Annotated in this window: 50 protein-coding genes; 27 read left to right on the top strand and 23 right to left on the bottom strand. The window is 33.5% G+C overall.

Annotated features, from left to right (window positions below; genetic code table 11):
- Positions 1–145: 145 nt before the first annotated feature.
- Complete coding sequence (locus KA828_RS02860) at positions 146–1297, bottom strand: glycosyltransferase family 4 protein (RefSeq protein ID WP_210125359.1); 1152 nt, start codon at positions 1295–1297, stop codon at positions 146–148.
- Between the two features lie 308 nt (positions 1298–1605).
- On the opposite strand from KA828_RS02860, the gene mqo reads away from it, so the two are divergent.
- Positions 1606–3084 carry a malate dehydrogenase (quinone) gene (gene mqo, locus KA828_RS02855; protein WP_070854589.1) on the top strand — a complete coding sequence of 493 codons (1479 nt, stop codon included), beginning with the start codon at positions 1606–1608 and terminating at the stop codon, positions 3082–3084.
- 74 nt (positions 3085–3158) lie between these two features.
- Here the strand turns inward: mqo and KA828_RS13100 are convergent, their stop codons facing one another.
- Genes KA828_RS13100 through KA828_RS02840 form a run of 3 tightly spaced genes read right to left on the bottom strand, consistent with a single transcriptional unit; the run spans position 3159 to position 5498 of the window.
- Positions 3159–3398 carry a DUF3021 domain-containing protein gene (locus KA828_RS13100; protein ID WP_348634765.1) on the bottom strand — a complete coding sequence of 80 codons (240 nt, stop codon included), beginning with the start codon at positions 3396–3398 and terminating at the stop codon, positions 3159–3161.
- A gap of 59 nt (positions 3399–3457) precedes the next feature.
- Positions 3458–4831, bottom strand: a complete 1374-nt coding sequence (locus KA828_RS02845) for a sensor histidine kinase (protein WP_210125358.1) — start codon at positions 4829–4831, stop codon at positions 3458–3460.
- Positions 4824–5498 (bottom strand): response regulator transcription factor, encoded by a 675-nt coding sequence (locus KA828_RS02840; protein WP_210125357.1) that lies wholly within the window; start codon positions 5496–5498, stop codon positions 4824–4826. Before KA828_RS02840 ends, KA828_RS02845 begins: the two co-directional genes overlap by 8 nt.
- 135 nt (positions 5499–5633) lie before the next feature.
- On the opposite strand from KA828_RS02840, the gene KA828_RS02835 reads away from it, so the two are divergent.
- On the top strand, positions 5634–6689 hold the full coding sequence (locus tag KA828_RS02835) for an ABC transporter permease (RefSeq protein ID WP_210125356.1): 1056 nt from the start codon (positions 5634–5636) through the stop codon (positions 6687–6689).
- Positions 6689–7354, top strand: a complete 666-nt coding sequence (locus tag KA828_RS02830) for an ABC transporter ATP-binding protein (protein ID WP_210125355.1) — start codon at positions 6689–6691, stop codon at positions 7352–7354. Before KA828_RS02835 ends, KA828_RS02830 begins: the two co-directional genes overlap by 1 nt.
- A 172-nt stretch (positions 7355–7526) precedes the next feature.
- On the opposite strand, the gene KA828_RS02825 is transcribed toward KA828_RS02830, so the two are convergent.
- A complete protein-coding gene (locus KA828_RS02825; RefSeq protein ID WP_210125354.1) occupies positions 7527–8483 on the bottom strand; it encodes a YdcF family protein in 957 nt (318 codons plus the stop codon).
- 165 nt (positions 8484–8648) lie between these two features.
- Between KA828_RS02825 and KA828_RS02820 the strand changes: the two genes are divergently transcribed.
- From KA828_RS02820 to KA828_RS02810, 3 genes are all read left to right on the top strand, one after another.
- Positions 8649–9107, top strand: coding sequence for a MarR family transcriptional regulator TcaR (locus KA828_RS02820; protein ID WP_210125353.1), 459 nt, complete (start codon positions 8649–8651; stop codon positions 9105–9107).
- 111 nt (positions 9108–9218) lie between these two features.
- Entirely contained in the window at positions 9219–10595 is a 1377-nt protein-coding gene (locus KA828_RS02815) for a membrane-associated protein TcaA (RefSeq protein ID WP_210125352.1), read from the top strand.
- Positions 10596–10918: 323 nt separating this feature from the next.
- The gene (locus tag KA828_RS02810; protein ID WP_210125351.1) at positions 10919–12127 is read left to right on the top strand and encodes a putative multidrug effflux MFS transporter TcaB; all 1209 of its coding nucleotides are present in this window, start codon (positions 10919–10921) and stop codon (positions 12125–12127) included.
- 78 nt (positions 12128–12205) lie between these two features.
- On the opposite strand, the gene KA828_RS02805 is transcribed toward KA828_RS02810, so the two are convergent.
- Positions 12206–12757: a TetR/AcrR family transcriptional regulator gene (locus KA828_RS02805; RefSeq protein WP_210125350.1), complete on the bottom strand. Its 552-nt coding sequence runs from the start codon at positions 12755–12757 to the stop codon at positions 12206–12208.
- Positions 12758–12885: 128 nt separating this feature from the next.
- On the opposite strand from KA828_RS02805, the gene KA828_RS02800 reads away from it, so the two are divergent.
- Both KA828_RS02800 and KA828_RS02795 read left to right on the top strand, forming a co-directional pair.
- A complete protein-coding gene (locus KA828_RS02800) occupies positions 12886–13533 on the top strand; it encodes an HlyD family secretion protein (protein WP_053028639.1) in 648 nt (215 codons plus the stop codon).
- 12 nt (positions 13534–13545) lie between these two features.
- Complete coding sequence (locus KA828_RS02795; RefSeq protein WP_210125349.1) at positions 13546–15600, top strand: DHA2 family efflux MFS transporter permease subunit; 2055 nt, start codon at positions 13546–13548, stop codon at positions 15598–15600.
- Positions 15601–15727: 127 nt separating this feature from the next.
- Here the strand turns inward: KA828_RS02795 and KA828_RS02790 are convergent, their stop codons facing one another.
- Complete coding sequence (locus tag KA828_RS02790) at positions 15728–16405, bottom strand: hypothetical protein (protein ID WP_210125348.1); 678 nt, start codon at positions 16403–16405, stop codon at positions 15728–15730.
- A 194-nt stretch (positions 16406–16599) separates the two neighbouring features.
- On the opposite strand from KA828_RS02790, the gene KA828_RS02785 reads away from it, so the two are divergent.
- Positions 16600–17499 (top strand): alpha/beta hydrolase fold domain-containing protein, encoded by a 900-nt coding sequence (locus KA828_RS02785; RefSeq protein ID WP_210125347.1) that lies wholly within the window; start codon positions 16600–16602, stop codon positions 17497–17499.
- 277 nt (positions 17500–17776) lie between these two features.
- Here KA828_RS02785 and KA828_RS02780 read toward each other — a convergent pair whose 3' ends face one another.
- Together KA828_RS02780 and KA828_RS02775 are read right to left on the bottom strand one after the other, a co-directional pair.
- Positions 17777–18175, bottom strand: coding sequence for a hypothetical protein (locus tag KA828_RS02780; RefSeq protein ID WP_210125346.1), 399 nt, complete (start codon positions 18173–18175; stop codon positions 17777–17779).
- Positions 18176–18178: 3 nt separating this feature from the next.
- Positions 18179–18655, bottom strand: coding sequence for a thioesterase family protein (locus KA828_RS02775; RefSeq protein ID WP_210125345.1), 477 nt, complete (start codon positions 18653–18655; stop codon positions 18179–18181).
- A 120-nt stretch (positions 18656–18775) separates the two neighbouring features.
- Between KA828_RS02775 and corA the strand changes: the two genes are divergently transcribed.
- Both corA and fni read left to right on the top strand, forming a co-directional pair.
- Positions 18776–19723, top strand: a complete 948-nt coding sequence (gene corA, locus KA828_RS02770; protein ID WP_053028633.1) for a magnesium/cobalt transporter CorA — start codon at positions 18776–18778, stop codon at positions 19721–19723.
- Positions 19724–19767: 44 nt separating this feature from the next.
- Positions 19768–20817, top strand: a complete 1050-nt coding sequence (fni, locus tag KA828_RS02765; protein WP_210125344.1) for a type 2 isopentenyl-diphosphate Delta-isomerase — start codon at positions 19768–19770, stop codon at positions 20815–20817.
- A gap of 83 nt (positions 20818–20900) precedes the next feature.
- Here fni and gltS read toward each other — a convergent pair whose 3' ends face one another.
- Positions 20901–22112: a sodium/glutamate symporter gene (gene gltS, locus KA828_RS02760; protein ID WP_075108062.1), complete on the bottom strand. Its 1212-nt coding sequence runs from the start codon at positions 22110–22112 to the stop codon at positions 20901–20903.
- A 285-nt stretch (positions 22113–22397) separates the two neighbouring features.
- Positions 22398–23006, bottom strand: coding sequence for a DNA-3-methyladenine glycosylase (locus KA828_RS02755; RefSeq protein ID WP_053028630.1), 609 nt, complete (start codon positions 23004–23006; stop codon positions 22398–22400).
- A 213-nt stretch (positions 23007–23219) separates the two neighbouring features.
- On the opposite strand from KA828_RS02755, the gene KA828_RS02750 reads away from it, so the two are divergent.
- From KA828_RS02750 to KA828_RS02735, 4 genes are all read left to right on the top strand, one after another.
- Positions 23220–23417, top strand: coding sequence for a helix-turn-helix transcriptional regulator (locus KA828_RS02750; protein ID WP_075108061.1), 198 nt, complete (start codon positions 23220–23222; stop codon positions 23415–23417).
- Positions 23404–24159: a hypothetical protein gene (locus KA828_RS02745; RefSeq protein ID WP_210125343.1), complete on the top strand. Its 756-nt coding sequence runs from the start codon at positions 23404–23406 to the stop codon at positions 24157–24159. The genes KA828_RS02750 and KA828_RS02745 overlap by 14 nt, the downstream gene beginning before the upstream one ends.
- A 200-nt stretch (positions 24160–24359) precedes the next feature.
- Positions 24360–24686 (top strand): YnfA family protein, encoded by a 327-nt coding sequence (locus tag KA828_RS02740; RefSeq protein ID WP_070854607.1) that lies wholly within the window; start codon positions 24360–24362, stop codon positions 24684–24686.
- Between the two features lie 30 nt (positions 24687–24716).
- Complete coding sequence (locus KA828_RS02735) at positions 24717–25727, top strand: aldose epimerase family protein (protein WP_075108059.1); 1011 nt, start codon at positions 24717–24719, stop codon at positions 25725–25727.
- 77 nt (positions 25728–25804) lie between these two features.
- Here the strand turns inward: KA828_RS02735 and KA828_RS02730 are convergent, their stop codons facing one another.
- Positions 25805–26467, bottom strand: coding sequence for an MOSC domain-containing protein (locus KA828_RS02730; protein WP_193839035.1), 663 nt, complete (start codon positions 26465–26467; stop codon positions 25805–25807).
- A 161-nt stretch (positions 26468–26628) separates the two neighbouring features.
- Here KA828_RS02730 and KA828_RS02725 point away from each other — a divergent pair, with 161 nt between their 5' ends.
- Positions 26629–27330 (top strand): ribose 5-phosphate isomerase A, encoded by a 702-nt coding sequence (locus KA828_RS02725; RefSeq protein ID WP_075108057.1) that lies wholly within the window; start codon positions 26629–26631, stop codon positions 27328–27330.
- A 202-nt stretch (positions 27331–27532) separates the two neighbouring features.
- Here the strand turns inward: KA828_RS02725 and sdpC are convergent, their stop codons facing one another.
- Positions 27533–28624, bottom strand: coding sequence for a peptidoglycan release complex CPBP-like subunit SdpC (gene sdpC, locus KA828_RS02720; RefSeq protein WP_210125342.1), 1092 nt, complete (start codon positions 28622–28624; stop codon positions 27533–27535).
- Between the two features lie 255 nt (positions 28625–28879).
- Here sdpC and hutG point away from each other — a divergent pair, with 255 nt between their 5' ends.
- The 7 genes from hutG to KA828_RS02685 all read left to right on the top strand — a co-directional run bounded on the left by hutG (position 28880) and on the right by KA828_RS02685 (position 36107).
- Positions 28880–29815 carry a formimidoylglutamase gene (gene hutG, locus KA828_RS02715; protein ID WP_070854612.1) on the top strand — a complete coding sequence of 312 codons (936 nt, stop codon included), beginning with the start codon at positions 28880–28882 and terminating at the stop codon, positions 29813–29815.
- Positions 29816–30036: 221 nt separating this feature from the next.
- Positions 30037–31212 carry a SulP family inorganic anion transporter gene (locus tag KA828_RS02710; RefSeq protein WP_210125341.1) on the top strand — a complete coding sequence of 392 codons (1176 nt, stop codon included), beginning with the start codon at positions 30037–30039 and terminating at the stop codon, positions 31210–31212.
- Positions 31209–32333, top strand: coding sequence for an amidohydrolase (locus KA828_RS02705; protein WP_075108054.1), 1125 nt, complete (start codon positions 31209–31211; stop codon positions 32331–32333). Before KA828_RS02710 ends, KA828_RS02705 begins: the two co-directional genes overlap by 4 nt.
- A 128-nt stretch (positions 32334–32461) precedes the next feature.
- A complete protein-coding gene (locus tag KA828_RS02700; RefSeq protein ID WP_075108053.1) occupies positions 32462–33343 on the top strand; it encodes an SDR family oxidoreductase in 882 nt (293 codons plus the stop codon).
- Between the two features lie 80 nt (positions 33344–33423).
- Positions 33424–34035: a flavin reductase family protein gene (locus tag KA828_RS02695; protein ID WP_075108052.1), complete on the top strand. Its 612-nt coding sequence runs from the start codon at positions 33424–33426 to the stop codon at positions 34033–34035.
- A gap of 118 nt (positions 34036–34153) precedes the next feature.
- Entirely contained in the window at positions 34154–35464 is a 1311-nt protein-coding gene (locus KA828_RS02690; protein ID WP_210125340.1) for a Na+/H+ antiporter NhaC family protein, read from the top strand.
- A 127-nt stretch (positions 35465–35591) separates the two neighbouring features.
- Positions 35592–36107, top strand: coding sequence for an SRPBCC family protein (locus tag KA828_RS02685; protein ID WP_075108115.1), 516 nt, complete (start codon positions 35592–35594; stop codon positions 36105–36107).
- A 154-nt stretch (positions 36108–36261) separates the two neighbouring features.
- Here the strand turns inward: KA828_RS02685 and KA828_RS02680 are convergent, their stop codons facing one another.
- A complete protein-coding gene (locus KA828_RS02680; RefSeq protein ID WP_075108051.1) occupies positions 36262–37023 on the bottom strand; it encodes a MurR/RpiR family transcriptional regulator in 762 nt (253 codons plus the stop codon).
- Between the two features lie 190 nt (positions 37024–37213).
- On the opposite strand from KA828_RS02680, the gene KA828_RS02675 reads away from it, so the two are divergent.
- Positions 37214–38815, top strand: a complete 1602-nt coding sequence (locus KA828_RS02675; RefSeq protein ID WP_075108050.1) for an alpha-glucoside-specific PTS transporter subunit IIBC — start codon at positions 37214–37216, stop codon at positions 38813–38815.
- A gap of 254 nt (positions 38816–39069) precedes the next feature.
- On the opposite strand, the gene KA828_RS02670 is transcribed toward KA828_RS02675, so the two are convergent.
- Positions 39070–39600 (bottom strand): hypothetical protein, encoded by a 531-nt coding sequence (locus KA828_RS02670; protein ID WP_075108049.1) that lies wholly within the window; start codon positions 39598–39600, stop codon positions 39070–39072.
- A 309-nt stretch (positions 39601–39909) separates the two neighbouring features.
- On the opposite strand from KA828_RS02670, the gene KA828_RS02665 reads away from it, so the two are divergent.
- Positions 39910–40554 (top strand): HAD family hydrolase, encoded by a 645-nt coding sequence (locus tag KA828_RS02665; RefSeq protein WP_210125339.1) that lies wholly within the window; start codon positions 39910–39912, stop codon positions 40552–40554.
- A 5-nt stretch (positions 40555–40559) separates the two neighbouring features.
- Complete coding sequence (locus KA828_RS02660; protein ID WP_053028613.1) at positions 40560–40751, top strand: hypothetical protein; 192 nt, start codon at positions 40560–40562, stop codon at positions 40749–40751.
- Between the two features lie 122 nt (positions 40752–40873).
- Here the strand turns inward: KA828_RS02660 and KA828_RS02655 are convergent, their stop codons facing one another.
- Together KA828_RS02655 and KA828_RS02650 are read right to left on the bottom strand one after the other, a co-directional pair.
- Positions 40874–41065, bottom strand: a complete 192-nt coding sequence (locus KA828_RS02655) for a hypothetical protein (protein WP_210125338.1) — start codon at positions 41063–41065, stop codon at positions 40874–40876.
- Positions 41065–41415: a hypothetical protein gene (locus tag KA828_RS02650; protein ID WP_210125337.1), complete on the bottom strand. Its 351-nt coding sequence runs from the start codon at positions 41413–41415 to the stop codon at positions 41065–41067. The genes KA828_RS02655 and KA828_RS02650 overlap by 1 nt, the downstream gene beginning before the upstream one ends.
- A gap of 422 nt (positions 41416–41837) precedes the next feature.
- On the opposite strand from KA828_RS02650, the gene KA828_RS02645 reads away from it, so the two are divergent.
- Positions 41838–43226 carry an amino acid permease gene (locus KA828_RS02645; RefSeq protein ID WP_210125336.1) on the top strand — a complete coding sequence of 463 codons (1389 nt, stop codon included), beginning with the start codon at positions 41838–41840 and terminating at the stop codon, positions 43224–43226.
- A gap of 274 nt (positions 43227–43500) precedes the next feature.
- Here the strand turns inward: KA828_RS02645 and KA828_RS02640 are convergent, their stop codons facing one another.
- The 6 genes from KA828_RS02640 to KA828_RS02615 form a co-directional block, all read right to left on the bottom strand.
- Entirely contained in the window at positions 43501–44373 is an 873-nt protein-coding gene (locus KA828_RS02640; RefSeq protein WP_210125335.1) for a MurR/RpiR family transcriptional regulator, read from the bottom strand.
- Positions 44374–45807, bottom strand: a complete 1434-nt coding sequence (locus KA828_RS02635; protein WP_210125334.1) for a PTS transporter subunit EIIC — start codon at positions 45805–45807, stop codon at positions 44374–44376.
- Between the two features lie 12 nt (positions 45808–45819).
- The gene (murQ, locus tag KA828_RS02630; RefSeq protein ID WP_193839042.1) at positions 45820–46707 is read right to left on the bottom strand and encodes an N-acetylmuramic acid 6-phosphate etherase; all 888 of its coding nucleotides are present in this window, start codon (positions 46705–46707) and stop codon (positions 45820–45822) included.
- Entirely contained in the window at positions 46707–47759 is a 1053-nt protein-coding gene (locus tag KA828_RS02625; protein WP_210125333.1) for a MupG family TIM beta-alpha barrel fold protein, read from the bottom strand. The genes murQ and KA828_RS02625 overlap by 1 nt, the downstream gene beginning before the upstream one ends.
- 221 nt (positions 47760–47980) lie before the next feature.
- Entirely contained in the window at positions 47981–48331 is a 351-nt protein-coding gene (locus tag KA828_RS02620) for a hypothetical protein (protein WP_075108042.1), read from the bottom strand.
- A 74-nt stretch (positions 48332–48405) separates the two neighbouring features.
- Positions 48406–49104 (bottom strand): helix-turn-helix transcriptional regulator, encoded by a 699-nt coding sequence (locus KA828_RS02615; RefSeq protein ID WP_210125387.1) that lies wholly within the window; start codon positions 49102–49104, stop codon positions 48406–48408.
- Positions 49105–49435: the final 331 nt, after the last annotated feature.

The raw sequence follows: 49435 nt of genomic DNA, 5'->3' as shown, positions 1-49435 counted from the left end.
CAGCTTGCTTTGCTTGTAGAACCTGATTAACCCGGTTTCTCAGTGCAGGGGCAATTCATAGGGAACAGCTTATAAAGTAGGGCTTATTTGACTTCTCGTTTCACTTAAGTTGAGTTGCTTACCGAGGCGGAGTAGTGCTTTAAGTTTAAATGCTATTTATAGAGGACATAAATGTTTCATAAACAGTGGTAGGTGTATATTGTTTCAAAGTAACATGTCCTTCATGAACCATCTGGTCGGCATCATCAATATGATTCATAGCGATGTCGATGTATTTTGCTAATGAACCAGCATCACCATAATTTGCTAAGTAACCATTAACCTGATGTGTGATGATACTTGCAGGCCCTAGTGTATCTTTAAAACTGATAACAATATTGTCCTGCGCCATTGCTTCTAATACAACCATACCAAACCCTTCATTTCTTGACGGTACGACGGTGATTTTACTTTTAGCTAATTTAGTATCAAGTTGTTGCGTAGCGGCATAAAGTGTAATTAAATCGTTTAAATGATGTTGATCAATCAGTTGTTGCAAAGACTCGCGTTCTTGGCCATCTCCATATATTTCTACTTTAAAGTTGAGTCGCTTAAGATCATCTTGAATTCGACGAATGCTTTCTATTAAAATATCAAAGCCTTTTTCAAATTCTAATCTACCCGCACTCATGATAATATTCTCTTTGTTAGTATCATTTTTAATTGGTCTGATGATATTCGGAACGGTATAAACAGGTGTGTTGATATGTTGCGCATAATTTAACTGATCTTGTTTCGTTAACGTTGTAATAAGATCTAATTTACGACACGCATCAAGTATATCTTGTTGATAGTGTTCTGGATGTGCTTGTAAATTCATATGTTCCATTCCAATCGTCATCACATCGTTAGGATGATACTTTGATATTAAAATATTAAAACTCGCTCTAGTACCTACAAGCACATCTGTATCTACTTTTTTAATCGCTTTAATCATTTTATTTTCTACGTATTTTGAAAATTGATTTAATCCAGGTTCATGATGGTTTATTTCGGTTGGTTTCAATAAGGAAGTATACTTATTAATACGATTCATAATGATTGTTTTAATGTTCTGAGGTTTTAAACGATAGTCGATTAGTGTTTTTATTTTTATATTGTTATTTATTTTAAAATAAGGTTCGTCTTGCGCACGAAAAACAGAAATAATTTCTACGTGATGCCCCTTGTCGGAAAGTGTATTAGCTAATTCAGAAACAGCTTTCACAGTTCCGCCTAAAGCATAGACATTATGCATAAAAAATGTGAATGATTTCATAGTTACACCTCTAATGATTCATAATAGTGAATTATAGCATTTCTTATGTATGTCTAATAGTAATAGCAATATCATTCGAATCGTTTATCGACCCTGCTTTATCTATTAAAAGATGAAAACTTTATGTAAACACTTTTTTCATGGGGGGATTATGTATATAATTAAACTAGTTCATAAAAAGTCGATTTTACGTATAGCGTAAAGTTAATATTAAAAATTTTAATAAATAAAGAAAGCGTTTTAATTTATTAAGCCAAGGTCAATATCCTATCGACTAAAGATGTGAAAAAAAGGGGGACTGTATTGTTATGAGTTCAGTACATAGCAAAACAGATGTCATCTTAATAGGTGGCGGTATAATGAGCGCAACACTCGGAACGTTATTAAAAGAATTATCTCCAGACAAAGAAATTAAAATATTTGAAAAATTAGAACAATCTGGTGAAGAAAGTTCAAATGTTTGGAACAATGCTGGGACAGGACACTCTGCACTGTGTGAATTAAATTACACTAAAGAAGGTAAGGAAGGTTCCGTTGACATTACGAAAGCAATTAAAATCAACGAACAATTCCAAGTCTCTAAGCAGTTTTGGGCACATTTAGTTAGAACAGGTCAATTAGAGAATCCTGCTAACTTTATTCAATCTGTGCCACATATGAGTTTTGTTAAAGGTATCTTTAATGTGAAATTTCTTAAAAACAGAGTCGCAGCATTAAAAGAAAATATTCTATTTGAAAAAATGGATATTACTGAAGATCGTGACAAAATTAAAGAATGGGTTCCATTAATGGTTGAAGGAAGAACATCACATGTGCCTATAGCATTATCTCGTGATGAGAGTGGTACAGATGTAAACTTCGGTGCATTAACAAAGAAACTTATTTCTAATTTAAAGGATAGAAATGTAGAAGTATCTTATAAACAAGAAGTTGAAAATATTGAGAAACTTGATAATGGAAACTGGAAAGTGACAGTTAAAGATTTAAATTCTGGTCAAAGCAAGGCATATGAATCAGAATTTGTATTTATTGGGGCTGGCGGTGCAAGTTTACCACTTCTACAAAAAACAGGTATTAAGCAATCAAAACATATTGGTGGTTTCCCAGTAAGTGGTTTATTCTTGCGTTGCACGAATAAAGACGTGATTGAGAAACATCATGCGAAAGTATATGGTAAAGCAAGTGTCGGTGCACCACCAATGTCAGTGCCTCATTTAGATACGCGATTTGTAAATGGTGAACGTGCTTTATTATTTGGACCGTTTGCAGGATTTTCACCTAAATTCTTAAAAACAGGTTCAAATTTAGACTTAATACGTTCAGTAAAACCAAATAATGTATTAACGATGCTTTCAGCAGGTATCAAAGAAATGGATTTAACGAAGTACCTTATTTCACAACTGATGTTAAAGCATGAGGATCGTATGAATGATTTACGTGTATTTGTGCCTAATGCGAAAGATGAAGATTGGGAAGTTATTGTTGCAGGACAACGTGTACAAGTAATCAAAGATACCGAAGATAGCAAAGGAAACTTACAATTTGGTACAGAAGTCATCACATCGGATGATGGTTCACTTGCTGCCTTATTAGGCGCTTCTCCAGGTGCATCTACTGCAGTAGATATTATGCTTGATTTATTACAACGTTGTTATGGTAATGAGTTTAAAAACTGGATTCCTAAGATTAAAGAAATGGTACCTTCATTCGGTCTTAAATTAACTGAACATGAAGACGTTTATCGTGCAGTAAATAAAGAAATTCAAAAATATTTAAATGTTAAATAATCGCACTAGTTTGTATAGATAACACATTATTGGCTAGCTACTCTAATTCAATTCCATGAGTAACTAGCCAATTTTTATTTCTCCCTTTTATTTAGTTGTCGATTAATTTCTGTAACGTACTTTTTGTTTGTAAAGTAAGATTTAATCCAAATCATCAAATATATAATGATGAAATAAAATGTGAATATCAAAATATTTGAAATTTTAATTGAAAACCATCCAGCTAAAATACCAATGGGCAGTAAACCAATATAGCTAAATATGAAATGTAATAGCGTAGCACATGTGATACTCCAGTCTGTATGCGTAAAAATAAGTATCCGGTCGTTCTCACTGTGTAAGTGGTTTAAATGATGATATAAATGGCATATATTTATAAGTTTGATGTCAGTCTAATCGTAAAGGTAGTACCTCGTTGTACGTCACTAGACATGCTAATTTCGCCCTGGTGTAATTTAATAATTGATTGCGTAATGGCTAGGCCTAAGCCATTACTATTATCTTGCTCGTTCAGTTTATAAAATCGCTCAAAAATATGTGATTGAGTTTCTGATGGAATCGTATTTCCTTCATTATTGACACTAAATAAAATTGAATCATTATGCTCATGAGAAAGACTAACTTCAACTGTACCACCAATAGAAGCGTACTTAATCGCATTTTGAATGAGATTAGAGAATGCTTGATGTAATAAACGACTATTTCCTTGGAAATAAACGTCACTTAAATCAGACAACAACATTAAATCTTTATTATCTAATTCGAATTGCTCATGACGTATAATTTCTTTAATCATCGTAGTAATGTGTATATGATCATCAAAGCGTAAATGATTGGCATTATCTAATTCTGATAGGAGAAGTAATTCCTTTGTGAGATTACTTAATCGAGTTACTTCGTCGTGAATTTCATCAATGTATGTCTGCCTTTTTTCTTGCGTCGCTGTAAATTGTAATTCTGTAAGTAAACGTTGAATATGTGTTAATGGTGTTTTGATTTCATGTGAAACATTTTGAACGAAGTGTTGTCGCATATCATCGACTTGTTTTAATGCTTGACGCATAGCGTCGAATCGATATTGTAGTGTGCCGATTTCGTCATGACGACTTTGATAAATGGGTGTATCGAAATCTCCGTGTATTAAACGCTCTGTTGCTTGCTTTAGCGTTTTTATAGGTTTAATGATTGAATAAGTTGATGCGATAACTAGGGTGATTGAAATACTTAATAAACAAATTAATAATACTGAAAGGAAAGTACGAAACTCACTAAAGGTTTCGCCTATATCTGGACGCATAAACACGGCAAGCGGTTGATGATTTTGGGTAAAGCGGACGCCTACAGTATTATCTGTTTCATTATCAAAAAATCCAGTTACAAATAATTCGAATGGCTTATTTTTGATACCGTGATAGTCCTCGCCCTGTAGAACTTGGTTGATCGCGGCGTTTGAAATCGTGTCTTGGCGAAATGGTTCACCATAAAATGTTTTATGATGTGCACGATCTACAATCATAATTTGATAGTTCATATCGCCTAGGTGTTTGAAATAGGCTTGACTATCAGATTGATTTGAAGAGGCATGAAATTGTCGTGCTTCTTTTAAAGTACGCATTATCTTAGTATCATTATGTGCTTTTAAATTGAAATGGTAATATATATTAGCGAATAGAAAGCTTACTAAAGCACTAAATAGAATAACGGTAATTGTATAGATTGCAATACGTGTATAAAGAGATTTAAACATGGGTAATCACCTTGTATCCTTGTCCACGAACCGTTTGTATTTCAATCGTGGCATTTAATTGATTTAGACGATGACGTAGTCGTTTGATATGTACGTCTATCGTTCTTTCATCTCCCACATAATCGAACCCCCAAATGCGCTCTATTAATGTGTTGCGCGTAAAAATATGTTTTGGCTGACCACATAATAAAAATAATAATTGAAACTCTTTAGTAGGTAAATTTACATTTTTGGATCCAACAATGACTTCCATATATTCTTGAATTAAAGTTACATTGCCTAATTTTATAATATCTTGAGAATTAATTTGATAACGTCTTAGTACAGCTTTAATTCTAAATAGTAATTCTTTCACTTCAAATGGTTTCGTAACGTAATCATCTGTTCCACTCACAAATGCACGTTCTTTATCGCTTAGCGCATCTCGTGCTGTTAGCATAATAACAGGTATGTCGTAGTCATTTTTTAGCACTTGGCACAGTTCAAATCCATCCATACCAGTCATCATAATATCGACTACAGCAATATCAACTTGGTTATTTGTAAGGTATTGTAATGCGTTTTCTCCACTGGCATGTGTAACGGTTTGAATTTGAGCCGCTTCGAGATGCTGAGAAACGTAATGTAATATTTTGTAGTCATCATCCACAATTAAACACTTCACCATCATTATTACTCCTTTAATATATTTAACATGATTATATGAATAACTATATCAAAAAACAAATTCCATTAAAGTTCATATTCAGTTCATATTGTGTCATTAAACTGTGTATTGAAATAGCAGTGGGAGGTAGTAAGTATGAATTTAGCATGGAAAGAAATAAAATTTTATAAATTTCGTTACACATTAATCATGTTAATCATCTTTTTATTAGGAAGTATGGTTCTATTTATTAGCGGATTAGCACAAGGATTAGCACGAGAAAATATATCATATTTAAACAATATGCCGGCAGAACATTATATTGTTGAAGATAATAAAGAGCCTAAGTTAGAAAGTTCACAGATGAATCAGTCTCAGAAAGATAAAATAGAAGATATCATTCATCAAGATGCCACGCAAATAGGCACACAAACACTTAAAATCAATCAAGACGAGCAAGATGTTATTACATTTAGCACACCAAAACATCTTAAGCCAAAACTTATAACTGGTAGCTATCCAACTCAACAAGATGAAATCGCTATAAGTGAAAAATTAACTGGAAATGATTTGAAAGTTGGAGATTACGTTTCATTTAAAGGGCATGACACGCGCTATAAAATAAGCGGGATAATGAATGAAACCATGTATTCCCATAGTTCAATGATATTAATGAATAAAGAAGCGTTTGAATCAATAAATAAGCAAATATCAACATTCTACCCTGTTGAAAATATAAATAAAGATGACAAAGCGTCACTTAATCAAATAGACGGTATAAAAGTAGTGAACGAAAAGACGTTAACAGATAACATTGCTAGTTACCAGGCAGAGCAAATGCCACTTAATTTAATGATTATTAGCTTATTTGTTATTACAGCTATCGTATTAAGTGCATTCTTTTATGTGATGACGATTCAAAAGATCCCTCAAATAGGTATTCTAAAAGCTATTGGTATTAAGACCAAACATTTATTAACTGCACTTTTACTACAAATTGTTTTAACAACAATGGTTGGCGTTATTTTAGCATTTATTGTCATACTTATTTTGAATACGGTTATGCCAGTGACAATGCCATTTTATTTAAATTATAGTCAGGTATTATTAATGATTGCCGTATTTCTAATCGTAGGATTAATAGGTGCATTACTATCCATTATAAAAGTACTAAGAGTAGATCCGATAGAGGCAATTGGAGGTATGGAATAATGACATTACAACTTAATCAAATTACTAAAACATTTGGTAGTGGAGATGCTCGAACAGAAGTGTTAAAAGGGATTAACTTTGAGGTCAATCAAGGCGAGTTTATTATTCTTAGTGGCGCATCTGGTTCAGGTAAATCAACACTTCTAAATATTTTAGGGGGATTATTAAGTCCTTCAAGTGGAGATATTTTATATAATGATAAGCAATTATTCTCTAATGATGTAGATAAAACCAGTCTAAGATTAAATGATATCGGATTTATCTTTCAATCATCGCATCTCGTACCTTATTTAACTGTGGAGGAACAATTAACGATTGTAGCTAAAGAAGCGGGAAGTAAACGTAAAGAGGCTAAAGAGAAAGCGCAGAGACTGCTCAATGAAATAGGCTTGAGTCATCGTCTAGCTGTTTATCCACATTTGTTATCTGGAGGAGAAAAACAACGTGTGGCGATTATGAGGGCCTTTATGAATGAACCTAAAATTATATTAGCGGATGAACCGACAGCAAGTTTAGATGCGGATAGAGCGACATCTGTTGTTCAAATGATTAAATCTCAAGTTCAAACCAAAGATATGATTGGTATTATGATTACGCATGATAAAAGATTATTTGAATATGCAGATAGAGTGATTAAAATAGAAGATGGTAAAATAGAGTTATAAAAAGTACAAATATTGAAGTAGTTAATCATTGTATAAAGTAAATCGTATAATAATAGTTAGACAAGAAGCGAGCACGACAAACATATGTCATTAAACGATGATACAAGCATAATCAATTGGGAGTTGGATGATGAATTCGTATAGAATTCTATCCAACTCCCATCTTTATGTTTTAAAATAAGATATAAATTGATGCAAAAAATAAAATTGCAAAGTAAATGGTTAAGAGTAGTTTATATTGATACATAAGTGCTAAGAAATCTCTAATCAACGCAATATTAAAGAAATGATAGGGTGTATGACTTCCAATACCATCGACTTTCATTTGATTTATTTGTGCAAATCTCATGCCGCGTAAAATATGAAATTGGCTTGTGACACAAAGTATACTAGGACGATGTTTATATAGATTGCCTATGATTCTTTTAGAATAATTAAAGTTTTCAAAGGTATTGGTTGATTGTTCCTCTACGATAATATTAGACTCAGGAACCCCGTGATCAATTAAATAATGTTTCATCGCCAATGCTTCAGATATTGGTTCATCAGGCCCTTGGCCACCGCTCACAAGCACGTTGCATGTCCCTTTTTGTTGATGATAAACGCTTAGTGCACGATTTAATCTATCAGCTAACATCGGTGTAACGTTCTTTGTGAATATACCAGCACCCAATACCATAATTAACGCGTATTGATTTTGCGTGGTTATACGACCTAAAGCTGAAGACCAAGCCATATAGAGTAAGAATGCATAACATGTGCTTATAGCAATCATCGTAAGCCATAGGAAGATGCCATTGATGATAGGAATGGGCATCGTGCTAAGGTATGCAAGAATCGCCGTGAATAGTACACCTAATATGAGATGTTTTATCATTTTATTTAAAAATGTTTTTCCTTTTTTAAGTGTAAAAAGATGATAATGTTTCAGTAGTAAACCAAGCGTAGTAATAATCATAAGTAGTATGAGTGTAGTAGGTATTGTCATTGTTAATACATTTATGACGGTAATCATCATGCACAATATGACAGTTATTATAAATGTTGTTAAATTTAAAAGTTGTTTTACATTGAATAATACACCTACTACAATACATAACACAATGAGAGCTAAAATAATTGCGAACATAGGAAGTACCTCGAATTTCTTTATATATATATAAATGTAATCGAACCACTTACCATTTAGCAACTATTAACCACGGAATGAGGTTTTCAAGAGAATTGTTTATTGATATGATTTAACAGAGTATGTATAAACGTAATGGATGACTAATTAACAAGGAGTAAAGCAATGAGCAGAATTTCTAGAAACCACATCGAATTTATGAAACAATTCATCGATGATACCAATACTTTAACCGCCAAGCTATTAAAAGATCAACAAAGTAAGTATGGCATTTCAATGGAACAATCCAATGTACTCAGATTACTAAGCCATCATCATGCATTATCAATTACAGAAATAACTGAGAAGCAAGGTGTTAATAAAGCAGCGGTGAGTAGACGTATCAAGAAATTCATTGATAGTGGCTTCGTAGCATTACAAAAATCTAATAACAATATCGATCAACGCCTGAAATATGTTGTTTTAACAGACAAAGGTCGTCAATATACTGAAGAAAATAATGAGATTGTTAGTGACATTGTCAGTGATATGGTGGCAGACTTATCAAGTAAAGATATTGAGAAAGCGTTAAGTGTATTATATATAATAGATGAAAGAGTAAAAAAATTTAATTCAAAAGTTTAAATTAGTATGAAGCTTTAGACCGATTATTATATAATAGATATCATATTCTTAACTTGAACGTACAATATCAATCGTTAAATTTAATATAGTAGTGGGGAAGTTGGTGACTAAATGAGTACATGTCCGAAATGTGGACAGAAAATTGACAATAATAACTTGAACAAGTGTCCTAATTGTGGGAAGAAATATAAAAAATCAGACAGCAAAGACAAGCAAATCCATACCTCTCAAACCAACACATCAAATATTAAAATTAAAAAATTTATTCCTTGGGCAATCGTTGCATTTATTATTATATTGCTCATCATTGTATTTTTATTGGTAAGGAATTATAACACGCCTGACGCGCAAACTAAAATTTTAGTTAATGCTATTGATAATAATGATTCACAAAAGGTCGCAACGTTATTAAGTTCTAAAAATTCTCATATCGATTCGGATGAAGCGAGCGTCTATATTGACTACATTAGAAGTGAAGTCGGTATGAAAAAATTTGCACATGATATTAGATCAACTGTTGAAACATTAAATAAAAGTGATTCCAAAGAGGCAATTAATTTAAAAACACGTGCGGGTAATAATTACTTACGTGTGAGTAAAAACGGAACTCGATTACTCATATTTGATAATATGAGTTACACCGCACCAACAAAACAAGCAATTGTTAAACCTAAGCTTGATACGAAATATGAGTTCAAAGATGGCGGTAAAAAGAAAACTGTTATTGCTGATGCCAATAAAACAACGTCACTTGGTAGATATATTCCAGGCATATATTCTATTGATGCTAAAAAGGAAACAGAGTATGGCACATTTAGCGGTCAGCTTAAATTTGATTTTAGATATGGTAAAGGAAACACAGTTGAAGTAAATGAAAATTTCAATGAAGCACTATTAACCGTAAAATTAAAAGGAAAAAGTGACTTAGACAAAAACTCACTAAAAGTTGAAATTAATGATAAACAAATGAAATACAGTCGTTCTAGAGAGTATGGACCGTATCCTCAAACGAAAGATGTGACCGTATCTGCCTTAGGAAAGGCTAAAGGAAAAACATTCCGTACAGAGACTAAAACAATTAAAGCAAGAGACTTAGGTAATATTAATAGTGCAGTATTAGAGTTTGATGATGAAGAGATTAGTGATTATATTGAAGAAAAAGAAGCTGAAGAAAATAGCTTAAAAACAAAATTGAGTCATTTTTTTAACAATTATTCTTTAACACTAAATAGCGCTATTTCTCAAGGTAACTTTAATTTAGTAAGCACATTTTTAAAAGATAAATCCAGCATCTATAAAATGATAGAAAATAATTTAAATCATTCAGCTGCTTTCATAAATCCACAAATTATTAGTGCCAGTCAACAAGGTAACACGATTAACACTAAAGTGCAGCATCTGAATAGTAATGGTCAATATGAAATTACGGATTATGAATTAACTGAGGATCATCATACCGGGAATCTTCAACTCGTTGATTCAAAATAAATTGAACAATACCAAGTGTTTAGGATAAGAAATAGTTTAATATGATTGCTTATAACAATAAAGCCTCGCTTATCAATCATGTAATGATGCTATTTTGTAAATTCGTAGTCACTGACGAAACTGAGAAAATGCTTCAATCAAGCTTTTCTCAGTTTTAATCATACTTGCATGCGGGGATTACTAAAAAGAATGTCATTAAGAAATACTATAAGCAACGCAAGCTGGGGTGGGACAACGAATTGAATAAATCATTCCGTCCTTCGCCCGCTCGTTCTTTTTTTAATACATAGAAAATATGAAACCTACAAAGGTGGGATACGTTAATGGATATAGAGCAAAACCAAAGAAAACATTCACCCTTATTTATTATTATATTAGGTGCTTTAACGGCCATAGGTGCCTTATCGATAGATATGTTTTTACCAGGACTACCTGAATTAAAGAATGATTTTAATACGACGACAGCTAATGCACAACTTACACTATCTTTATTTATGATAGGTTTAGGATTAGGTAACTTATTTGTAGGTCCTATATCTGATAGTATGGGACGTAAAAAACCATTAGTAATTTCTATGGTTGTATTCGCTTTAGCAAGTTTAGGTATAGTATTCGTTGAGAATATTTGGGTTATGATATTTCTAAGATTTGTTCAAGGATTTACAGGTGGTGCTGGCGCGGTTATATCAAGAGCCGTTGCGAGTGACATGTATCGTGGGAACGAACTGACGAAGTTTTTAGCGTTACTCATGCTTGTTAATGGTGTCGCACCTGTAGTAGCACCGGCTTTAGGAGGATTAATCTTAAGTTTTGCTGTTTGGCGAATGGTATTTGTCATTTTAACGATATTTGGTGTGTTAATGGTACTAGGCTCAGTATTTAAAGTTCCTGAATCTTTATCAGTAGCCCAACGTGATAGTAGTGGAGTTAAAGTCATTTTTAGTAATTTTAAAAGTTTACTTACGACACCTCGATTTGTGTTACCAATGTTAATACAAGGTGTTACATTTATTATGTTATTTAGTTATATATCAGCGTCGCCATTTTTAGTTCAAAAAATATACGGTGTTTCACCATTACATTTCAGTTGGATGTTTGCTGGCATAGGCATTACACTCATCATTGCAAGTCAAATTGCAGGTAAACTGGTAGACTATTTTCATCCACAAGCATTGTTACGTGCATTTACAGTTGTTCAAATTTTAGGCGTCGTTATCGTGTCACTAACATTGTTGAATCACTGGCATTTTGCATTATTAGTTATAGGGTTTATTGTATTAGTTGCCCCAGTAACTGGTGTAGCAACTTTAGGATTTTCAATTGCAATGGAAGAGTGTACGACTGGAAGCGGAAGTGCATCAAGTTTATTAGGATTATTGCAATCGTTATTAGGCGGACTTGTCACACCGCTTGTTAATTTAAAAGGTGAATATAATAGCATGCCGTACATTATTATAATTAGTCTCACAGCCATGTTACTTATTATTTTACAATTATTAAATGTTAAAGTGTTCAAACATGATAAAGCATAAACATAGTAGCCAATCAATGAAAGGTTCATTCATTGATTGGCTACTTTGTTTGATATTGACTTTTAAACTTCCATACGACTATCTTTGAACTTTTAACGTGTTAGCGAGTAACGCACTTGTGACCTCATCAGGACTTTCTTGACACCCTAATCGTAACCAATTTAATATTACACCGATTTGCCCACTCATTGTGTACGTAATAAAGAAGGGTACATTTTGAATGGTTGTATGATTTTCTCCTAAAATGTTTGTGTAATATTGTTTCGTAATCTCAATATATTCCATTACTAATGCTTTGTTTGGATGAGAAATAAAAATGGCATGGTAAAATGCTTTCTTTCTATAAATATATTTTAAAATAATATGAAAGAATTTATAAACTTTCTCAGGATTCTTTTTAATGTTATCGAAGTTAAAAGAAAATGCGTTTAGTAGATGTTCATATTTATTTAAATGATAATTTTGAATTTTAGATAGCAAATCATATTTATCTTGAAAGTGATCATAGAATGTTGAGCGATTGACATTACTATTTGCACAAATCATCTTGATGGATATATCTTCAATGGGATGAATTTCTAATAAATCGATTAAGCTTTTGATTATTTTATATTTAGCATTTTGTTTCATCGTGTCACCTAATTTATCTATAACTTCACATAGCCGACAATTTAACGATAATTGTTGGTGTTATTTTTATGTATATGTCTTTATAATATTAAAAGTGATTTTGAAAAGCAAATAGGAGGAAATGTTCAATGAAAAAAATGGTGTTAATTAATATCATCACTATCGTTGTTCTAGTTGTAGTCGGTATCGTAGGTTTCTACTTATATCATAATGCTACAAGTTATGTAACAACTGATAATGCCAAAGTTGATGGAGATCAAATTCAAATCTCTAGTCCAACTTCAGGTCAAATTAAATCTCTTGATGCAAAACAAGGGGACAAACTTAAAAAAGGTGACAAAGTAGCAGAAGTGAGTGGTCAAAGCCAAAGTGGTGAGTCACAAACTATGGATATCAAAATGCCACAAAACGGTACAATCGTTAAAACAAGTGGTATGGAAGGTTCAGTTGCACAAGCAGGTTCACCAATTGCTTATGCTTACAATTTAGATGATTTATATATTACAGCAAATATTGACGAAAAAGATGTTAGCAGTGTAGAAAAAGGCGACAAAGTTGATGTAACTATTGACGGTCAAGATTCTGATATTGACGGTAAAGTTGAAGAAGTAGGCCAAGCGACTGCAGCTAGCTTCTCATTAATGCCATCATCTAACACTGACGGTAACTACACTAAAGTATCACAAGTAGTACCAGTTAAAATTTCTTTAGATTCTGCACCATCTAAAAATGTTGTTCCTGGAATGAATGCTGAAGTTAAAATTCATAAAAACTAAGGGGGTCATAGAATGACAACGACCTTCATTGTTGGATATATTGTTTTAGCGGTCATTTTAGTTGGTTTAGTTAACGTTCTTGTGTTGAAATCACGCAAGAAACGTAAGAACCAAACTAAGGGACAACACGTAAATGAAGAATCTAAAAGTCAAAGTAATCCATCTAAATTTAAAATCAGTGACTTAGACCGAGATCAAGCGTCAGAACGTACGCAAGATGCTCACCATGATGATCATCAATTTCGTCACTTAAACACAGAAAATCGACACATTGAAAATGATAAACGCAAAGATCATTTCGAGAATGAACAAGATCAACAAGATCATGCCTCAGAGCAAATACATCCTGAGCAAAAGCAAGCATCACATTCCTTACATTATTCTGATGATGCTACTGAGGATGATAAACAAGATGATGATGTAAATAATCAACATCTACCAAAAGATTCAATTTATGAACCAATTAATCCCGCTTCTCAAGAAGGACGCGTTAACGAACGCATCAAAAAACAAAAAGAAGATTTTGTGTTTGGAAAAGGGATTACAAGAAATAAAATTTTAGCTGCAATGTTGTTTGGTATGTTTATTGCCATCTTAAACCAAACATTACTTAACGTTGCATTGCCTAAAATCAATACAGAATTCAATATTTCGGCATCAACTGGACAATGGTTGATGACAGGTTTCATGTTAGTTAATGGTATTTTAATCCCGATTAGTGCATTCTTATTTAATAAATATTCGTATCGTAAGTTATTTATTATTGCACTTTTATTATTCACGATTGGGTCTTTAGTCTGTGCACTTTCGAATAACTTCCCAATGATGATGGGGGGACGTGTACTTCAAGCCATTGGTGCTGGTGTATTAATGCCATTAGGTTCTAACGTCATCGTTACAATCTTCCCACCAGAAAAACGTGGGGTTGCAATGGGAACAATGGGTATAGCAATGATATTGGCTCCAGCAATTGGACCTACGTTATCAGGTTATATCGTACAAAACTATCATTGGAATGTTATGTTCTATGGTATGTTCTTCCTAGGTATTGCAGCAATGATTTTTGGTTACTTCTGGTTCAGACTGTACCAAAAAACAACAAATCCAAGAGCCGATTATCAAGGTATTGTTTATAGTACGATTGGATTTGGTGCATTATTATATGGTTTCAGTGAAGCCGGAAATAAAGGCTGGGGTTCAACTGAAATTGTAATTATGTTTATTATTGGTGCAATATTTATTGTTGCATTCGTTATTCGTGAATTAACAATGAGAGCACCAATGTTAAACCTTGAAGTGTTGAAATCATCAACATTTACACTTACAACTATTATTAATATGGTTGTAATGATGAGTTTATTCGGTGGTATGATTTTATTACCAATTTACTTGCAAAACTTACGTGGCTTCTCAGCACTAGATTCAGGATTATTATTACTTCCTGGTTCGTTAGTAATGGGTATCTTAGGCCCAATTACTGGTAAGCTACTTGATACAATCGGTTTAAAACCATTAGCATTATTCGGTATAGCAGTAATGACTTATGGAACATGGGAACTTACTAAATTAAATATGGATACACCATATCTTCATATTATGAGTATTTATGTTATTCGATCATTTGGTATGGCATTCGTTATGATGCCACTTATGACAGCAGCGATTAACGCACTGCCACCAAGACTAATCTCTCACGGTAACGCATTCCTTAATACAATGAGACAATTAGCAGGTTCAATTGGTACGGCGATTCTTGTTACTGTTATGACAACGCAAACAACAAATCATGTTGGTGCGTTTGCAGATGAATTAGATAAAACAAACCCTGTGATTCAAGATCATGTACGTCAAATGGCGGCACAATATGGCGGTCAATCTGAAGCATTACAAGCTATCTTGAAATATGTTAATCAGCTTGCATATATCGAAGGCATTAACGATGCATTCTGGATTGCGACTGGATTAGCTTTCTTAGCATTTGTTTTAAGTTTATTCTTAAAAGGCAAAAAAGGCGCTGATGCGGAACATGAAAGAATGATGCATGCGGAAAGTAATAAATTTAAATAAAATGATGTTGGGGGACATTATTTTTAAAGTATCGGTACACTTTGATAAGTGTGATCGATACTTTTTTTATTACAACAATAAAAGCCATTGTGACTTGAGTTTAACGTCTACAATGGCATAAGTGAGATTATTTAATAGTGTATTGATTTGTTTTACGATTTCTAAAAAAGAAACTAATTATTAATAAGGCTAAACTACATACTAATAGAATGAGCGCGTTATGAATGGCGTCAGCTTCATTAATAATTTGGTTAGCTGAAACATTCAAAGAAAAGCTTTGTAATTTATCTGCAATACGTTGACCAATCACTTGTATGGCGTAACCAAAATAAATGGACATTATGAGCATAATAGAAATAATAATAAAATTAAAAAGCTTTAGTAAAGTTCGATTAAAGATTATCGTTAAAGCAGAGATGATCAAACTTATAATTGCTAAAATAAAAAATACATTAAATACTAATACAAGGCGATTGGCTATGTCTTCTAAATTAGTTAATTGACTTAAATTAATGTTGAGTGCGCCTATTTGTGTAACCGTATTTTGAAAATCTTTGATTTGAGCATAACTGATAGGTTGGTTGGCAAAGGCTAAATTGAAGATAGGTTGGTTGGCAAAGGCTAAATTGAAGATAGGTTGTTTATACATACTATAACCAGTGATAGCTACTAATACGAAAATAATCATTTGAATCATCAAACTCACCCAAGATCTTCTTTTTCGATTGTAACGATGAGAACGAGGATAATATTGATTATGAATAGGTGGTCTATCATCATATTGGATTGTTTTTCTTTCTGACACTTTTCTAACTCCTTTACTATAATTCATTGTTTTCTAAGTTTGACTAATTTATACTGAATTTAATATGCAAATAACAATATTATATTAAATAATTAATCGAGAATTTTTAGAACGTAATTTCAATTATATCGTTTTTTGAGCTTAATGTAATAACGTTTAAGTAATTTATTATTAATTAAGGAAGGTAGAATTTTATGAGATCACACATGGTTAATCGAATCATCAATCGATACTTACTGCACAACCGCTCAATATTGTTTGATAATGATTCGGATTTTGATAAGTTTATGGATAAGAGAAAAGACATTAATCAAGCTAAACATAAACAACCTTCAAGTTTAAATGTTAAGTCTAATTTAGATAAGTTGTCACTCGATGAGATGCAAGTATTTAGATTCAACTTCCGCCATGAAACAAAAAAGAAAATACTTTATATTCATGGTGGCTATAATACACTACAACCCTCTCCATTTCATTGGAGATTTATGGATAAACTGACACTAAGTACATTGTATGAAGTCGTACTGCCTATTTATCCTAAAACGCCAGAACACCATATGGATGACACATTTAATGCGATAGATGCTGTGTATCAGTCTTTATTAGAAGAAGTAGATCCAAAACACATTGTCATTATGGGCGATGGTACAGGAGGCGCTTTAGCTTTAAGTTACGTTCAACAACTTATAGCTAAAAAGCAACCACTACCTAATAAAGTATATCTACTGTCACCAATGTTAGATGTGACGCTAACTAACCCAGAAATTACTGAGGACTTAATGAATAAAGATCGATTCGTAAATAGAGATGGTTTACATCGCATATTCAATGTATGGACGCAAGGGGAAGCTTTGGCTAATCCATTAATTTCACCTATTTATGGACAACTTCAAGATTTACCACCAGTTGTGATATTTGGTGGTGGCAGAGAAATTTACTATCCAGATATGAAACGTTTTGTCTATAATATGGAGGACAATGGCCAATCTGTTCAATTCTTTGAATATCCTAAAATGTTCCATGATTTCCCATTATTTCCTATACATGAATCTCACAAAGTAATTAAACAAATCGCTAAAACGATTGACGTATAATGGGTATTAAATTAAATAACGTTTAGCGTTTGAAATCCTCAACATCATATGGGCAACGTAGCAAATGCGTCGTAATCGACTGAATTAATAAAACAAGCAAATTCAGTATGCGTTTGCACTGGTATGCTTTGCATGCGGGGCTCCAACAAAGAGCGTTTCACCAAGCAATTTTACAAACAAAGCAGAATGGGAGTGGACGACGAATTTAAAAAGAATGTTGTCCTATGCGCTCCTCTATTTCTATATCATAAATTATTCGTATCTATTTACATTAATACTATTTAAGCAAGTGCTGTACTTGAGACATGATTTGTTTTTGGCCTAAGTGATGATAATGGTTATCTATCACTTGGGCTAAATCTGTTTGTGATGCCAGTTGTTGTTCCGATAATGCATTTAAATTTAAAGAAGCATCAGTGAATTCATTGATATAACGATGCACAACATGTTGTAAGTGTTGATCATCATTTTCCGCTTCAGTGATATTTCGTAGAGCTTCAATTGCTTGCTTTTGTCCTTGATGATAACTTATATTAAATGCTCTTTTCAGTAATTCTTGACTTGGACCGTTCATAAATAATTGTTTTGTCGTATTGAGTGCGATTAAATCTACTTTTAAATCATCGTTTAAATCATATAATAATTCTAATAGTTGATTGCGGAATGTTCGTCCCATGTTTTAGTTCTCCTTTTTAGGTATGCCAATTTGATGACCCAATTGTTTAGGCCAATCGATCGTACCTTGCTGTTGATAATAACGCGCAATATTTTGATGATAGTCGGTTGGAAACGGTGCTGACTTGCGTTTGTTAGCATCAATCCCCATCATCATGACTTCGTTCGTTGCAGCTAACTCATCCTTATTGTTATAAAGCATTAAAAAGAAATGCACACGTTTATAGTCATAGTCATAAATATAAACTTCGATTCGATAAGTGGAATCAAGGGACAACTCTACAAGATACGTCGTATGTTCTTCTAATGTAAACATCGTGTAATGAAGGATTTCGCGTTTTTCTAAAGAAAGTCCATGTGTGTAATTAAATTCGTTTACAGCTGCACTAAATGCTTTATTATATTCTGAATCATGCATATGATTGTTATGATCAATTTGAGATGCATGTACAACATTGTTAATAACTAATGGATTGCTCATCTTATCAGACCTCACTCATATATGGATGCTTCTATTTTACTAAATAAAATTAACACATACACATGATTTAATTCATGGTAGAATGAAAGACGTATGGTCATGCAGGAGGTAAATGTAACAATGACAATGACGATTCGATATCAAACTAAAAATCAATCACTTACACAAGTTGACAGTGTTGACGATATTCCTGAAGCAGCAACAATTGTTTGGTTCGATTTTGAAAATGCAACACAAGCAGAGAATGATTACTTAGTCAGTCAATTTGAATTTAACTATCTAGAGTTAGAGGATGCCATTACTGGTGTACCACGTGTAAAATATAAATCCTATGAATCATATCAATATTTAGTCTTTCATAGCATGTATAGAGATGATTTTTCTCCAATCTCTTTGAATGTATTTCTAAATGAGAAAGTACTGGTTACGTATCATCATAAACATTTCGAATCATTAAATGAAGTGGCAAAGATGAACGCACATCATCATGATCCTGACTTAGATTGTGCAGATATAGTGATACATATATTAGATATGATGGTAGATAAATATTTTGAGTTCGTGTATACAATTGAAGATAAAACGTATAACTTTGAAGACGCGCATGTAGATGACACTCAAAGTAAAAAGATTATGGATAATGTCTTTCAAATTAAATCCGATTTAATCAAGATTAAGAGGGTATTGTTCCCTATGCAAGAATTGGTAAATACCATTAAAACAGAAGGTAATTTAATTGTAGATAGTAAGCATTCAATGTATATTCAACATATCGACGACCATCTTATTAAACAGAATAATATCATCAGAACATCACAAGAGATGGCTAATGAAATAAGAGAAAACTTCGAATCTTATTCATCATTTAGAATGAACAGTATTATGCAAGTACTTACGTTAGTGTCAGTTATTTTCTCTCCTTTAACATTTATTGCAGGTGTATATGGCATGAATTTCGAGTACATGCCAGAGCTTAAATGGCACTATAGTTATCCTATTTGTATGGTGGTCATGTTAATTATAGCTATCGCATTGATTATCTTTTTCAAAAGAAAAAAATGGTTCTAATATAATTTGAAATTTTATTATTTAAAGTAAAGGTAGGTACAAAGATGAGTGATTTTCAAAGAGAACAGAGGAAAAATGAACATGTCGAAATAGCAATGGCTCAAAGTGATGCACCGCAATCAGACTTTGATCGAGTGCGATTTGTACATCATTCCATCCCTAGTATTAATGTAAATGATGTGGACTTAACAAGTCACACGACGGATTTTGATATGACGTATCCAATTTATATTAATGCGATGACAGGTGGTAGTGAGTGGACGAAACAAATTAATGAGAAACTTGCAATCGTGGCTCGAGAAACTGGGTTAGCGATGGCAGTAGGGTCAACACATGCTGCGTTAAGAAATCCTAAAATGGCTGAATCGTTTAGTATTGCACGTCAAACTAACCCAGAAGGTACTATTTTTAGTAATGTTGGTGCAGATGTTCCTGTAGATAAAGCAGTTGAAGCGGTGAAATTATTAGATGCACAAGCGCTACAAATACATGTTAATGCACCGCAAGAACTCGTTATGCCTGAAGGAAACCGAGAATTTTCAACATGGTTAGATAATGTAGCATCTATCGTTCAACGTGTAGATGTGCCGGTCATTATTAAAGAAGTTGGCTTCGGCATGAGTAAAGAATTATACAAAGACTTAATTGATGTAGGTGTGACTTATGTTGATGTAAGTGGTAAAGGTGGAACGAACTTTGTCACAATCGAAAATGAACGTCGCACAAACAAAGATATGGACTATCTTGCAAATTGGGGACAGTCAACCGTTGAGTCTTTACTAGAAAGTTCGGCTTATCAAGATTCACTCAATTTCTTTGCTAGTGGTGGTGTGCGAACACCATTAGATGTCGTTAAGAGCTTGGCTTTAGGTGCGAAAGCAGTAGGGATGTCTCGACCATTTTTAAACCAAGTTGAAAATGGCGGCATTACAACAACGATTGAATATGTTGAATCATTTATTGCACATACGAAATCAATAATGACGATGTTAAATGCAAGAGATATTAGTGAATTAAAACAAAGTAAGTTAGTATTCGACCAGAAGTTAATGTCATGGATAGACCAACGTGGTTTAGACATTCATCGAGGATAATCTAAAATAATTAATATTAGATAAAAAAGCAAGTTGAGCGTACAAATGCTCAACTTGCTTTTTAAATAGTGCAAACATCAATTTTAATTTCCAAAAATATTCATAAAGCCCATGACGATTGGTACACCAGCTAGGTCAATTAAGAAGGCGCCAACGATTGGCACGACTAAATAAGATTTAGGTGAGCTTCCATATTTCTTAGTGATCACATCTAGGTTCGCCATTGCATTTGGTGTGGCACCTAAACCATGACCAATAAAACCACCGGCCATGACTGCAGCATCATAGTCCTTACCAAGCACTCTAAATAAAATAAAGAATGCAAATAATGAAATAAATACAACTTGGACTAAGACGATGGCGATAAGTGGTAATGCGAGAGAATATACTTGCGTAAGTTGAATACTCATCAATGCTAATGATAAGAATAATCCTAATGCCACATCACCAATTTGGTCATTGAGTTTTAAATCAATGAGTTGTAGGTTCGCATATTCGGATATGTTACGAATTGCTACGGCTACAAACATAGAACCGACATACATAGGTAAACTTTGACCAGTTAAATTTGAAAACTGATCGCCTATCCATGTTCCTACAGACATACATACTGCAATAATGGTTAATTGAATAAAGAATACTTGCGTTGGTTCGTATTTGCCGTGCAGGACTTCATTTGATTCAACTTTACTATAATCTTTAAACGTATCGTCACTATTTTCTGGTTTTAAATTATAGCGTTTAATGAGTGCTTTTACTAAAGGTCCACCTACTAATCCGCCAAATACTAAACCTAAAGTTGCTGCAGCAAGTGCTGCTGTAACAGCTGAATCGATATTAAAACTTTCTTCTAATGTTTTACCATAAGCGGCAGCATTACCATGCCCACCTTCCATTGACATTGAACCTGCAGTTAAACCTAATAATGGTTTAATATGTAATACTTTAGCTAATGAGATACCAATGAAGTTTTGGCATATTGCTAGAAAAGCACAGCATACAAAATACAATATTAATACCTTTCCACCAATTTTAAATAATTTGAATGATGCACCTAAGCCAATGGTAGTAAAGAACACCATCATGAAGAAATCTTGAATAAAGCTAGCATCTAATTTAATTTGAATAATATTGAATGTATCTAAGATCGCAACTAGAATTGCAAATAATAAGCCTCCTATTACGGGAGGTGGTATACAAATTCTTTGTAAAAATGAAACGTGTTTGACGATAAATTCACCTAATAAAAATAACAGACAGGCGAGACATAATGTTGTGACTGCATCTAATTCCATTTTTATAGCCCCCTTAAGAAACGATTTAAAAAATAAATAGCACTTGATGTAAGCGCTATAAATCCCCATATATAACATTATACATATAAAAAATATAGATTTCTAGGATAGTAATTATGATTTTTGTATAATAAGAACTTTTAATAAGTTTATAAAAGTATAAAAAATTAATCCTAATATTAATTTTTAAAGTGATTACAATTAATATTATTTTGTAAAAAAATGCTCTAGAATATGACGTGCAAGTCACATTTCTAGAGCAAAAATAACGCGTATTAGCTTTATTTATTTCCAAGTTTCATCGGGGTTGGAACAGTCTGATTTACGCATATGAGAAACGAAAGGGTTGCCTTTGACGGTGTATCGTAACGGTTTAGTTGTCCAATCGCCTTTATTGGGTATGCCAATTCGAGCACTTTCCACAATGTCTCTTGGGTATTTACGATGTTTCGTATCTATAGATAAACGACAATCATTCAATGTGGCACCATCAATTGCCCTAGGGATATTAAAGGCCTTTGTCCATTTACCCGGACCATTCGTTAAGTCATATCCTGATTTATTACGATTCTGCTTCATCGCTTCAATGCCGTCTAAAGGTTCAATAGCACGAATCAATACACCTTCAGGGACACCTTCATTTCGTGTTACGAAGTTTATCAATAAGTGCGTATGCATCACATGTCCATAAATGGTACCACCTTTTTTGTAGAGTGACGTTACTTTCGGTGTTTGTCTCCCGCCAAACCCGTGAGCAGCACGATCTGAAAATCCTAAATAAGCCTCAGTTTCGACTATATAGCCACTATACATTTGAAATTCGTCCTGATAGATAACTTTGACACCGAGTAACGCTTTAGCAGTTTCTATCGTCGGTTTTGATACAAAATCCACAAATTCACCTTCTTTCTTGTAATAATAAATGCATGTATATCATAAAGCTAAAGTTTTGACTGGTATAACACAATGACAATATATTATGATAGCAATTATAATTGAAGTGAACGAATAATGAAATGACTTAATATATATGTCATATATAATTGACTATCAGCCTGTTAAATCGTTATGATGATGAATATGGGATGTTGAAAGAAGTGTGGAAAAATGAATAAAGTGAAAGTATATCGAGGTGTAAAGAAAATCTCTCAACTAGAGCTTGCACGTTCGGTTGGTGTATCACGTCAAACCATCAATATGATAGAGAATGACAAATATAATCCGTCATTAAAATTATGTATTAATATCGCTAAAACACTAGAAGTGACTTTAAATGATTTATTCTGGGAGGATGAGGAAGATTAAAGATAATAACGCTTTGAAAGAACAAATCATAACATTGAAAGCAAAACTTGGCATCTTAAGTTTAAATTTCTTATGCGCCACTACCGCCTTCGCAATGTTTAATGATTTGCAACGTGAGTATCTTTCACCATTTTTTATTGGTAGTGTATTTCTTTTAATTGTTATCGTGTGTAAATTAACGATTCATTCAGAAACCATAGATGACATTCATATTTATGTTCATGATTTTAGTGACAAATCAAAACTCAATCATTACGCCAAATTAAAAAGAATTATTTATCTCATCGTATGGATAATATATATCATTGTTGTCGCTAATATTTTAACGCCGAACCTTAATCATACGAGTCATTATGAGTGGGTATTTCAACCAAGTTGGCTAATCATTGGTGTCGGTGTCATAGTTGCATTATATATGTTTGATGATAAACGTATTAAATATACAGATATGAACACACCAAACTTAGAGAATCGTGGCGCTACACCAAGAGGCATATTGAATTTAATCCCCAATTATAGATATGCTGATGAACAACAAAAATTTGTCATATTAAATGTCTATGCGACAATTTTTAATTGGATAATGATTGGATTAAGCATTGTGAGTGTAATCGATGTCATTATTGAATTCGCCATGCATCGATTCCCTTTAGTCGCTATCATAGCACTCATATATAGTGTCATTCTATTGCTTATTGTCAAAGTTAAGACGAAGCACTTATGTAAGTTGCATGATGAATAAAATAGTCATTAAACGCTATCTATTAAATTCCTAATAGATAGCGTTTTCATTTTTTAATTTATATAAAATCTATGGAATATTAATAAAAAAAGTGTAACAATATGTATGTGGAAAAGTCAGTGCTTAAAATTTAAATAGATAAAGGTATGATTGGATTGATACAATGAGGCTAACTTTAGTAATCGTTGGAGGTCATTTCTATGCTTTATTCAATCTTTATCTTTTTATTAGCAGGTCTCTGTGAAATTGGTGGTGGCTATCTAATTTGGTTGTGGTTAAGGGAAGGACAATCAAGTTGGTTGGGATTTATAGGTGGCGTTATATTAATGATGTATGGTGTCATTGCAACATTCCAGTCGTTTCCAACTTTCGGTCGTGTTTATGCTGCTTATGGTGGCGTGTTTATTGTAATGAGCTTAATATGGGCATACATTGTCGATAAACAAGCACCTGATAAGTATGATCTAATTGGGGCATGCATCTGTGTGATTGGTGTATGCGTTATGATATTACCGAACAGAACCTGATTAAGCGTGTTTAAGAGGGAGACGTAAGTAATGATAGTTGAAGTAGAAAAGCAAAGACATGGTATTGACTTAATCAAAATTGATAACGATGAAACGAATATTGTATTCACCAACTTTGGTGCGCGCGTCGTTTCGTGGAAATACCATGATAACAACATCGTTTTAGGCAATAAAGTTGAAGCGGATGAATTTTATCCATCTAATCCTTTTCATTTTGGTGCCACAATTGGTCGCTATGCAGGTCGTATTGGTAATGCCAGTTTTAATTTAAATGGTGAAACATATCAACTTGAAGCTAATAATCACCTGCATCACCTTCATGGTGGCAGTAATGGTTTAGATCAAAGACTTTTTAATTACGACATCCAAGATAACATTACAAATATAAAAATTACCTTTACTGTTCAACTTAAGTCTATGGAAGATGGGTACCCAGGAGATATGTTTATTAAAGTGATTCATACATATGATGTAGAACACCGATGGACAGTAGAATATGAAGCACAATCGAATCAAGATACACTATTTAATCCAACGAATCACGTCTATTTCAATTTAAATAGAGATAACAATGTTATAGATAATCACAAGATTAAGAGTGAACAATTAAATATGTATCCAGTTGACAGTCATAATTTAATTACAAGCACAAGTCCAATTGATTTAGTAAATATATTTAAATCAAATTGCATTTCGTTTAGTGATATTTTTAACTCAGATAATGCCCAATTGAAAGAACAGGTTGGTGCAAGAAATGGGTTGGATCATCCATTCGATGTTGGAAATAAGCAATTTTTCATTGAGAATGATGAGTTCTTATTAGATGTTACTACAACAATGCCGAATGTCGTCATCTTTACGTTTAATGATACGACAAGTTGGGATAGTGATTTTAATATTTATAAAGCGCACTCAGGTGTATCTCTAGAAACGCAATTTTTACCTAATGATATTAATGTGTATGGTAATAAAGCACAATCTATTTTAAAAGCGAATGACACATTTTACGCTAAGACAATGTATCACGTAGCCGAAAAATAATATAAAAATAGTAAGGGACAGAGGAAGAAATAAATTTTGTGAAAATCGTATTTCTACTTCTGTCCCTTACTAGTCATTTATGAAGTTGTTTTAAGTGCATGATGATATAGCTTTTGTAATTTAGCTATACGAGTTTCACTTAAATATGGATTTTGTAACGCATAGCGCAATCGATTGACGTTTTTGCGGTCGTTATAATAAATTTCATTCAGTTCTTGTACAGAGAGTCGTGTTGTTTCATCTGCTAAATGGATTAATTTTAAATCATCATCTTGGTCTACATAGCCTTCTTGTATGACTCGAAAGTAAAAGCCAGTTTTGCCACTCGAAGTCATTCGTTTAACCAAATCTGTAATGCCATACTTAGTTTGAATCTTCCAACACGGTTCTCTAATTTCAGACACCTCAATCACTGCTTCACCTAATTGATATTGATTTCCAAAATAGACATCTGCTTCATCTAAGTCTTCTACAGTTAAATTTTCACCAAACATTGCATAATCTGGAACTGTGTCCAACGCATGTTTGTACATGTTATAATGCGATTTGCTAAAGCAACATACTGCTTTATGAGGCCCACCATGGTCTTTGTACGCTTGTTCATCTTCTGCAAAGCCAGTTTTGGATAACCACATTTTTCCTGAAATAGGTGCCTTGTTTAAAGCTGATCGCATTTCTCTTTTTTGACCGTAATCTAATTGTTCAATTTTGCCTACTGAAATTGCATAGACTGAAATCATTGCCTTCTCCCCCCAGATAAAGTTAATAAGCAAAATTTTACTATACTCACAATTAAAAGATAAGAAAAATGATAAAAGAATTTCTCATATTGAACTAGGTATTTGTTTCAACGTCATGTAAAATAATAGTTGAGTATAATTGAAAAGGGGTCACAGTTAAGATGAAAGATGCTAAAGAACTTAAATTCATGACAGTAGATGATGCTGTAGCTCAAATTAAAGACAATATGATACTAGGAATTGGTACGGGGAGCACAATAGAATTGCTTATCCCAAAGATTGCTGAAAGAATTCATAATGAACAATTAAATATTACAGGTGTGTGTACCTCTAATAAAAGTGCATTAATTGCGAAGAAGTTAGATATTCATATTGTTGATATCAATGATGTTGATCACGTTGACCTGGCTATAGATGGCGCTGACGAAGTTGATCCTAACCTTAATTTAATTAAAGGTGGTGGCGGTGCCTTATTTCGTGAAAAAGTAATTGATGAAATGGCGCATCGATTTGTTGTTTTAGCGGATGAAAGCAAACTCGTTAATTATTTAGGTGAAGGTTTTAAACTACCAGTCGAAGTAGATAAATTTAATTGGTTACATATTGCTAAAAAAATTGAAATGTATGAAGATGTCGTGACAGAGCGTCGTATGAGTGATGATGTACCATTTATTACTGATAATGGGAATTATATTTTAGACTGTCAATTAAATAAACAGATTGATCCATTTACATTTCATGATTATTTAATTCATTTAACTGGCGTCTTGGAAACAGGATATTTTTTAAATATTACTGATCAAGTGATTGTTGGTACACAAGATGGGGTTAAAATTATAAATAAAACGAGTTTAAACGAATAATAAGGGAGTGGGACAGAATTCTTTTAAAATTCGTCGTCCCACCCCCGCAAGGATGACTAGAACTGAAAAAAGCTTGATTTAAGTGCATTTTCAGTTCAGTCAGCTACTGCGAATTTGCAAAATAGCACCATCATATTAATTATGTCCTAGGCTTTTTTAATATCTTGTGAGTCTTTATAAGAAATCACAAGGCGTATAAGCTTTACTTATCCGTTTTATGATTCGCTGTGTCATTTACATGGTCGATTTCATCTTTGGCATCATCAACAACAGATGAACGTCTTTCTTCTTTATAAGCCGTATTCTCTTTAAGTTCTACATCTGAACTACTTGAAGATGTCTCAGACTGTGATGCGTGACTTACACTGTCATCGTTGTTAGGATGAACGGTCTTGTTGTCTTCTTTGTCAGCACTTGTGTCATCAGCTACATCTTCACTATCTGAGTCTGTAATGTCGTCATCATTCACATGATCTAAATAATTGTTAGGTTCGACTTCATCTAGTGAACGATTTGTTGTTTTATATACAATAAATCTGATGATTAAACTTAAAATGATAAAGATAATACCCACTAATGTTGTACTCAAAGCAATGACTTTCATTGAGAACAAGTCACCAGTTTCTTCACTAAATAAGAACACTTGCGCAAATGTCATTGCGGCATGGAATACAACTGCAATATAAATTGTACGTCCTTTTGTTGCACGAATTAATTCACCAATAATCATTGAGAACATGAATGTATATAAGAAGTGATATCCTGCATATTCCATTCCGTAAGTTGTATTTGCTGCCCAAATAGAATAAATTAAACCAACAATGATTGAAGCAAAAAATGTATTCACTTTATTTTCAACAATATTTTGTAAATATGAACGGAATCCAAATTCCGCAAAAAGTGCCATTAAAAGATGACCGATAATGATTGTTGGCACTGATACAGATAAATCAGTTGCTTGTAATAAAATGAAACTATCGGCAAAAGTATTAAAACTAAACATGCCAATCATGAAAATCACTAGCGGTAAAATTAGTGCTAGTAATATACGTTCAATAACTCTGATATCAACTGAAAATTTTAATCCAGCTAATTGAGCACGTTTATCTTTAAATGCAATAATACAAACAACTGCTGCGATAAACGGTGCAAGGTCAGTAAGATCAAATACAAAACGCTTGATACCTACTGTTGCTTGGAAATCTCGTAGGATTAATGATAGCGCCATCGTAACTACGAAGAATACGAATATTGTTAACGCCCATTGAAATCCTGATATACGATTCGTCTTCATTTATGTAACCTCCATTAGGGTAACCGTAAAAACTCTTTCTTTAATATTATACATATTACAAGGGTATAAATAAATTGTCCATTTTAAATATCATTAAAATGTAATAGTCTTGAATTATTTTTATATGATTGAAAACAATTTTTAATGTCTTAAATTAATTTGAAAAGGGTAAGCAAAAGTATAACGTAACATTAACGATGCATTACATTGTGGTGTAAGATAATGGTATAGAGTAAATCAATAGGGGGCAATGAAATGTATACACAAGGTAATCCGCAACTTTGGACAGGTCGTTTAGATAGCGACACAGATCCCAAACAGTTTAGACATTTTCAAACAGTACAATTTGCTAATTTAGAAAAAATGGAAAATGTAGGAGAGAAGACAGGCGTTGGTTTCTTAGGATATGCGGTTGATAAAGGTGTAGAGAACAATAAGGGGAGAGTCGGAGCAAGAAAAGGACCAGACGCTATTAAACGTGAGTTTGCGAAACTTCCGGATTTAAGTGAGTGTGATATGCTTGTTGACTATGGCAATGTCTCACATACGAATGACTGTCTAAGAGAGACGCAACAAGAGATGGCACAGTTATCCGCTAAAGTTATTCAACAACATCAGCAAGCCTTTCTCATTGGTGGTGGACATGATATTGCCTATGCCCAATATTTAGCGACAAGAGATGTCTATCCAGATGCTTCAATTGGCATTATAAATATTGATGCGCATTTCGATACACGACCTGATGAACCACCTACATCTGGCACGATGTTTCGAGAAATACTAGATAATGATGATAAGGCTGATTATTTAGTACTAGGATTAGCTCAAGGTGGCAATACGCGCGCATTGTATGATTATGCGAAAGACAACGATGTTATCTATGTGTATGCGGATGAACTCTTACATCAAGTATCACCAACCATTAAAGATAAAGTAGAACGATTTATTCACGATCACGATACGATTATGTTTACGATATGTATGGATGTGATTGATAGTGCGTTTGCGCCGGGCGTTAGTGCACCAAGTGTGTTGGGATTATATCCGCATTCAGTATTTGAAATTAGTAAACGAATCATATTAAGTGAGAAGGTATCTTCCATTAGTATTGCAGAGACCAATCCTGACTATGATGTAGATGATCGTACATCTAAATTAGCAGCAAATTTAATTCATCATTTCTTAGTATAAGTATCAATAATTAACGTGAATGATAAGATTATACCGTTATCGATGACGTATCAATTGCTTATAAATCATGTATTCATATATGTGAGAGCGGAACGTGAGGCTGGGACAACGAATTTAAAAAGAATTCTGTCCCACTCCTGTTGCGCTCTTTTTTAAATTTGAATTGATAGAAAAGTTTGACAATTATGTTACGATATAAACTAATAGGGGAGTGACTGGTAATGAAACGATTAAGCTATAAGCAACAATGGCGTGGTGATGTTGCACAAAATATCTTGGCTGGTATCTTAATGGGGTTAGCATTACTCCCAGTATCTATAGCTTTCTCGTTTATCGTGCATATTAGTCCTACTGTAGGGCTGATGAGTTGTGGATTAATGATGTTGTTTATAAGTTTATTAGGAGAACGGATTAGTATGGTATCTGGTCCGAGTAGTGGTATTTCTATTGTAGGTGCACCACTTGTTGAACAATACAATGTTCATTATTTAGTTATGTCAACAATTGTTATGGGCATCATTTTGATTATCTTTGGGTTATGTCGTATTGATAAGATACTCCATCATATTCCCGATACTGTCGTTATAGGATTTATGAATGCGTTGGGGATTTTACTACTTACGACACAAATAAAATATATCTTTGGCATTACAACTGCAACGTATTATGTAGCAATTGCAACATTTCTTATCATTTATCTATCCTCGAAATTGATACGATTGATACCGGCGCCACTAATCGCCATCATCGTATTAACAGTAGTAAGTTATTTAATTAAACCCAATGTTCAATTGGTACATGATTTAGCACAAATTCGACTCACCCTCCCTAAGCCTTCTGTTTATACAGAATTACTAAATGCACATGCACTTAGTATTATCATGTTATATGCATTAACCATGGCTATCATTTCTGTCGTTCAAACCAATCTTACTAACGATATGATGGACACCATAACGCAAAGTGAATCGAATAAAGATCGTGAAGTGATGGGTCAAGGGTTAGCTAATGTGTTAGTTGGATTTCTAGGTGGCTATGGTTCAAGCGCTTTAGTAGGTCAGTCAAAGTTTAATTTTAAAATGGGCGCCACAACACGGTTAGCGACATTGATTACTGGAATGTTTCTTTTATCTTGTGTTGTCATTTTGGGCCCAATTGTAGGATTAATTCCTATGGCAGTTTTGGCATCGGTACTTATTACGATATCCTTAAATACGTTTGATAGACGTACATTTAAACATTTGAGAGAAGCGCCAATTACACATGGCATCGTTATGATGATAACGATGATTTTAATTTTAATGTCTCACAATTTAGCTATTGGTGTCGTTATAGGGACATTGATTTATTATGGTATTCACTTTATTTTCAAAAAGAAAGGACGACAATCGATATGACAACGTTTAATGACTATGTCAATTGGAGACGAACATTTCATCAATTTCCTGAAGTATCTCAGAAAGAATACGAAACGACGAAACGTATAAAACGTATATTACAAGCATATAATATTAAAATCATTGACCTTCCTTTAGAAACAGGTCTCATAGCTGAAATTGGTCAAGGAGAACCATGTATTGCTGTACGTACAGATATAGATGCGTTACCGATTACAGAGCAAGTTGAACATGAATTCACTTCAACTAATGAAGGCGTGATGCATGCGTGTGGCCACGATATTCATATGGCTAGCATCTTAGCTATTGCCACTAAATTAAAAGAACAAGAGCAAACGCTTAAAGGTCGTGTGAAATTGATATTCCAACCTGCAGAGGAAACGGGGTATGGTGCTAAAGCAATTGCAGAGACAGACGTCTTGGATGATGTCAAAGCTATTCTTGGATTCCATAACTATCCAACATTAGATATTGGAGAATTTGCAATTAAGGCTGGGCCTATTACGTCCGCTGTTGATCGTTTTGAATTTAAAATTCACGGTAAAGGTGCACATGCTGCGAAACCTGAACAAGGTAATGATCCAGTTATGGTACTCGGTCAATTAATTACAAGTCTACAAACGATTGTAAGTCGAAATATATCGGCTTTTGATAGCGCGGTAGTGACGGTTGGAGAAGTATCATCTGGTAATACATGGAATGTTATTGCTGATCAAGCTTATGTCCAAGGCACAGTGCGTTCGTTTAAACCTGAGATTCAAAATTATATAGAACAACGATTTCATGAGATAGCCCAAGGGTTAGAGCAATTATTTAATGTAGAAATTGAAGTTGTTTACACTAGACTTCCAGGAACGGTAGTCAATGATGCGTACTTAACGCAACATGCTAAAGAAGCCGCTAAAAAGGTCGGTTATAACATCATTGAATTAGAGAATCCATATACGATTGGCGAAGATTTTTCTGGTTTATTAGCTAATCATCCTGGTGTGTTTGCATTTATTGGTTCAAATAGTAAATACGATCTACATCATCCGAAATTTGATCCAGATGAACGTATACTTGAGAAAGTCCCAGAATATTTTATAACGCTCATTGATCAGTTGTTTGAAGAACTTTAATTTAATTCATCGTCACTGATGAAATTTAAATATGGTGTGTGTGGCTGTATGATATTTTTCAATTATTGATTTAAAAATCAATAAGAACGGGTAAACAAACACTAAACATGCTTTAGGAGTTGAATAAAATGGGCGCACAAGATCCAAGAACTAAATTTAAGTCATCTGATTATGAAAAACAAGAACAAGATTTACCAGGACTTCAATCCAATTTAACACCACAACCTGATTGTGGCGAAACTTCCTATGAGGGACATCATCGTTTATTGGATTATAAAATTCTTGTAACGGGAGGCGATTCAGCAATTGGACGTGCGGCTGCCATCGCTTATGCGAAAGAAGGCGCCGATGTTGCCATTAACTACCTTCCAAGTGAAGAACAAGATGCGCAAGAAGTTAAAGACGTTATTGAAAAGGCAGGACGTAAAGCTGTCTTAATACCTGGGGATGTTCGTGATGAACAATTTAATTATGATTTAGTTGAACAAGCGTATAATGAACTAGGTGGTTTAGATAATGTGACATTAGTAGCAGGTCATCAACAGTATCATGACACGTTACAAGGATTTGATACGCAATCGTTTAAAGAAACATTTGAAACCAATGTATATCCAGTATTTTGGACCGTGCAAAAGGCATTAGATTATTTACAACCTGGAGGATCTATAACAACAACATCATCTGTTCAAGGGTATAATCCAAATCCACTCATTCACGACTATGCAGCATCAAAAGCAGCCATCATCTCACTCACGAAAAGCTTCTCTGAACAATTAGGAGAGAAGGGGATTCGAGTGAATTGCGTTGCACCTGGTCCATTCTGGTCTCCATTACAAATCACTGGAGGTCAACCACAGTCTGCGATACCGCAATTTGGTCAAGATACACCACTAGGTAGAGCAGGACAACCTGTAGAACTCGCTGGCACATACGTCTTACTTGCTTCTGAGGACTCAAGTTATACAACTGGTCAAGTCTTCGGGGTAACTGGTGGTATTCAAATTAATTAAATATAAGATTGTAAATCCAACGCAAGGGTTTGAATAAGACTCTTGCGTTTTTATAATGAAATGAGTAGGAGTGATAGAACGTGAAGCACATTGATCCTAACCAATTATCAGATGTTCAAAATTATAAATTATTAAGTGGTTCGATTATTCCAAGACCTATCGCATTTGTTACATCTTCAGATAGTGAAGGGCGTTTAAATGCTGCGCCATTTAGCTTTTTCAATATCGTTAATAATGCGCCACCTATGATTGCTATTTCCGCACAAAGAAAAGCAGGAAAACGCAAAGATACCGCAATCAATATTGAAAACGTTAAATCATTTGTTGTTCATATTACGGATGAAGATAATGTTGAAGAAATTAATAAAACTGCAGCGCCAATCCAACCTGAAGACAATGAACTTGATTTGACTGAACTCCATATGATTACTTCTGATATTATTGATGTACCAGCAATCAAAGAAGCCAAAATTAGATTTGAGTGTCAACTTGAACAAATGATTTTATTAGGCTCTGAAGATGAGGGCGCCGATTTAATTATTGGAACAATTGTTAAGTATCATATACAGGACGATGTATATTTTGGAGACAGTAAAATTAATGCAAATCAACTCAAACCTGTTGCACGTTTAGCAGGTAATGATTACGCTAAATTAGGAGAGCAATTTACAATTGAACGACCCAATCGTTAATGTCATGTCATAAACGATGATTTTAAATATGCAATTTCCATAAAACTTTATTGACGTTATGACAGTATTCTTGTAACTTTAATAATAAAATTATTTTTATAAGGAAAGTAGGTTAAGTATGGAAGAACAAAGAAAAGGCAATGCATGGGCATTACTGCCATTAGTATTATTTATTGCCTTGTTTTTAGGTGTTGGTGCAGTTACAGGTGATTTTACAAATATGCCCCTTAATGTAGCAATCACAATTACTGTTATCGTTGCCTTAATTATGAATAGAAAAGAAACATTCGCAAATAAAGTTGAGGTATTTACAAGAGGTGCAGGTCATTCAAACATTATTTTGATGGTCTTTATCTTTATATTGACCGGTGCCTTTTCAACCACAACTGAAAAAATGGGTGGCGTTGAATCAACTGTAAATTTAGGTTTATCATTAATACCGCAGAATTTAATTATCGTTGGTTTATTTGTAATATGTATGTTTGTTTCTATTTCAATGGGTACTTCAGTAGGAACCGTTGCGGCATTAGCACCTGTTGGCTTTGGGTTTGCTCAAGCAACGGATATTCCAGCAGCGTTAGCAATGGGTACGGTTGTAGGTGGTGCCATGTTCGGCGATAATTTATCGATGATTTCTGATACAACGATAGCTGCAGTTCGAACGCAAAAGACACGAATGAAAGATAAATTTAAAGTGAATTTTTGGATTGTATTACCAGGAGCACTATTAACAATCGTTGTCTTATTCTTCCTTACTAATGGCATTTCAATAGATCACTCTAAAAGCTATGACTACAATTTAATTAAAGTCATTCCTTACGTATTGGTATTAGCCTTAGCACTGATTGGTGTGAATGTAATCATCGTTTTAATCGGTGGTACATTATTATCTGGTTTGATTGGCTTGTTTGATGGTTCTTTTGGTTGGAAGGGATTATTACAAGCAGTATCAGAAGGAATTATTGGTATGGAGGATATTGCAATCATTGCAGTGCTAATTGGTGGTTTAGTTGGAATCATTCAACACAACGGTGGCATTGAATGGTTATTGAATTTTGTTCGTTCTAAAGTTAAAACGAAACGTGGCGCAGAATTTGGTATTGCTGGATTAGTGAGTGCTGCAGATATTGCAACAGCTAATAATACAATTTCAATTATCATGTCGGGGCCACTTGCGAAAAATATTGCTGATGAATATGATGTTGATCCGCGTAAATCAGCAAGTTTGTTAGATATATTTGCGGGATGTTTCCAAGGCTTTTTACCTTATAGTCCACAAGTCATTGCAGCGGCTGGCGTGGCAAGTATATCTCCGTTTAGTGTTATGCCGTATTGTATTTATTCCTTTTTACTAGGAATTTGTGGCATTTTAGCTATTATATTAAGATATCCACGTGTTAAAGCTAAGCCGAACAGCAATCCTAAGTAATCAGCTCAGTTGTGTAGGTTGTTTTTTATTAAGAAATTTAAAATAATTAAACATTTTAATAGTTCAAAGTTTGGAACTGTATTGAAATACGTTAAAATAGAAGTAAGAGTGAAAGTAGGTGAAACAAGTGGCAAAATATAATGTAGAGAATGAACATGTTGAAATTCATATCGAACGCTTATTGAAATACTCACCAGAATTAGTATATCAAGCTTGGACAGACGCAGATTTATTAAAACAATGGTTTATGACTTCTCAACGTACAAATAAATCTATTGATGTAGATATGAAAGAAGGCGGTTCATATCGAATTGTAGATTCACGTAATGGGCGTCAAAATATAATTCAAGGTACATATCAAGAACTCGTTAATAACGAGTATATTAAAATGACAATTGGTATGCCTGAATTAAGTGATCAAGAAGATATTATTGAAGTCGAATTTGAAGAACGTGAAAGTGGCGGTACACAAATGTTCTTCTATTATCAGTCATTAGTCGAACGTGAAAGACGTTTAACAACATTAGAATATAAACAAAAGAAAAAAGAATATCATGACTCAACTGTTCATGGTCTAGAATTGATGTTCGATAAAATGCATCAAATACTTGAACAATATGTAGAAGATAATCAATTATTATAATCAATGACTGAAACGACTACAAACATTGACAGTAGTTGGTTGATTTCAGTTAACAATGGTCTCATGATATCTCAAGATAAGTCAGTCATAAAAGTAGGGGTGGTACACTACATTCATTACGAATGGTGTACCACCCCTAATTTGTTAATCTTGCTTAACTGAGTTCACCGATATCTTTACGTTCGTTATATTTTCGTAGTAATGTTTCGAAGAAAATATGATAACTAATAAAACTTGAGTAATCTGTACCATCATATAAATAGAACGTATTACTTGATACATAAACGTTGTAGCTAGCCTTTTGCGCTAGTGTATTATCTTTCATTGTTGTCACTGAGATAAAATATTTTTGACGTAATTGAAGTAGATTAGTTACATCTGAAAGTTGATGACTTTCACCAGAAAGAGAAATAATGAAAAATAAATCTTCAGCTACTGAACGGTTCAGTACCATCTTTAATTCGTGCACGTCATGTAAGACAATGATATTTTTATGCATTGTTAACAGTATTCGTTGCGCTTCTTCCGCAACGTTTTTTTGCGCGCGACCGGTGCCATATAAATAAACAGTAGATGCATGATTCAGTTTATCTGTAATCAAATTATAATCGATGCGATCTAAATAGCTAAATGTTGTTTCTATTTCTTGTTTAAAAGCATCCATTGAATCTTTGGGCAGTTGACTTAAATGTTCGCTTTCAAATTTAAGATAGGATTTAAAGTCACTATAACCATCAAATCCTAATTTTCGTGTGAAACGATGAATCGTAGCATTAGATGCATGAGTGAATTGCGAGAGTTCATGTATTTTTAAAGTTTTACATTGATTGACATGCGTATTTACAAAATGTGCAATTTGAAGGTCGTTATCATTTAACTTGTCGAAATTAGCATTTACTTTTTCATCTAATAGCACAAAGACACCTCTCATTCTTTCCTGAAAATATTTTCATGTATAGAAAACATAAACTGATTATACAAAATTATTTCAAAATCGGTCAACGTCATTGTATATGTGTAAGCGTTTACTATAATAGATATTAAGAAAACGCTTTTATATGTACGATGGACTTAAGTACAACATAGAAAGATTTGGGGGTTAAATTATGAACGCTATTAAACGATTTGGGAGTGCTATGATCGTTCCCGTATTAATGTTTGCATTCTTTGGGATTGTATTAGGTTTTGCGACATTATTCAAAAATCCAACTATCATGGGCGGATTAGCAAATGATCATACATTTTGGTTTAAATTTTGGTCTGTGATTGAATCAGGTGGTTGGGTTATCTTCAATCATATGGAAATTGTATTCGTGGTTGGATTGCCTTTATCATTAGCTAAGAAAGCACCTGGTCATGCTGCTTTAGCTGCATTAATGGGCTATTTAATGTTCAATACATTTATCAACGCGATTTTAACGCAATGGCCACATACATTTGGTGCCAACTTAGAAAAAGGTGTTGAAAATGTAACTGGGTTAAAAGCAATTGCTGGTATCGAAACATTAGATACAAATATTCTTGGTGGTATCATTATTTCTGCCATCGTGACATGGATACATAACCGATTCTATAGCAAGAAATTACCAGAAATGTTAGGTGTATTCCAAGGTTTAACATTTGTTGTAACAATATCATTCTTTGTTATGTTACCAATTGCAGCAATCACATGTGTTGTATGGCCAACAATACAAAGTGGTATTGAATCAATGCAACATTTCATTATCGCATCTGGTTATATTGGTGTTTGGTTGTATCATTTCTTAGAACGTGTGTTAATTCCAACTGGTTTACATCACTTCATTTATGCACCAATCGAAGTAGGTCCAGTTGTAGCAAAAGATGGACTTAAAGCAGAATGGTTTAGACATTTAAATGAGTTTGCTGAAAGTAGTAAACCTTTAAAAGAACAATTCCATTATGGTTTCATGTTACAAGGTAACGGTAAAGTGTTTGGTGCGATTGGTATTGCACTAGCAATGTATTCTACAACGCCTAAAGCAAACCGTAAAAAGGTTGCAGCATTGTTAGTACCAGCTACTTTAACTGCGGTAGTTGTTGGTATTACTGAACCTTTAGAATTTACATTCTTATTTATTGCACCTTACTTATTTGTAATTCATGCATTATTAGCAGCGACAATGGATACAATTATGTATGGTTTCGGCGTTGTTGGTAACATGGGCGGTGGTTTACTCGATTTCATCGCGACGAACTGGATTCCATTAGGACAAAATCATTGGTTAACTTATGTAGCTCAAGTTGTGATAGGCTTGATTTTCTCAGGTATCTATTTCGTTGTATTCAGATACTTAATCTTGAAATTTGATATTCCATTACCAGGACGTCGAGCTGAAGAAGAAGTTAAATTATTCTCTAAGAAAGATTACAAAGAGAAAAAAGGCGATGGAAGTACGGATAATTCAGGCTTTGAACCTAGCAATGAATATGAAGCGAAAGCACATTATTATCTAGAAGGATTAGGCGGAAAAGAAAATATTAAAGACGTTACAAATTGTACAACGCGTTTACGCCTAACAGTTAATGATGAATCAAAAGTTGAAGATAGTGGTTACTTCACTCATGAACAAATGGCTCATGGACTCGTGAAAAGTGGTAAAAACGTTCAGGTGGTAGTTGGAATGACTGTCCCACAAGTACGTGAAGCATTTGAACATTTAGTTTATGATGACAATGATAAAAAATAATGTATTTAATTAAAAGACCAGTAGAAAATCTGGAATAAGATTTTCTACTGGTCATTTTTTGTGTACAATCCTTTTTGGTAAAACGTTTCTATCACTTACTCACCTTAAACAGAGCGTCACTTGTATTTAAACCCATTGTTATCATAAAAAGAAAATGCATAAGGAGTGGGACAGAATGCTATTTAAATTTTTTGTCCCACTCCTAACTAGTTTGGTTATTCTACGTATTATTGAACTACTATGATGATAGTTAATTAAGAAATGTTTGCTTTATGTAGTACACGTGTTTTATAAGATGCAGAAAGAATATCAATATTTCTGCATGCAATCGTTTGTAGTAATTTGCTGAATGTTTCAGGTGCACAACATACGCTTGCACAGTTGTTATTTAATGTGTATTTGATATCAAAGTTATTTGAGAAATAAGTCATAATATCAATAACTTTATCTTTAATGAATGCATCTTGGAGGCCGTCTATTGCTAAATCGAAACGTTTAGATGATTGATAAGGTTGTTCAGTATCTAGTAACGTATTTACTCGTTTAGGAGATAAAATTTGATAAATTGAGAATTGATAAAAACTTAAAAAGCTAATAAAATATGGCAGTTGCTGCTTAGGTAAGCTAACTTCTAAAACGGGTATATCATCGTATTTGATTATTGAATATTGAAATGAATCGCAAAATTTAACGTCTTTGCAGACTTTAATTAAATGTTTTCGAGTTGATCTAGATTTTAAACCTACAATGTTGATGATGTAAGTTTCAAATTTGTCTAACAACATGCAATGACCTCCTATATTTATTTAACGTATGTAAAAAGCATTTAGCCTGTAAATTCCCTTAAGTCGTACACCGTTCTTTTATACACACTGATTGTATCACTCTTTATTAATATTAGCACTAGGACTTTTGAATGAACTTCGATTTAATTATTTTGTAATCTAATCGTAACGCGATTTAACATGGAATTAAATTTGCGCATTCAAATAGCGTTTTCTTCTAAACGTGTTAGTACGTATTCGGCGAAGTATGAAATTCATATGTCATATGATAAACTTAGCAATAATTGGAGTAATTAAAGGAGCAATCTTATGTATAAAGCTGTAGTATTTGATTTCGACGGTACCATAATAGATACTGAGAAACACTTATATGAAATAATTAATAAACATCTTTCATTTCATGGCGTGAAACCTGTAACACTTGAGTTTTACAGAAGTCACATTGGGGGACATGCGCAAGGGTTACATGACTATCTTGAACAACAAATTGGCATTGAGAAGAAACAAAAAATATATGATGAACATAATAATACGAGTCATGAATTAGATATTATCGACAAAGTGTCTTCATTAATGAAATATTTAAAGCAACGACACATACCTATGGCGATTGCGACAAGTAGTTATAGGGAAGAAATTATGCCTACGATTCAAACGTTAGGTATTAACGATTATATTGATGTGATTGTAGGAAGAGAAGATGTTGAAGCGGTGAAACCAGACCCAGAGCTTTATTTAACGGCTGTACAACGCTTAAATTATTCACCTGCACACTGCTTAGCTATTGAAGATTCAGCTAATGGTGCTACTGGTGCAATGAATGCTGGGTTAGATGTAATTATTAATACAAATGAGATGACAGCAGCACAAGACTTTTCTGACATCGCTTATGTCGGCAAAGATTTAAGCTTTGAAGAGATAGTAAATACATTCTTTGAAGCGAATAAGGAGTAAATATGATGTCGTGGCAAATTATCATATTCTTTTTAGCAGGTCCTATTATTATAGGCATAGGAAATTTAGTATTAGGCCCTATATTTAGTAAACATATACCTTTTAAAGTTCAAGTGCGTTCTTTTGTTGTCGGTACAATGATCTATTTGATTTTAGCTACTATAGGCTATTACTTATTGTTACAAGGAAGAATATAAAGCACTCGTATGATAGTTAGTAAATAGAAAAGAGTGGGAGTGGGACAGAATTCTTTTAAATTCGTCGTCCCACTCCCTCTTTCTATAAAAATCTAGTTTTACGATTAGATTATGATTACCGCTTAGTTCATAAATACTTTTAATATAATAGTGACAACTAATAAGACGATGAGAATTAAATCAATACCTACCATAATCGTATAACGTGTGGATTTTTGACCTTGTGATTTAGCTTGTTGCATCGCTTTATAATTAGGCACTAAACTTAGTATAAGTAAGACAATAATTAAAATGATACCTATTGTGACAGACATTAATTTGTACCTCCATTCTGTTTATCAATCCATTCCCAAATAAATCCTGCTAAAAGACCAACAATGAGACCCGCTATAACACCCATTTCCAGTGTAAAGAAGAGGGCACCTATAATTATGAAAATAATTAAAGCGATTGGCAACGTAATGCCAAATTTTAACTTACGCTCATCTGAATTGAAAATTGTAAACACAGCAAAATATAATAAGAAAAAAGTTAAAGTTGCGATAATTGTTCTTATGATTAGTGGATTAACGGTATCATGATTGGCACTGAAATAGTTTAATAGAAAGAAAACGATGCCAAATATAATAGAAATTTTAATACTCTTTTTTAACAATGCTTGCATTCATTAATACTCCTTGTATTGATCAGTAAAAATTCTAACAAAAGTATATCACACTCTAAATTCATTTTTACGACATTCCCATCAATCAAACGCATAGAAAATGATTATAAACAATTGAATTAAAAAAAGATTATTTGTAAAAGTGAAAAATCTCAATAAAAAATATTGTAAAAAGTAACTTTGTTTAAATGGCAAAAATACTGTAAAATCAAGGTTTTTAAAAATTTGAAAAGAGTTATTACAACAGTAATGGAAGCGATTTCAAAAAGTTGTAAAATTTATGTTTTAATTTTGTCAAATTATAGTATAATAACTTCATTAAGGTAAAGGAACTTTTAAGGGAAAAGAAGGAAAGCAAAAGAGGGTTTTCTGAAAGACAAAAGTATTCGAACCTTAGATTTAATAGAGATGGGGTTATTTTAATGGATAACAATGAATTACATAGGGGGCTAAGTGCACGTCAAATTAGAATGATCGCACTTGGTGGTACTATTGGTGTTGGTTTATTTATGGGAGCAACAAGTACGATTAAATGGACTGGTCCATCAGTTATTTTTGCGTATTTAATCGCAGGGATCTTTTTATTCTTAATCATGAGAGCAATGGGGGAAATGATTTACTTAAATCCAACTACTGGATCTTTCGCTACATTTGCGAGTGATTACATTCACCCTGCAGCAGGATATATGACAGCATGGAGTAATATCTTCCAATGGATTGTTGTAGGAATGAGTGAAGTTATTGCAGTGGGCGAGTATATGAATTATTGGTTCCCGAACTTGCCACAATGGATTCCTGGTGTCGTTGCCGTGCTGTTATTATTAGCAACTAACTTAACTTCTGTTAAAGCATTCGGTGAATTTGAATTCTGGTTTGCAATGATTAAAGTTGTAACGATTATATTAATGATCATTGCTGGTTTAGGATTAATCTTCTTTGGAATTGGTAATGGTGGCCATGCGATTGGACTTTCAAATTTATGGTCTCATGGTGGCTTTATGCCTAATGGATTTGTAGGTTTCTTCTTTGCATTATCAATTGTTATTGGTTCTTACCAAGGCGTTGAATTAATTGGTATCACTGCCGGAGAAACAAAAGATCCTCAGAAAAATATTAAAAGTGCAGTAAACGGTGTTATCTGGCGTATATTAATTTTCTACATTGGTGCGATTTTCGTAATTGTTACTATCTATCCATGGGATCAATTAGGTGAAATCGGTAGCCCATTCGTAGCTACATTTGCTAAAATTGGTATCACTTTTGCAGCTGGATTAATTAACTTCGTTGTTTTAACTGCAGCATTATCTGGATGTAACTCAGGTATCTTTAGTGCAAGTCGTATGATCTTTACATTAGCTCAAAAAGGTCAAATGCCTAAAATCTTTACACGAGTTATGAAAAATGGTGTACCATTCTATCCAGTATTAGCCATTGCTTTAGGTATCTTAGTAGGTGCGTTATTAAATGTTATTCTTCCTTTATTTATTAAAGGTGCGGATAGTATTTTCGTATATGTATATAGTGCATCTATATTACCTGGTATGATTCCTTGGTTTATGATTTTAATTAGTCACATTCGTTTCAGAAGATTGCATCCTGAGAAAGTTGAAGGTCATCCATTTAAAATGCCAGGTGGAACGTTTGCGAGTGCAATTACAATCTTATTCTTATTAATTGTATTAATTGGCATGTTATTCAACAAAGAAACAGTTGTTTCAGTTGTCATTGGTATTATTTTCTTAGCAGCGGTAACGACTTACTACTTCGTTCGTGGACATCACAAAAATGATGGATACCGTAAAGTTAAATAAGCGCATAAATCAATCAAATCAAACATCATCAACACATGATTCAAAATGGACTAAGACACAAAGTGCTTAGATTCATATGAAGGGGAGTGGTACAATGAATTTAAATCAATTCTGTACCGCTCTTTTTTTAACGCTTTTACCGAAAGAAAGCGTCGTAACAAAATGAGCTAAAACCCAAGTCATAATGTCTTGGTTACATTAAATAAGCCAGTAAGAGAATTTTTATTAAATTCTCTTACTGGCTTTTCTATATCTTATTTCTTGTTTGAAAAGATTAATGCTTAAATTCCACATTTGATAAATGCTTACGATAATTATCAAGTGCCATTTTTGATTGCGTAATGAAATCTAATGACATTTCATAATTTAATGCAATATAACGATAGAAAAGAACATCAATCGTAAACATCTGAGCAAATAAAGAAGTAGTTGCCCCCATACGCAATTCATTTTCGTCTGAATGGCCATACGTTAGAACAATATCAGAAAGCTTGGCTACATGATTATGCTCAGAACTTGAGATGGTAATAATTGGAATATGGTAATCTGAAACCACTTTGACCATCGCTCGAAGTTCACTTTGATCGCCGTTATTCGTTATAAATACTACACAATCATCTTTATCATGCGTAGACAACATCGTTGTGAATAAATGTGTTTCTTGTACAAGTTGAACATTTAGCCCAATACGCGATAATTTTTGATATAAATCCGTAGCACAGACGTATGATGCGCCATAGCCAAATATAAAAATCGTATTCGCACGTTTGAACTGTTTGCATATGTTATCTATTGTTGCATTATCCGCAAAGGTAGAACTCTTTTGAAGTGCTTCTTCTGCACGATGATATAACTTCTTTTTTAAAGTGTCTACCGTCTCATTGTTAAGCAGTTCAATCTTATACGGTGTTTCCTGTTTAGGGAATAATGTTGCTAACTGTGTTCTGACTTCATGAAAGCTTTGATTAATTAATTTTTGGCTATATCGATTTAATGTTGAAACACTCATTTCCAGTTCTTCAGCAATCTCCTGATTCGACATGCGAATCACTTTATGTGGTGAGTTTAATATAAATCGTGATAATTTCTTTTCATTTTTAGAAAAAGAAGGATAATTGTCGTCGATTAAATATAAAATGTTTGTCATCTAATCACCTAGTTTATTTAAGTTTCTCATTTCTTTAGTCGTACCGAAAAAGTATGTGAAAATAAAACCACCTAGGTACGCAGATAGTAATCCTATAATGTAGCCTAAATATTTCTGATGTGCAATTAAAGGTAATAATGAAATACCACTAGGTCCTATTGCGGTAGCACCGATATGACCAATTCCACCGATAACGGCACCGCCAATACCACCACCGATACAAGCGGTAATAAAAGGTCGACCTAATGGTAAAGTCACACCATAAATAAGCGGTTCACCAATTCCTAAGAAACCAACAGGTAATGCACCTTTAATCGCATTTCTTAGTGTTGTATTGTGCTTACATCTTACCCATAAAGCTAAAGCTGCACCTACTTGTCCAGCACCAGCCATTGCTGCGATAGGTAGTAAGTAAGTTGCACCAGATTGATTAATTAATTCGATGTGTATCGGGGTGAATATATGATGTAAGCCTAACATAACAAGTGGTAAGAAGAACGCACCTATAATAAATCCGCTAAATATGCCACCTACACCAATGACCCAATTTACGACGCCCACCAAACCGTCAGATATAAATCCGGCAATAGGCATAATTAAGAATATCGTTAGCAAACCTATAATGAGTAATGAAATTGTTGGTGTTACGATAATATCTATCGCATTTGGAACGACTTTATGTAACTTTTTCTCAATCATACTTAATAACCATACTGCTAAGATAACCCCTATAATACCACCTTGACCTGCTAATAAAGGTTCACCAGTAAAGATATTTTTGATTGGGTTGTCTTCAGTAATACCTGTTAATAATGTGGTACCCCCAATAACACCACCTAAACCTGGTGTTGCACCGAATACTTTAGCAGCATTAAATCCAGTAAAGATAGCTAAATACGCTAACATACCATCTTTAATGACATTAAGTACGGCTACAAGCTGTTTGACCCAATCGGCTGAAATAGTGCCTGCTGTAATAAAGTTATTGAGTACTGCCGCAATACCACCAATTAAACCGGCCCCTATAAATGCAGGGATTAATGGTATAAAGATGTTTGCAATAGACTTTAAAATCTTGTTTAGTTTACTTTGTTTGTGCTTTTGTTGATAGTCACTTTTATTTTCTTTAGCTTGCGCTTTAATATTAGACTTATTGCTATGATGGGGGATATCTTCTCCTAGTTGCACACCACTTAGCTTGACCATTTCAGCTGATACCTTATTAACTGTACCGGGTCCAACCACGACTTGAAGACGCTCATCTTGTACTACGCCGAGTACACCATCTATATTTTTAAGTTTTGAGTAATCAATTTTTGACTCATCATTTATTTTTAAACGCACACGTGTCATACAATGAATGATATTATCCACGTTATCAATGCCACCAACCGCATCTAAGATGTGATGGGCTAATTGTTGATCCTTATTCATATCATTGCCTCCTTAAGATTGAATTGCTTGTTTCACAATACCGTTATGCTTTACTAGTCTCGATTTAGCATCACTTTTTGTTGTGTCACATAGATTCATAACGATTGCAACTTTGATATCATTGTCGGCTTGTTGATATAGTGATTGCGCTTCTTCAAAAGTTAAGCCACAAATGTCTTCAATAATATGTATAGAGCGTTGTTCAAGTTTATAATTTGTCGCCTTTAAGTCAACCATCAAGTTATCATACACTTTTCCAACACCAATCATAGTCATGGTTGATATCATATTAAGCACAAGCTTTTGTGCTGTGCCTGATTTTAGTCTCGTAGAGCCAGCTAATACTTCAGGTCCAACATTGACTTCAAGTGCATGATTGGCGATTGTACTGATGTCACTATTTGAATTGCATGATAGAGCGACTGTCATTGCATTGATTTCATTAGCGTACGTTAACGCTCCTTTAACATAAGGCGTACGTCCACTTGCGGAAATACCTATGACAACATCTTTATGATTTAAATGGATTGTTTTTAAATCGGTCATTCCCATTTCTACGTTATCTTCAGCACCCTCAATTGCTTCAGTCATAGCTTGTTGACCTCCAGCAATTAAACCGATTACTTCATTTGGCTGTGTATTAAAGGTTGGAACACATTCGGCTGCATCTAATACACCTAAACGACCACTTGTACCTGCTCCAATATATATAATGCGACCACCATCGCGAAATCGAGTGATGGTTGCTTCAATGACTTTATTTAACTGTGGCAGTATAGAGGCTACTGCTTTAGCTACTAATTGATCTTCTTGATTCATTGCTTTTAAAGCTTCAAAAATAGACATTTCATCTAAATGCATCGTTTGTGTATTTCTACTTTCAGTTGTTAAATGTTCCATTAGCGTTTCTCCTTTTCAGTAATAAATTCAAATGTGTCACCAGGTTGGATTAAGTCAATGATTGCTATATCTTCAGCACATATTGAAGCAACATGATTAATCGCTTTATGACTAGGCAAATCTGATTTAATGATTTGCAACTCACCTTCGTAACGTTTGTTAAGTGAATTATCCACTGTAATATCTCCTCTAGTACGATTATGATTCGAATGATTATTAGGAGGAATATTGACCTTTGTTGATCTAGAATACTTTGATCGTATGACATGTTCTGGTGCATCAAGACGAGATGTATGATGTTTGAAGATGAGTTGCTCGTATGATTCATCAAAATAAGTTAGACGAAGCTTGAAATGACGATGATCAATCATCTGCTGTAAAGCGATTGCCTCTGAGCGGGTGATAGCAGTGTCACCAATAAGAATATAGTTTAGTCTAGAATCAACTAAAGCTTGTGCAGATTGAAGTAACGTCATATGTCTGTGTTGCTCAATAGTTGGAAGTCCCTTGAATATTGGACCTCTAAAAGTAGTTCCAGGAATAAAGGCCATAATCGGAGCATGTTCATCATATTTTCGTATAAGTTCATTTTGTTGTTCAATGAAACTTAAAGCTAAACCTGTATCAGGTCTAGGGTAGTAATTATGGCAAAAATAAATTTTCGGTAATGATTTTTGATTGTAAAGTGTATCAAGGGTATGAGCGGTAATCGTACTAGCATTTAAACAACACTTTAAATGATGCTGATATAAGTCTTCTATTAAACTACGCTTAAAATCTTCATCTATTCTAATAACAAAATCCCCATTTGGAAATTGATCGAAAAAACGGTAAACGTTTTGATTCAGCAATGAAGGATTGATATCAATGATATAGGTTACTGATGTATCTTTTAGTAATTGACATAATTCTCCCAAATACGTCAATTTTGTCTCATCATTTTCCTCAGGTATTTGTAATGATGTGAAAATAACGTCATAACCAAGATGAACCATATCTAAAATATAAGAAGTATTTAATGGTTGACCTAAATAGACTGAGAAACCTAGCATGTGAATCCTCCTTAATTACTGTAATCACTTACAATTATAGCGTTTCACGTTTTTTATTACAATTTACATATATATTATATAATTTTTATATTTAATTAGTAGATCGCTAAGTATTCAAAGATGAGATTGAATGACAGAATTGACGTTAATTTATAACTAAGAAAGATGCATAAAAGTTTGAAGAAATAATGGGAATCGATGGTTGTACAGGGGGAATGAAACTACTGGAACGCATTTGACAAGTGAACGAATGTTTGATGAATTTGATTTTGGCGTTGTTGTAAATCAATTAATATCGTTCCTTGTTGAAAATCATGTAACGGGTGTGAGGATAAATGATTTAGTAATTTATGATAAGTATGTTTGAGTTCAAGGGAAGGTGATGTGTGACTGTTGTTAGCGTCATTTTGAAGTGTTAAAGCTAAATCAAGACTGAAATGATGAATCGAAGTATGATACGCGTCAATTTCTTGATTTAAGTACCGGTCATCCATTAGATAGTAATATCGTATCTTTTCGATGTGCGTGAGTAGCACAATGAGTTGTTGACGAATTTGAGTTAATTGATCCATGGTATGTGAAACTCCTTACTTTGAAGGTATTAAGTCATAAAAGAGGTAGAACGTAGAGGACCCAACCGAACATATTATTCAGTATGCTCGATTGGATTTAAAAATTGAGTATAATTTTGTATTGAAATATCGTATGTTTTAATCGTCTTTTCGAAGGAATAAGAAATATCATAAATATCGAGTACTGGTAGTTCCCGTGTTCGACCTAAACCGATTTCATATATAATTGCTAGCCATTCACCATTACGACATAGTAAACCAATAAATATCACATTTTCAGCAATAGTGTCATGATTATCATTGAAGTCAATCAGCATAACATTTCGTTCAGAACTATAGATTAATATGTCTGTAAATAGACGAGGTAAAGTAATTTGTTCTGTATCTTCAAATTTAATCAAGTCAGTCATATGGGTGAGTGATTTACGAACATGCGTGTTAGGTATATTGATAAGCTGATTAATTATAGATTCAATCTCTTTCGTATAAGGTAATGTTGAATAAGATTGGCTTTCTATTAAGGTCAAATATAGGGATACCAACTGCTGTTCATTAAAATGAATTTGTATTTTATCCTCAGAATTCTGAATTTGATAGCCACCATGTTTCCCTTTATGTGCGTATATTTGAACACCTTGATTTTCTAAATCAGCAATATCGCGACTAATTGTACGAACAGAAACATTTAAGTGTTGTGCCAATTCTGATGCATTGATTGTTTTGCCTTGTTGTATCAATGAAATAATTTGATTTTGGCGATCCAATTTCTTCAACATAAACACCACCTATAACCATTACATATTACATTAATTATAACATAACACTGATATTGAAGACATTTTGAGAATATTCGTAGATTATGTGTGTAAAATTAAACATTTTTTATTTAGAAAACGCTTACAAATTAAAGTGTTTTATGCTAATATATTATTTGTAACAGGGGAGAACGAATTCAAACAAAGGGGTAGAAGCTATATAACAGATAGCTTGTTGTGAATCGTTCGAGTTACATCGAAACATCTTCAATATTTATTACTTACTTTCCTTTCTATTTGTCGGCTAGCAGATGACTAGCCGATTTTTTTGGTTCTTCATCTTTTGTGG

Origin of the sequence: Staphylococcus sp. GDY8P85P, from assembly GCF_017892405.1 — a bacterium.
GTDB lineage: Bacteria > Bacillota > Bacilli > Staphylococcales > Staphylococcaceae > Staphylococcus > Staphylococcus borealis.
Note: the sequence above shows the minus strand (reverse complement) of the source record. Positions and strands in the feature narration are given on the sequence as shown.

Bases quoted from the DNA above. Each gene is read 5' to 3' on its own strand.
- KA828_RS02860 (WP_210125359.1), bottom strand. From the start codon at position 1,297: ATGAAATCATTCACATTTTTTATGCATAATGTCTATGCTTTAGGCGGA.
- mqo (WP_070854589.1), top strand. From the start codon at position 1,606: ATGAGTTCAGTACATAGCAAAACAGATGTCATCTTAATAGGTGGCGGT.
- KA828_RS02845 (WP_210125358.1), bottom strand. From the start codon at position 4,831: ATGTTTAAATCTCTTTATACACGTATTGCAATCTATACAATTACCGTT.
- KA828_RS02840 (WP_210125357.1), bottom strand. From the start codon at position 5,498: ATGGTGAAGTGTTTAATTGTGGATGATGACTACAAAATATTACATTAC.
- KA828_RS02835 (WP_210125356.1), top strand. From the start codon at position 5,634: ATGAATTTAGCATGGAAAGAAATAAAATTTTATAAATTTCGTTACACA.
- KA828_RS02830 (WP_210125355.1), top strand. From the start codon at position 6,689: ATGACATTACAACTTAATCAAATTACTAAAACATTTGGTAGTGGAGAT.
- KA828_RS02825 (WP_210125354.1), bottom strand. From the start codon at position 8,483: ATGTTCGCAATTATTTTAGCTCTCATTGTGTTATGTATTGTAGTAGGT.
- KA828_RS02820 (WP_210125353.1), top strand. From the start codon at position 8,649: ATGAGCAGAATTTCTAGAAACCACATCGAATTTATGAAACAATTCATC.
- KA828_RS02815 (WP_210125352.1), top strand. From the start codon at position 9,219: ATGAGTACATGTCCGAAATGTGGACAGAAAATTGACAATAATAACTTG.
- KA828_RS02810 (WP_210125351.1), top strand. From the start codon at position 10,919: ATGGATATAGAGCAAAACCAAAGAAAACATTCACCCTTATTTATTATT.
- KA828_RS02805 (WP_210125350.1), bottom strand. From the start codon at position 12,757: ATGAAACAAAATGCTAAATATAAAATAATCAAAAGCTTAATCGATTTA.
- KA828_RS02800 (WP_053028639.1), top strand. From the start codon at position 12,886: ATGAAAAAAATGGTGTTAATTAATATCATCACTATCGTTGTTCTAGTT.
- KA828_RS02795 (WP_210125349.1), top strand. From the start codon at position 13,546: ATGACAACGACCTTCATTGTTGGATATATTGTTTTAGCGGTCATTTTA.
- KA828_RS02785 (WP_210125347.1), top strand. From the start codon at position 16,600: ATGAGATCACACATGGTTAATCGAATCATCAATCGATACTTACTGCAC.
- KA828_RS02780 (WP_210125346.1), bottom strand. From the start codon at position 18,175: ATGGGACGAACATTCCGCAATCAACTATTAGAATTATTATATGATTTA.
- KA828_RS02775 (WP_210125345.1), bottom strand. From the start codon at position 18,655: ATGAGCAATCCATTAGTTATTAACAATGTTGTACATGCATCTCAAATT.
- corA (WP_053028633.1), top strand. From the start codon at position 18,776: ATGACAATGACGATTCGATATCAAACTAAAAATCAATCACTTACACAA.
- fni (WP_210125344.1), top strand. From the start codon at position 19,768: ATGAGTGATTTTCAAAGAGAACAGAGGAAAAATGAACATGTCGAAATA.
- gltS (WP_075108062.1), bottom strand. From the start codon at position 22,112: ATGGAATTAGATGCAGTCACAACATTATGTCTCGCCTGTCTGTTATTT.
- KA828_RS02750 (WP_075108061.1), top strand. From the start codon at position 23,220: ATGAATAAAGTGAAAGTATATCGAGGTGTAAAGAAAATCTCTCAACTA.
- KA828_RS02745 (WP_210125343.1), top strand. From the start codon at position 23,404: ATGAGGAAGATTAAAGATAATAACGCTTTGAAAGAACAAATCATAACA.
- KA828_RS02740 (WP_070854607.1), top strand. From the start codon at position 24,360: ATGCTTTATTCAATCTTTATCTTTTTATTAGCAGGTCTCTGTGAAATT.
- KA828_RS02735 (WP_075108059.1), top strand. From the start codon at position 24,717: ATGATAGTTGAAGTAGAAAAGCAAAGACATGGTATTGACTTAATCAAA.
- KA828_RS02730 (WP_193839035.1), bottom strand. From the start codon at position 26,467: ATGATTTCAGTCTATGCAATTTCAGTAGGCAAAATTGAACAATTAGAT.
- KA828_RS02725 (WP_075108057.1), top strand. From the start codon at position 26,629: ATGAAAGATGCTAAAGAACTTAAATTCATGACAGTAGATGATGCTGTA.
- sdpC (WP_210125342.1), bottom strand. From the start codon at position 28,624: ATGAAGACGAATCGTATATCAGGATTTCAATGGGCGTTAACAATATTC.
- hutG (WP_070854612.1), top strand. From the start codon at position 28,880: ATGTATACACAAGGTAATCCGCAACTTTGGACAGGTCGTTTAGATAGC.
- KA828_RS02710 (WP_210125341.1), top strand. From the start codon at position 30,037: ATGAAACGATTAAGCTATAAGCAACAATGGCGTGGTGATGTTGCACAA.
- KA828_RS02705 (WP_075108054.1), top strand. From the start codon at position 31,209: ATGACAACGTTTAATGACTATGTCAATTGGAGACGAACATTTCATCAA.
- KA828_RS02700 (WP_075108053.1), top strand. From the start codon at position 32,462: ATGGGCGCACAAGATCCAAGAACTAAATTTAAGTCATCTGATTATGAA.
- KA828_RS02690 (WP_210125340.1), top strand. From the start codon at position 34,154: ATGGAAGAACAAAGAAAAGGCAATGCATGGGCATTACTGCCATTAGTA.
- KA828_RS02675 (WP_075108050.1), top strand. From the start codon at position 37,214: ATGAACGCTATTAAACGATTTGGGAGTGCTATGATCGTTCCCGTATTA.
- KA828_RS02670 (WP_075108049.1), bottom strand. From the start codon at position 39,600: ATGTTGTTAGACAAATTTGAAACTTACATCATCAACATTGTAGGTTTA.
- KA828_RS02665 (WP_210125339.1), top strand. From the start codon at position 39,910: ATGTATAAAGCTGTAGTATTTGATTTCGACGGTACCATAATAGATACT.
- KA828_RS02660 (WP_053028613.1), top strand. From the start codon at position 40,560: ATGTCGTGGCAAATTATCATATTCTTTTTAGCAGGTCCTATTATTATA.
- KA828_RS02655 (WP_210125338.1), bottom strand. From the start codon at position 41,065: ATGTCTGTCACAATAGGTATCATTTTAATTATTGTCTTACTTATACTA.
- KA828_RS02650 (WP_210125337.1), bottom strand. From the start codon at position 41,415: ATGCAAGCATTGTTAAAAAAGAGTATTAAAATTTCTATTATATTTGGC.
- KA828_RS02645 (WP_210125336.1), top strand. From the start codon at position 41,838: ATGGATAACAATGAATTACATAGGGGGCTAAGTGCACGTCAAATTAGA.
- KA828_RS02640 (WP_210125335.1), bottom strand. From the start codon at position 44,373: ATGACAAACATTTTATATTTAATCGACGACAATTATCCTTCTTTTTCT.
- KA828_RS02635 (WP_210125334.1), bottom strand. From the start codon at position 45,807: ATGAATAAGGATCAACAATTAGCCCATCACATCTTAGATGCGGTTGGT.
- murQ (WP_193839042.1), bottom strand. From the start codon at position 46,707: ATGGAACATTTAACAACTGAAAGTAGAAATACACAAACGATGCATTTA.
- KA828_RS02625 (WP_210125333.1), bottom strand. From the start codon at position 47,759: ATGCTAGGTTTCTCAGTCTATTTAGGTCAACCATTAAATACTTCTTAT.
- KA828_RS02620 (WP_075108042.1), bottom strand. From the start codon at position 48,331: ATGGATCAATTAACTCAAATTCGTCAACAACTCATTGTGCTACTCACG.